General features: G+C 36.5%; 36 protein-coding genes and 2 tRNA genes (1 of these 38 running past the window's edge). 19 read left to right on the forward strand and 19 right to left on the reverse strand.

All coding sequences use genetic code 11. From position 1 onward, the window contains the following. Positions 1 to 27: 27 nt before the first annotated feature. The 4 genes from GJU43_RS02345 to GJU43_RS02360 form a co-directional block, all read right to left on the reverse strand. A complete protein-coding gene (locus GJU43_RS02345) occupies positions 28 to 1,209 on the reverse strand; it encodes an acetyl-CoA C-acyltransferase (RefSeq protein ID WP_056193737.1) in 1,182 nt (393 codons plus the stop codon). 96 nt (positions 1,210 to 1,305) lie between these two features. Then, positions 1,306 to 3,696, reverse strand: coding sequence for a 3-hydroxyacyl-CoA dehydrogenase/enoyl-CoA hydratase family protein (locus GJU43_RS02350; RefSeq protein ID WP_154339240.1), 2,391 nt, complete (start codon positions 3,694 to 3,696; stop codon positions 1,306 to 1,308). Between the two features lie 55 nt (positions 3,697 to 3,751). Continuing rightward, positions 3,752 to 4,237: a MarR family winged helix-turn-helix transcriptional regulator gene (locus tag GJU43_RS02355; RefSeq protein WP_154339241.1), complete on the reverse strand. Its 486-nt coding sequence runs from the start codon at positions 4,235 to 4,237 to the stop codon at positions 3,752 to 3,754. Positions 4,238 to 4,484: 247 nt separating this feature from the next. Then, entirely contained in the window at positions 4,485 to 5,498 is a 1,014-nt protein-coding gene (locus GJU43_RS02360) for a YafY family protein (protein ID WP_154339242.1), read from the reverse strand. A gap of 250 nt (positions 5,499 to 5,748) precedes the next feature. Between GJU43_RS02360 and GJU43_RS02365 the strand changes: the two genes are divergently transcribed. Together GJU43_RS02365 and GJU43_RS02370 are read left to right on the forward strand one after the other, a co-directional pair. Further along, on the forward strand, positions 5,749 to 10,146 hold the full coding sequence (locus tag GJU43_RS02365; protein WP_154339243.1) for a PKD domain-containing protein: 4,398 nt from the start codon (positions 5,749 to 5,751) through the stop codon (positions 10,144 to 10,146). 17 nt (positions 10,147 to 10,163) lie between these two features. Next, on the forward strand, positions 10,164 to 11,165 hold the full coding sequence (locus GJU43_RS02370; protein ID WP_154339244.1) for a type IX secretion system membrane protein PorP/SprF: 1,002 nt from the start codon (positions 10,164 to 10,166) through the stop codon (positions 11,163 to 11,165). Between the two features lie 89 nt (positions 11,166 to 11,254). On the opposite strand, the gene GJU43_RS02375 is transcribed toward GJU43_RS02370, so the two are convergent. Further along, entirely contained in the window at positions 11,255 to 11,869 is a 615-nt protein-coding gene (locus GJU43_RS02375; RefSeq protein WP_154339245.1) for a hypothetical protein, read from the reverse strand. Between the two features lie 194 nt (positions 11,870 to 12,063). Here GJU43_RS02375 and GJU43_RS02380 point away from each other — a divergent pair. The 8 genes from GJU43_RS02380 to GJU43_RS02415 all read left to right on the forward strand — a co-directional run bounded on the left by GJU43_RS02380 (position 12,064) and on the right by GJU43_RS02415 (position 23,447). Continuing rightward, a tRNA-OTHER gene (locus GJU43_RS02380) sits at positions 12,064 to 12,181 on the forward strand. Positions 12,182 to 12,423: 242 nt separating this feature from the next. Further along, positions 12,424 to 14,664: a hypothetical protein gene (locus GJU43_RS02385; protein ID WP_154339246.1), complete on the forward strand. Its 2,241-nt coding sequence runs from the start codon at positions 12,424 to 12,426 to the stop codon at positions 14,662 to 14,664. A gap of 375 nt (positions 14,665 to 15,039) precedes the next feature. Beyond that, a complete protein-coding gene (locus GJU43_RS02390; RefSeq protein ID WP_154339247.1) occupies positions 15,040 to 16,317 on the forward strand; it encodes a hypothetical protein in 1,278 nt (425 codons plus the stop codon). Between the two features lie 3 nt (positions 16,318 to 16,320). Then, positions 16,321 to 17,505, forward strand: coding sequence for a hypothetical protein (locus GJU43_RS02395; RefSeq protein ID WP_154339248.1), 1,185 nt, complete (start codon positions 16,321 to 16,323; stop codon positions 17,503 to 17,505). Positions 17,506 to 17,518: 13 nt separating this feature from the next. Beyond that, positions 17,519 to 18,418, forward strand: a complete 900-nt coding sequence (locus GJU43_RS02400; protein ID WP_154339249.1) for an AAA family ATPase — start codon at positions 17,519 to 17,521, stop codon at positions 18,416 to 18,418. 403 nt (positions 18,419 to 18,821) lie between these two features. Further along, entirely contained in the window at positions 18,822 to 19,622 is an 801-nt protein-coding gene (locus GJU43_RS02405; RefSeq protein WP_154339250.1) for a TatD family hydrolase, read from the forward strand. A 217-nt stretch (positions 19,623 to 19,839) separates the two neighbouring features. Next, complete coding sequence (locus GJU43_RS02410) at positions 19,840 to 20,784, forward strand: DUF1837 domain-containing protein (RefSeq protein WP_154339251.1); 945 nt, start codon at positions 19,840 to 19,842, stop codon at positions 20,782 to 20,784. Continuing rightward, positions 20,781 to 23,447, forward strand: coding sequence for a DEAD/DEAH box helicase (locus GJU43_RS02415; protein WP_154339252.1), 2,667 nt, complete (start codon positions 20,781 to 20,783; stop codon positions 23,445 to 23,447). Before GJU43_RS02410 ends, GJU43_RS02415 begins: the two co-directional genes overlap by 4 nt. 135 nt (positions 23,448 to 23,582) lie before the next feature. Here the strand turns inward: GJU43_RS02415 and GJU43_RS02420 are convergent, their stop codons facing one another. Then, positions 23,583 to 23,981: a helix-turn-helix domain-containing protein gene (locus GJU43_RS02420; RefSeq protein WP_154339253.1), complete on the reverse strand. Its 399-nt coding sequence runs from the start codon at positions 23,979 to 23,981 to the stop codon at positions 23,583 to 23,585. 161 nt (positions 23,982 to 24,142) lie between these two features. After that, entirely contained in the window at positions 24,143 to 24,682 is a 540-nt protein-coding gene (locus GJU43_RS02425; RefSeq protein WP_154339254.1) for a hypothetical protein, read from the reverse strand. A gap of 558 nt (positions 24,683 to 25,240) precedes the next feature. Between GJU43_RS02425 and GJU43_RS02430 the strand changes: the two genes are divergently transcribed. From GJU43_RS02430 to GJU43_RS02445, 4 genes are all read left to right on the forward strand, one after another. Continuing rightward, on the forward strand, positions 25,241 to 26,182 hold the full coding sequence (locus tag GJU43_RS02430) for a multicopper oxidase domain-containing protein (protein WP_154339255.1): 942 nt from the start codon (positions 25,241 to 25,243) through the stop codon (positions 26,180 to 26,182). A gap of 17 nt (positions 26,183 to 26,199) precedes the next feature. Continuing rightward, positions 26,200 to 26,628: a hypothetical protein gene (locus GJU43_RS02435; RefSeq protein ID WP_154339256.1), complete on the forward strand. Its 429-nt coding sequence runs from the start codon at positions 26,200 to 26,202 to the stop codon at positions 26,626 to 26,628. 38 nt (positions 26,629 to 26,666) lie between these two features. Continuing rightward, on the forward strand, positions 26,667 to 28,133 hold the full coding sequence (locus GJU43_RS02440) for a tyrosinase family protein (RefSeq protein WP_154339257.1): 1,467 nt from the start codon (positions 26,667 to 26,669) through the stop codon (positions 28,131 to 28,133). Between the two features lie 299 nt (positions 28,134 to 28,432). Then, positions 28,433 to 29,158, forward strand: a complete 726-nt coding sequence (locus tag GJU43_RS02445; RefSeq protein ID WP_154339258.1) for a peptidylprolyl isomerase — start codon at positions 28,433 to 28,435, stop codon at positions 29,156 to 29,158. A 118-nt stretch (positions 29,159 to 29,276) separates the two neighbouring features. On the opposite strand, the gene GJU43_RS02450 is transcribed toward GJU43_RS02445, so the two are convergent. The 5 genes from GJU43_RS02450 to GJU43_RS02470 all read right to left on the reverse strand — a co-directional run bounded on the left by GJU43_RS02450 (position 29,277) and on the right by GJU43_RS02470 (position 38,861). Further along, positions 29,277 to 30,605: an SWIM zinc finger family protein gene (locus tag GJU43_RS02450; RefSeq protein WP_154339259.1), complete on the reverse strand. Its 1,329-nt coding sequence runs from the start codon at positions 30,603 to 30,605 to the stop codon at positions 29,277 to 29,279. A 6-nt stretch (positions 30,606 to 30,611) separates the two neighbouring features. After that, entirely contained in the window at positions 30,612 to 33,701 is a 3,090-nt protein-coding gene (locus tag GJU43_RS02455; protein WP_154339260.1) for a DUF6493 family protein, read from the reverse strand. Between the two features lie 219 nt (positions 33,702 to 33,920). Then, the gene (locus tag GJU43_RS02460) at positions 33,921 to 35,702 is read right to left on the reverse strand and encodes a long-chain fatty acid--CoA ligase (RefSeq protein WP_154339261.1); all 1,782 of its coding nucleotides are present in this window, start codon (positions 35,700 to 35,702) and stop codon (positions 33,921 to 33,923) included. Between the two features lie 171 nt (positions 35,703 to 35,873). Further along, the gene (locus tag GJU43_RS02465; RefSeq protein ID WP_154339262.1) at positions 35,874 to 36,308 is read right to left on the reverse strand and encodes a hypothetical protein; all 435 of its coding nucleotides are present in this window, start codon (positions 36,306 to 36,308) and stop codon (positions 35,874 to 35,876) included. A gap of 147 nt (positions 36,309 to 36,455) precedes the next feature. Beyond that, entirely contained in the window at positions 36,456 to 38,861 is a 2,406-nt protein-coding gene (locus tag GJU43_RS02470) for a TonB-dependent receptor domain-containing protein (RefSeq protein WP_154339263.1), read from the reverse strand. Positions 38,862 to 39,098: 237 nt separating this feature from the next. Here GJU43_RS02470 and GJU43_RS02475 point away from each other — a divergent pair, with 237 nt between their 5' ends. Continuing rightward, a complete protein-coding gene (locus GJU43_RS02475; protein WP_154339264.1) occupies positions 39,099 to 39,386 on the forward strand; it encodes a hypothetical protein in 288 nt (95 codons plus the stop codon). Positions 39,387 to 39,671: 285 nt separating this feature from the next. Here GJU43_RS02475 and purL read toward each other — a convergent pair whose 3' ends face one another. From purL to GJU43_RS02490, 3 genes are all read right to left on the reverse strand, one after another. Further along, positions 39,672 to 43,340: a phosphoribosylformylglycinamidine synthase gene (gene purL / locus GJU43_RS02480; RefSeq protein WP_154339265.1), complete on the reverse strand. Its 3,669-nt coding sequence runs from the start codon at positions 43,338 to 43,340 to the stop codon at positions 39,672 to 39,674. A gap of 755 nt (positions 43,341 to 44,095) precedes the next feature. Beyond that, entirely contained in the window at positions 44,096 to 45,949 is a 1,854-nt protein-coding gene (locus tag GJU43_RS02485; RefSeq protein ID WP_154339266.1) for an endonuclease, read from the reverse strand. A gap of 371 nt (positions 45,950 to 46,320) precedes the next feature. Next, positions 46,321 to 47,835 carry a hypothetical protein gene (locus GJU43_RS02490; protein ID WP_154339333.1) on the reverse strand — a complete coding sequence of 505 codons (1,515 nt, stop codon included), beginning with the start codon at positions 47,833 to 47,835 and terminating at the stop codon, positions 46,321 to 46,323. A 265-nt stretch (positions 47,836 to 48,100) separates the two neighbouring features. On the opposite strand from GJU43_RS02490, the gene GJU43_RS02495 reads away from it, so the two are divergent. From GJU43_RS02495 to GJU43_RS02510, 4 genes are all read left to right on the forward strand, one after another. After that, entirely contained in the window at positions 48,101 to 48,529 is a 429-nt protein-coding gene (locus GJU43_RS02495) for a PaaI family thioesterase (protein ID WP_154339267.1), read from the forward strand. A gap of 7 nt (positions 48,530 to 48,536) precedes the next feature. After that, entirely contained in the window at positions 48,537 to 49,601 is a 1,065-nt protein-coding gene (locus GJU43_RS02500) for a chorismate-binding protein (RefSeq protein ID WP_154339268.1), read from the forward strand. Between the two features lie 124 nt (positions 49,602 to 49,725). Further along, positions 49,726 to 50,442, forward strand: a complete 717-nt coding sequence (bshB1, locus tag GJU43_RS02505) for a bacillithiol biosynthesis deacetylase BshB1 (RefSeq protein WP_154339269.1) — start codon at positions 49,726 to 49,728, stop codon at positions 50,440 to 50,442. Between the two features lie 65 nt (positions 50,443 to 50,507). Then, positions 50,508 to 50,581 (forward strand) — tRNA-His (locus GJU43_RS02510). Between the two features lie 393 nt (positions 50,582 to 50,974). Here GJU43_RS02510 and GJU43_RS02515 read toward each other — a convergent pair. The 4 genes from GJU43_RS02515 to GJU43_RS02530 all read right to left on the reverse strand — a co-directional run. Next, positions 50,975 to 51,829: a neutral zinc metallopeptidase gene (locus GJU43_RS02515; protein WP_154339270.1), complete on the reverse strand. Its 855-nt coding sequence runs from the start codon at positions 51,827 to 51,829 to the stop codon at positions 50,975 to 50,977. A 91-nt stretch (positions 51,830 to 51,920) separates the two neighbouring features. Continuing rightward, on the reverse strand, positions 51,921 to 55,604 hold the full coding sequence (locus GJU43_RS02520) for a response regulator (RefSeq protein WP_154339271.1): 3,684 nt from the start codon (positions 55,602 to 55,604) through the stop codon (positions 51,921 to 51,923). Between the two features lie 96 nt (positions 55,605 to 55,700). Further along, the gene (locus GJU43_RS02525) at positions 55,701 to 56,492 is read right to left on the reverse strand and encodes a hypothetical protein (protein ID WP_154339272.1); all 792 of its coding nucleotides are present in this window, start codon (positions 56,490 to 56,492) and stop codon (positions 55,701 to 55,703) included. A gap of 118 nt (positions 56,493 to 56,610) precedes the next feature. Next, on the reverse strand, positions 56,611 to 57,671 hold the 3' portion of the coding sequence (locus GJU43_RS02530) for an aldehyde dehydrogenase (RefSeq protein WP_154339273.1). The gene runs 268 nt beyond the window's last position; only the last 1,061 of its 1,329 coding nucleotides appear in the window; its start codon lies off the right edge, out of view; the stop codon is at positions 56,611 to 56,613.

Genomic DNA, 57,671 nt, shown 5'->3' on the forward strand with positions numbered 1-57,671 from the left:
TCTTGTTTCTTTCCTCTTAAAAACAATCTATAACACCTCGTAAATCCCGGCACTTCCCTGTCCAGTCCCCACACACATACTCACGATTCCGTATTTGTTACCTCTGCGTTTCATTTCGTCGAATAACTGAACCGAAAGCTTGGCTCCTGTACATCCCAGAGGGTGACCTAGAGCAATAGCACCACCGTTTACGTTTACGATATCCGGATTTAAACCTAACTCGCGAATTACAGCTAAAGACTGAGAAGCAAAAGCCTCGTTTAATTCCACTAAGTCAATATCTTTTAATTCTAAACCGGCTTGTTTCAAGGCTTTCGGAATTGCTTTTACCGGACCGATACCCATGATTCTTGGCTCAACACCGGAAGAAGCAAAGTTTACCAATCTTGCAATTGGCTCCAGATTTAATTCTTTCACCATATCCTCGCTCATAATCAAAACAAAAGCAGCACCGTCACTCATTTGAGAAGAGTTACCGGCAGTTACACTTCCGTCAGCAGCAAAAACTGGTTTTAGTCCTGCCAATGCAGCCACAGAAGTTCCGGCTCTTGGCCCTTCGTCTTGTTTTACTACGTATGATTTCGTTTCTTTTTTACCATTTTCGTTGATGAAAGTCTGATCAACAGTAATCGGAACGATTTGTTTGTCGAATTTCCCTTCAGCCTGAGCTTTTAAGGCTTTCATATGAGAGTTGTAAGCAAACTCATCCTGATCTTCTCTGGATATTTTGTATTGGTTCGCAACTGCTTCAGCGGTTAAACCCATTCCCCAATAGTAATCTTCGTGACCTGCAGCGGCAACTTTATAATCTGGAGTTGGTTTGTAACCTCCCATCGGAATAAAACTCATACTTTCTGCACCACCGGCAATGATACAATCCGCCATTCCTGACTGGATTTTAGCTGTTGCCATTCCGATCGTTTCTAGTCCGGATGCGCAATAGCGGTTAACAGTAACACCGGGAACATCTTCCACTTTTAATCCCATCAAAGAGATCAAACGTCCAACGTTAAGTCCTTGTTCTGCTTCCGGCATGGCATTTCCTACCATCACGTCATCGATACGTTTTTTGTCAAAATCAGGCAGTTCGTCCATCATAAACTGAATGGTTTCTGCAGCTAATTCATCAGGTCTTTTAAATCTAAAAACCCCTTTTGGTGCTTTTCCTACCGCTGTACGATAAGCTTTTACTATATATGCTGTTTTCATTTGTTTTGTTTTTTTAAGATTTATAGAAGCAAGAGCCAAGAGAAAAGACAAAACTTTGTTTTGAAATCTTGCTTCTTGCATCTTTCTTCTACTTTTCTAATTACGAAGTGGTTTTCCTTTAGTTAACATATATTGGATACGTTCCAGAGTTTTTCTTTCAGTACATAAACTCAGGAAAGCTTCACGTTCGATATCTAATAAATATTGTTCGGATACTAAAGTGGCTTCAGATAAATCACCACCGGCCATTACGTAAGCCAGTTTATTGGCGATTTTTTTATCGTGCTCAGAAATGTATTTTCCGGCTTCCATCTGGTCTGTTCCAACTAAGAACATTCCTAAAGCTTGTTTACCTAAAACTTTAACATCCGTTCTTCTGATTGGCTGTGTATAACCTGCTTCTGCCATTAACAAGGCATGTTTTTTAGCTTCAGCAATCTGACGGTCTTTGTTTACGACGATCACATCTTTACCATGTTGAAGAAGTCCGGTATCAAAAGCTTCGTAACCTGAAGTCGATACTTTTGCCATTGCGATAGTCAAGAAATACTCCTGAAGAACGTTTAATTCCACATCGTTTTTACGGAAAAGATCTGACGCTCTTAAAGCCATTTCTTTAGATCCGCCACCACCAGGAAGTACACCAACACCGAATTCAACTAATCCCATGTAAGTTTCTGCTGCAGCGACTACTTTATCAGCGTGTAAGCTCATTTCGCATCCACCACCAAAAGTCATTCCGTGAGGCGCTACTACAACCGGAATTCCGGAGTAACGAACGCGCATCATTGTGTCCTGGAACAATTTGATCGCCATGTTCAATTCATCATATTCCTGCTCAACGGCCATCATGAAAATCATTCCGATATTGGCTCCCACAGAGAAATTCGCTGCCTGGTTTCCAATAACCAGACCTTGATATTCTTTTTCAGATAGATCGATTGCTTTATTGATAGCCTGAAGTACGTCGCCACCAATGGTATTCATTTTGGACTGGAATTCTAAGTTCAAAATTCCGTCTCCTAAGTCCTGGATGATTGCACCACTGTTGCTCCAGACTTTTTTGCTTTCGCGAATGTTGTTCAGGATAATAAAGGAGTCTTGTCCCGGAACCTTTGTTTGAGATTTTGTAGGGATATTGTAGAAATAAGAAGCTCCTTCTTTTACAGAATAGAAACTTTCGCTTCCTGAAGCTAACATTTCCGTAACCCATGCAGCCGGTTCTAAACCTTCTGCTTTCATGATTTCGATTCCATTGGCAACACCAATAGCATCCCAAATTTCGAAAGGACCATTTTCCCATCCGAAACCGGCTTTCATTGCATCATCAATTTTATATAATTCGTCTGAGATTTCAGGAATTCTGTTGGATACATATGCAAACATTCCGGCGAAACTCTTACGGTAAAATTCTCCTGCTTTGTCTTTTCCTTTCACTAAAACTTTAAAACGATTGATTGGTTTATCGATAGTTTTTGTCAGTTCAAGTGTAGCAAAACTTGCTTTTTTAGCCGGACGGTATTCTAACGTATCTAAGTCTAAAGAAAGAATATCTTTATCTACTTTTTTGTAGAAACCTTGTCCCGTTTTGCTTCCCAACCAATTGTTTTCCATCATTTTTGTGATGAAATCAGGAAGTTTAAACAATTCGTGTTGTTCATCATTCGGGCAGTTTTCATAAATACCGTTAGCAACGTGCACCAAAGTATCTAAACCAACCACGTCAACGGTACGGAAAGTAGCCGATTTTGGACGACCAATTACCGGACCAGTCAATTTATCCACTTCTTCAATTGTTAATCCCATTTCTTTTACCAAATGGAACAAACTCTGAATTCCGTAAATACCAATTCTGTTTCCGATAAACGCCGGAGTGTCTTTGGCCACAACCGAAGTTTTGCCTAAAAATTTAGAGCCGTATTCGTTTAGGAAATCCAGTACTTCAGTAGAAGTTTTTGGACCAGGAATAATTTCAAATAATTTTAAGTAACGCGCAGGGTTAAAAAAGTGAGTTCCGCAGAAGTGTTGTTGAAAATCTTCGCTTCTTCCTTCGCTCATAAAGTGAATCGGAATACCAGAAGTGTTAGAAGTAACCAAAGTTCCAGGTGTACGGAATTTCTCGATTTGTTCGAATACTAATTTCTTAATATCCAAACGTTCCACCACAACTTCAATAATCCAGTCTACATTGGCAATTTTTGCCATGTCGTCCGTTGTATTTCCAGTAGTAATTCTGTTAGCGAATTTCTGACTGTAAATAGGAGAGGGTTTTGATTTCAATGAATTCGCTAAGTGTTCGTTTACCACACGGTTGCGAACCACTTTACTTTCAAGTGTTAATCCTTTTTTAGCTTCAGCTTCTGTCAACTCGCGGGGTACGATGTCAAGCAGTAAAACTTCAACACCAATATTGGCAAAATGGCAAGCTATTCCTGAACCCATAATTCCGGATCCGATTACAGCGACTTTTTTAATTGTGCGTTTCATAATTTGTTACTATTTGTTTTTTTGTATGGAATCTGATATGTTTTAGAAAATAAGGTTAGTCATTTTCCGGTTTTTCTGTTTGCTTCGCCAGTTCGCTGGCGCTCGTGTGATTGAATATGTTTTTGTCCTGAATCAATTCATTGATGATTTCCGAAACCTCAATAAAATGCTTTAGTTTTTCGTCAGAAACATGTTTTCGAACCGTTTCATTAAATTTCAGCACTGTATTTTTAGATAAATCTCTTTTTTCTTTTCCAAATTCGGTCAGGTAGATCAAAACACCGCGTCCGTCACTGGGGTTCTTTTTGCGGACAATCAGACCTTTATCTTCCATTGATTTTAAGGTTCTGGTTAAGCTCGTGGCTTCCATTCCCATTCTTGGGCCTAAAGCCGTAGATGGAGTTCCGTCTTCTTTGTCTATACTCAAAAGGGCAAATCCTGTTGCCATGGTGGCATCGTATTTTGCAGCTTCCTCGTTATACATTCTTGATACAGCCTGCCAGGTAGCTCTTAAAATATAATCTATTGTTTTGTCTTTCATAAGTAACTATATCGATTTCAAATATAATCAAAAAATACTATGCATGCATATTATTTTTTAATAAATTTTTGGTTAATGAAAAAATGTCTCTGAAACAGAGTGGTTTAGGGTTAGTTTTTGAATTGAAATATACTATTCTTTTTTGAGATTTTAACAAATTTGATAGTGTAAAAATTGTTTTATGGTTTTAAATACTCTTTTAATTCCGCATTTTATAAAAAAATGTGATTTTAATGCGAAATAAATTTTACTCTTTATATTTTTCCAGCGCCTTCTGAAGATTTTTTTTCATCCGGTTTCGCAGGTTTTCGGGCTTTAGTACTTCGATGCCACAGCCAAATCCCAATAACAGACGTTCCATTTCATAATTCGGAATAACGAGTAAATGCACTATAATGGTACCGTCATCATTTTGCCTGATCAGTCTTTGTGTCGGATGCAGGGGTTTTGTCAATACGTACGGAGCGTTTATTTCATCAATCCAGAGTTCGATTTTTCTGGGCTGCAAACCCGAATTTACCGTTACGCCAATTACATTTTTATAATACAGATCAGCATCAAAATCTTCTTCTAAGTATGGTAAATTAAAATCGTAATCAATGGCAATAATCCGGTCCAAAGCCAGATTGGTAATGGGCTGGGAACCTTTTTTCTTTCCAATTAAAAACCATCGGTTATTGAATTCCTTCAGAATAAACGGATGAAAATGAAACTTGTTTTCATCTCTTGACTTAAACGATTTATACGTAATGACAAGTGCGACTTTTTTGATAATCGCCTGATACACTTCATCTAAATAATGTAACCCTTTCAGATTTTCGTTTTTATCCAGATAGATCACGGGTTTGGTATGCGACTTTTCCGAATAGATTTTATCTTCCAGACGCTGCAGGATATCAGAGACATCATTAAACAAAGAGAAATCCTTAAACTGTTTCAGCATCGAAACGGTTTCAGTTAAAACATTCATGTCGGTTTCCGTCAGCGGAATATCGGTGATCGTAAAATCGTCGTCTTCATATTTATAGAACTTCTTGTCATACACGACGATAGGGGCGTTGTAGCCCAGTTTTTCACTCCGCATCAATTGAATATCCATCTGGATCGTTCGTTTGCTGATGGAGTTCTCGCGGCCTTCATATTCAAACAAAGCTTCCGAACAACATTCGATTAAATCTTCGAGAGTCCATTGCCGGTATTTATTCTGAAGGCATTTGTCGATAGTTTTATATCGGATCAGGGCATTTTTATTTTGTGACATAGTATTCTTCTAATTGTAGTATCAATTTGGAGTTTTAGGTTTTATCTGTCTAAATATTGCTGTGTGAATAATTTTTTTTTAATAAATATAACTTTCATTTGAAAGCTTCAGTTCTAAAAATACACTTTTTATTGTACTGCGCAAAACAGTTGCGTATTTGCTGTTCAATTTCTTTTTAAAACGAGTAGTTGTACTATTTTTTTGTTAAAAAAAAACGTATACTTTTACGCCTCAAAATAAAATCTTTTCTATGAGGAAACTCTACTCATTACCACTTTATATTCTCTTAATACTTAGTACATCCGTTTATAGTTTTAGTAAAATCGAAGAAGATAAGCTGGCTGATAAAACCGAAGTAAATCTTATTGTACCACCAACTGTTGACTTTAATTTTAGCAATGGCGGGGCTTGTTCCGGAACTCCGGTTACATTTAATCCCGTTATTACCGGTGTTGGTCCTTTTAAATATGTATGGAATTTTGGAGATGGAACTCCAAATGCTACAAACAGCAAGCCGAACCATAGTTTTACAGCGTTAGGTTGTGGTTCTCAAAATTTTTCGGTAACACTTACCGTGACCGATGCAAATGGAGGAGTAAATTCAGTTACAAAAACTGTGAGTGTATTACAGAAACCGGATTTAAAGTTTGTAGACCAAAATAATCCGGGATCAAACAAACCTTTTGAAAGATGTGGTGATAATAACTCAAATCCTAAATATACGATTACTGTTGTAAATAATTCCAGTTCAGCGGGTTGTATTACTGCTTATAGTGTAGATTGGGGAGATGGAAATTCAGAAGCAAATGTTACTTTTCCTAAATCGCATCAATACCAAAAATTGGGTTCTTTTAATATGGTGATAACCGCAAACGGAACTAACACCTGCAGTAATTCAATTACTTATGTGGTTAAAAACTCCAATAATCCAATTGGTGCACTTATTGCTCCCGGGAATACAACGAATTTATGTGTGCCTGTCGCTCCAATGGATTTTGCTATTGGCTCATGGGGGTTAAATCCTTCAGATACCAATTATCAGGTTGATTACGGAGATGGTACTTATCAAAGTTATACGCAGGCCCAATTAGAAAGTTCTGTATATTATAATAAATTAAATCCGCAGGCTTCTCAAAATTTTCCAATTCCCCATAAATATACAAGATCCAATTGCGATACAAATGGTAGTACAGTCAATTTAACGATAACTACCTCCTGTGGCAGCACCTATCTTAATGCCGGACCTATTATTATTTTAGATGTGCCGGTGATAAGTTATTATGTACCCACTGTAGCATGTGTTAATTACGCAGTATCTTTCAATAATTCAACTTATGCAGGGTATACTAATGGTTGCAGCACTCTTAATGTTTATACGTGGGATTTTGGTGACGGAACAACATCCAGAGATGTTAATCCTTATCACGTATATACAAAACCGGGTAAATATGCAGTTACACTGAGTGCTACAACACCATGTGGAGTTGGAATAACACCACCACCACACTATATCTGTGTAGAGCCAATATTACAGCCCGACTTTACTTTTGGTAATGCTTGTGCTTCAAATAATCTTCAAATGACTAATACTACTGACACAAGTTTAAGCTGTGGTAAGGAAAATTACAATTGGGAGGTATCCTATTATTCCGAAGGATTCTGCGGTAAAGAAACATCACCAGGGAGAGGACAATGGAATTATGCAAATGGAACTAATTATTCTTCTAAAAATCCGGTTTTTAATTTTGTGACACCGGGTACTTATTATGTAAGGTTAACGGCATGGAATTCGTGTGGAATAACTCCAAGATATATTGAAAAAGCAATACAAGTAAAAAAGCCCCCCGTTATAACATTAGATCCAATTTCAGATTTTTGTAAATCGGCAACAATACTGCCTGTCGGGAAAGTAGAACAAACTTGTTCTCCAGCCAGTGAGATAAGTTATTTGTGGACTTTTCCGGGAGGAACTCCCTCATCATCTACGTCTCTTAATCCGGGCCCGATAAACTATACCACTAGTGGGGATTACGAAGCCATTTTTAAAGTTACCAATAGTTGTGGAGCTACCGAAGTAAGAAGGAAGTTTTCAGTAAATACAGTTCTTTCACCTATTATAACACCAAAAACGTTACAAATTTGTAGTGGTTCTTCTTTTCAGGTTACACCTGTTACGAATGGCATAGACAATGTGCCTGCAGGAACAACTTATGTATGGTCTACACCAGTAGTTTCTCCTCCTGGTGCTGTAAGTGGCGCCAATGCGCAGCTAAGTCCCGTAACGACAATTAGTCAGTATTTAACAAATGAGACTAATAAGCCTGCCACAGTAACTTATAAAATATCGCCTATATCGAAAGTTTGTCCGGGACCTGATTTTACAATTACAGTTACGGTAGACCCTTTAATAAAAGTGGTTGAAACGATAAAAACGGTTACCTGTTTTGGTTTAAGCGACGGAGCAATAACAATAACAGCTGCCGGAGGAATTCCGTTCCCGACGGGAAATCCATATACATTTTCATGGACAGGACCTGATAATTTTACGAGTTCAGATCAAAATCTTACTAATTTAAAAACAGGAAGTTATACTTTAACGGTTACTGATAATGGCAAATGTCCGTTTATAAAAAGCTATTATGTAAATGGACCGGGTAAATTTGAAATTATACAGGAATCTAAAACTGATATAAGTTGTTTTGGTTTTAATAATGGAAATATTAATGTTACCGTAACCGGAGGAACAGTGCCCTATAAATATGAATGGTTGAAAGATGGAGTTGCATATCCGGTTAATGCTGGTAATCTTAGCAATTTGGCCCCAGGTGTTTACGATGTAACCATTACAGAAGTAAACAGCTGCGATATTCTAAAGAGAAGCTACACCATTATTGAGCCTCCGGTACTGGAGGTAAGTTTTGTAAGTCAGGTCAACATCTTGTGTTATGGATATTCTACAGGAGAAATTAATGTAAAAACAAGCGGCGGAAGATTTACAGAAACTTCTCCGGGCGTTTTCAATTACGCATACAGATGGACGGGACCAAACGGATATACAAGTTCAGTTCAAAATCCAAGGGATTTATTTGCCGGAACTTATGACTTAACCGTTACGGATGATTCCGGTTGTACCGATAATTTACAAGTTGTTTTACTTCAAAACGATGAGATAAAATTAAATTATACCAAAACCGAAATAGAATGTTACAATTATGCCAATGCATCAATTACTATAAATAGTATTACAGGCGGAGTTCCGTTTGCAACCGGAGATCCATATACTATAAAATGGAGTAATTTAGGGACAGGAATGGTGCAAAATAATTTATCTGCGGGAACTTATGTAATCACTATTACAGATTCCGAAGGTTGTCCAAAAGAATTTCCTATATTGATAGATAATGCACCTGTTTTTACCATAAATCCGGATGTCAGACAAATATCTTGTTTTGGTGAGAAAGATGCTCATATCCGTTTAAATCTTGTAGGTGGTAAAGTACCGGTTAAACTCGTTTGGGATGATGATGCAACAGCAGGAATCGAAAGAAATAATATTGGTCCGGGAAAATATTCAGTAACAATTACTGATGCCAAAAATTGCGAAATACATGAAACTTTTACTATTGTAGAGCCTTTGTTGCTGGAGATAAGAGCAGAAGTATCTAATCCGTTGGATTGCGTTAAAGCCGATACGGGTCAGATCAATTTGGTTGTAACAGGTGGTATCCAGCCGTATACATACAGTTGGTCTAACGGACAAAAAACCGAAGATTTAGAAAATCTTGTACCCGGAAATTATACTGTTGTTGTGACAGATGCCAATGGCTGTAAGCAGTCAGAGACCTGGAAAATTATCCGATTTGACCAACTTACGCCAACAGTAGAAATTATAACCGACTTTAATTGCGATACTAAATACGTCAAACAAACTTTTGTCGGCCACGTAAAAGGAGGAATTCCCCCGTATACGTTAAGCTGGTCAGATGGCGTTGTTACCGGAGCGAACAACGAAATTATGAATACTGAAAATGACGGTTTAATAATCTTTAGCGTTATAGATAGTTTTGGCTGTAAAGCAGACTATGCGCTTAATGTAGAAACTCCCGTTTTAGGTCAGGCCAATTTCACAAATGGTTCTTATGCTAAAGACATGTTTGGTTTATATTCGATTTATGATCCCGTAAAATTTACAAATTTAGCGACAGGAGATTTTACTTTAGTTTCCTGGGATTTTGGAGACGGTAATTTTTCAGATGAAGAAAACCCCGAGCATATTTATACCCGCGTAGGAACCTATACAATAAAACAAACGGTAACCTATCCTTTTGGATGCCAATACAGTTATAGTGCTACAATAAAAGTAGAAAAAGGATATAGCATTATCATACCAAATGCGTTTACACCAAATAATGATGGATTTAACGACACTTTTGCACCGGTATTTTTAGGATTGTCAGACATTACACTGGATATTTTCGATACTTGGGGAGCAGTTGTATATTCAGAAACCGGGACAAATATTAGAGGATGGAATGGAAAGGTAAAAGATTTAGAAGCCGAAAATGGTAACTATTATTACAGAATTACCTTAAAAACCTTTTACAACCATACGGTGATAGAAAAAGGCGCATTTACATTAATTAAATAAAGCAACAACGATTTACAATGAAATTAAAACTATTTTTTATACTTATAACATGTTGCTTTTTTTCGCAGGCAAGAGCGCAGGATCCTGTTTTTACACAATATTTTTTAATTCCTGAAACTTTAAATCCGGGATTCTCCGGGTTTATGGAAACTACTTATGCAGGTATTATTCACCGTGAACAATGGCCGGATCTTGATTTAAGAATAGATACCGATTATGCTTTCGTAAATACATGGAGCGAAGACATAAACAGTGGGTTTGGAATCAGTTTTTTGAACCAAAGAGAAAACATATCAAACTATAATTTTTCTGAAATCAATGCTAATTACGCTTACAAAGTCCGACTAAATGATTATTGGGATTTTAGGCCGGGGATTGAAGTGGGTTACGGAATGAAATCGTTTGCATTTCAGAATTTATTACTGGAAGATCAGATCAATATAGGAACCGGCGTAATAAACCCAAGCTCGATGGATCCTATCTTACTAAATAGAAAAGTCAACTTTTTTGATGTTTCGGCGGGAATGGTTTTCAATACAGATGAAGTTTGGATTGGTCTGTCAATGAAACATCTAAACAAACCAAACATTGCATTCAGCTCAGAAGGAAATGTACCTCTAAATACTTTTTTCTCTTTAAGTGCCGGTTATGAATTTCTAATTGCAGATTATATAGATGCAGTTTTGTTACCGTACGAAACCAAGTTTTTTGTGACTTCAAATTACATGCAGCAAGGCCGTTATAACCGATTTGATTTGGGAGCTTCTATATTATTCGAAAAAATATTTTTTGGAGCCACAGCGGTTACAAATCCTGCAAAAAATGGTGCGAACGGTAATCTGCTGACATCTGTAAACTTATTTACCGGATTGCAATATGAAAATTTGCGACTAGGATTATCATACGATTTAAACACCACCAAAATTGGTAAAACGGGAGGGATTTATGAACTTTCGTTAACATATCAATTCGACTTACGAAAAAAATGTTTCGGTTGCCCGAATTATTCCGGGAAATAAATTAACGCACAAAGCAATTTTTATTGAGGTCTTACTATACCACAAACCCGACAGGTTTTTAAAACCTGTCGGGTTTAACAACGGTACATTTACGTTAATAACAAAATTTCTTTTTCAATATTCTTTCTGGCTTTCTCTTCATACAATTTCCGGAATTCATCAGTCTGAAAGATAAAGTCATTCTCCAGAAAATGTTTCAAAGCCTTCGCGCGTCCGGGCTTGTATAGAAAATCAGGATAAATGCGGTATTCTTTTCTGATTTGCTCAAAGTAAATTTGATAGTCATCCCAATCCCGGGCAAGAATTTTCAGATCAAAATCGATTAACCAGTTGATATCTTCAATTGTATTGTGTGCATGGAGCTGTGTGGCGTAAATAGCATCAAAAACGAATTGTTTGTCAAATGAAATATTTTCAGGTAAAACAGACAAAGCAAATTCGGCACTTTTGAGTTCATTATCTTTTCTACTGCTCTTATAAATATAATCGTGATAAAAAACAGCAAATAATACTTCGTTAGGAAATTGAAGCTGATCCACATACGTTTCAAAACATTCAACCATATCATTTATATGAGTAAGGTTGTGATAATGCCTTGACTTTCCGGAATATGCTTTTTCTAAATCAGACCAGTTTCGCTGGATTTCTTTTTCTTGAAAACCAATATTGGTGAGCAATTCCGTAAACTTTAGCTTTAGATTCATTTCCTTTTTTACTCAAATATAGAATTCTTTTTTTACTGCGCAAAATAACTGCGTACTACTTCTGAAATCTTTGCTCAGGAAATAAAACAAGTTCATTGAAATAAAAAATTGCGTTAACAGGGTCAAGTTTGAGTTACTTCGAAAAACTTTCCACGTACACACTTACACCATTACCGGTTAACACAATTTAGAATGAGGCAGTAGCTCAGCGGTTAGAGCAGGTAGTTTTGAAATTATCCTCAAAAGGTCAATTAAAACTTACTTCGTACACTTTTAATGTCCGGGTCGTGGGTTCGAATCCCATCTGCTTCACTATTACGGGTCAATTAAAACTTACTTCAGAAATCGGTATTTCCGGTTCGAGTCCGGCGAGTTTTTAAATTATCAGTAGTAAAATGAGGGTCAAGATTAACTTACTTCGGGGGGAACCCACCAAACGGTCACTTTGAATCAGTTAATCCATTACACTCGAATTTCAGGTCAAGTGTTTCTTACTTCAAATCTTTTAGGTAGAACCAGAAACACCATTATCTAAATTTTAAAAATTAAAAAAAATGAAAACAAAAGCATTATTAAAAATCAGTCTGCGTCAAAACGCCATTTTCATTCCATCAGAAATGATAGCGAATGATATCAAAAATTTATCAGGAACAACATCGGTTTTAATGGTCAATGTTTCAAAACTCGGATTTACATTTTCCGAATCGTTATTACACGCTTTAAATAATGTAAACCCAAATTATAAAGTCGAAGTTTTAGAAACGCTGAATGAAGTTTTAGGAACTGATAAAAACTGGACACCTTTGGTGAAAGAATGGAATATTCCGACTGGAGAAACAGTTTTAGATCATATTACAACTTTCTTAGCAACCGTTTTTAAAACCAAAAACGGAACGGCTTTACCATGCGGACATACTATTCCCGGGAATACTTTTCCTTTGGAAAGATACAATGGTTGTCCGTTTTGCGGAACTCCGTTTGCATTTGGTACAATCGAAAACTTCGGACAAGGAAGTAAATTGAAAGTGTTGGAATTGTGGACAGAAAAAGAGTTGGAAGACTTTTACAAATCGTTATTGCAATCTAAAACGGCTTTAGACGCTACGCAAGTGGATAGTTTAAAAACAGCAATGCAATACTTGCCTTTGCCAAAAATCGATATTGCAATGAAGGAAACTTTGATGCTGGTGATCGATCTTTTGATTGAAAACGGTAACGAAGCCGAAGCGGCTCAATTTTTAAAAACGCCAACGGATATCTTACGATACTTATGGTATAAAAATACGGGAATGTTACAGATCATTGAGCCAAAAACGATAGTGAAACGTGCGTCAAAAAACGCGCAGCATTTCCACTTTGTTTTAGATACAAGTGCGCAGGCAAGAATTGCTTCTCAAAAAGATTTGAAATTAAAATATTCCCGTAAAGAATGTTTGATGGTAGCCAATTGGTTGAATAATCTGGATATGGAAGCAGAAGCCATGTGCGAAATAATGCATCCGAAAAGAGGAATGTGGGTTCGTTTTATCCGGGCGTTGCGTTTGGCAGAATACAGCAAAAGAAAAGGTTTTGAAAAATTAGCTCTTTTGATGGATGTGTTTTACAATCAGGTATACGACGTTTGGCAAAGCAAAGTGAACACGTCACGATTAAAATTTGATGCCGATAAAACATTTGCATTGCTGAAACAGCGTCCGGGATTGTTTGCGCGTTCCTTATTCTCCAATATGTTATGGTTTGGTGCAGACGAGACCATCGCACATTTTGAAGAAATCATCGATAAAGTTCCGGCCCGACTCGTGTTTACCTTAAATATGTATGCTCAGAATTACTTTGATAAAAACATGCACAGAAGTGTGAAACCTTTGGGTGGAACCAACAAACGAATTGAACCAAACGGTTTATTGAAATTGTACGATGAGCTGCAATTGGAAGCAATGAAAAATCAAATCGAAGAATTGTGTCTTTTGGCCATGAAAAAAAGATTTGCAGCTATTGCCAATACAAACAAAACGATCTATATCGATCCGCAATTGTTTAATATTCCGGTTGCTATAGGAGATCGAAGCGATACCGTTCAGGATTTACCGGTTGCTTTAATGGGAACACGTTTCCCGATTGAAGGCAACGAAGTACGATTGTTTATGCAATGGGGAAAGGATTTACCGGCACAGCATTTAGATATGGACTTAAGCTGTCATATCGCGTATGCAAACAGTACAGATATTTGTTCTTTCAGCCGACTGACTACAACAGGTTGTCAGCATAGTGGTGATATCCGAAGCATTCCGAATAAAATCGGAACCGCCGAATATATCAACATCAACATTGACGAATTGGCCAAAGCCGATGCCAAATTTGTAACTTTTACCTGCAACGCCTACAGCAACGGAAGCATCACGCCAAATCTTGTTGTCGGCTGGATGAACAGCAAATACCCGATGAATATCTCCGAGAAAACCGGAGTGGCATGCGATCCGTCATGTGTAGATCATCAGGTGCGTGTGACGCAAAACGTTGCCAAAGGTTTGGTTTTTGGAATTTTGGATGTAGCCAAAAGAGAAATCGTTTGGTTAGAGATGACTTTCGGAGGTCAGGTTGTGCAAGGTTTGGATTGTAAAGGAGTTCAGGCATTGTTGGCCAAACTAAGCAGCAAATTGAATATTGGTCGTTTATTACAACTTAAAGCGGAAGCACAAGGTTTAACAATCACCGAAAATGAAATTGCTGATGAGATGTATACAGCGCAATGGGCTATGAATCCGGCAGCAGTAACACAATTATTAATTGATTAGAGGAAAGGTACAAAGGCTCATAGAGGCATAGGTACAAAGGTTTTGTAGAGGCGCACTGCGGTGCGTCTTTGCAAAGTGTTTTACTAAAGTAAAACGCACCGTTTGTCATTTCGACGAAGGAGAAATCTTTGTGAGAAGCTCTACAAAGATTGGATTCTCGTTGCGGAGTTACTTGCGAAGATTTACCTCGTCTGTTCGCTATCGCTCGGGTCTCGTGCCTCGAAATGAAAAAAAATCATTTTAATCCATACAGTCTGTGGCTAAATAAAACCTTTGTCCCCATGAACCTTTGCAACTTTGTCCCTTAAAAAAAAATACCTGCGCAAAATAACTGCGCACTGACAAAACTATATTTGTCAAACAAAAGAAAACACAATGATTATAAAACTTACATCAGAGAATAAATACTTTTTAGATATCCTTTATAAAAATCCAAATACGGATCAGGGACTTTATTTAAAAGAATTAAAAAACGGAATTGTAATCGGGAACGTTGTTTCTGCTAACGAATATCATTGTGTTTTTTTAGATGGCAAACATAGTTATTTGCCGGAAGAAGGAAACCAAATCGATTTTCAAAGTTATTGCAGTCCGTTACTGGCTTTGAATATGTCAACCGAATTTTTCAATCATTTGTATAAAGAAAGTGCAAGTTTAAGCGAAACAGTAATTTCCTGGCTTAGCAAAAATTATAATGAAGTGGATACTGAAAAATGTACCATCGAAGTGGCGACTTTTTTCATTGATTCCGGATGGTACAAGAATGATCGTTATCTTTTGTCGAAGTACATTGACGGAATTTCACTCAATCATAAAATTGGTAATAATTACGAATTAAAGATCGAAGGTAAAACGGTGAGGGAAGCGTTGCAAAAATTCTCGCTTGTAGCTCTGTTTTCGCACTTCACCAATAAATATGCGGTTTACACCTATATAGATGATTATTTTATTCAAAAGCATATCACGATGTTAACCAATATTTCGGGCATTCCGTATTTCGTGTTTTATCTTTTTATAAAAAGAATCATGCGTTCTCCGGTACAATTTGAGAAATTTAAACCACAGTTAGAAGCCTATTTTGATAATGAAGTGCAATTTGTATTTACCGACACACATCAGTCCCGAAAAGAATTTATTTGCAGTAAAATCAATTTTGAAGAACCTGTTTTAGACTTTGGCTGCGGTGAATTACAGTATTTTAAATTATTGCTTAAAAAAGGATTTACGCAGGAATATCATGCTTATGATGAAGTTAATTTTAAGCATATTGCAGATAAAATTACAGCAATAGAAAATGCAGATAATTTACGATGGATTGAAAGTTTGGAAGAAATAAAAGACTTTGAAGGTCAGGTGATTTTAAGCGAAGTAATTGAGCATAATTCGTTTGAAGAAGCAAAAGCACTATTGATCTGGATTCGCGACAATACCAATTTTACCCAATTATTTGTGACAACACCGGATAAGGATTTTAATGTAAATTATGAAATGACAGAGGAATTCAGGCACGACGATCACGATTTTGAATTATCAAATTCGGAGTTTAGGGAATTGATCAATGAAATTTTTCCAAATCCCAAATCATTTTATGGCGTAGGAGATTGTGTAAAGGGAGTTTATCCAACAAGTGCCGTAATCATTCAAAAAAAGTAAAAGATGTTAGACTATAGAGTAAGAAACAGAATAGAGTGGTTTTGCAAAAACAAGATAAACGATTTTTCGCCAACCATTTCACCGGCTCCAAAAAGCAAAACAAAAAATGAAATTGAAAGCATTGAGGAAGCGGTAAATTATTATTTGGGAAAAGGGGTAAACGAATTTGTAGTTCAGAAAAAATACATGGGTTCGTATTGCACAATCTACCTGAAAAGAAACATCGAAAAAACATATTTCGTTTCCCGAAACGGTTTTAAGATGGATCATATTGATGTAGACAAAGCAATAAACAGCCTAAAAGATCTGCATGCAAAAATGGTAACAGCTTTTCCGGATTTCGATACGATTTTGATTGCTTCAGAATTATTGCCCTGGAAAGTTTTGGGAGCCGGATTAATCGAGAAGGAATTTACGGGATACTACGACGCTTTAAAAACACACAATGCCTATTTGCAGTCTTCAGGATTACTTGAAAAACTGGAAAATGTAAAAGAATCGGAAGCGTTTACAACCTATATTTCTGATAAAAAACAACTTACCAGAAAAGAATTTGGCAGTAAACATAAATCGCATATTGTGCGTCAGTACGAAGCTTTGGCAGCTGTAAAAATTCCGGATGTAGCAAAACAGGAAGAATCATTACAGGTTTTTAAAAATCAGATTGATACTTTTGGAGATGAAGCCGAATTGCATTTTAAACCTTTTACGATCTTAAAAGTGGTCAATAGTTCTGGAAATGAGATATTGCCAAACAGCAATCTGACTTATGAATTGGTAAACGATGATGTTTTTTTACATCTGGAAATTACGGATTTAAATAAAGAAGAAAAGCTCGGTGAGATTTATTCGTTTTTCGAAAAACTGACCTTTGACAATGAAGAAGGAATCATGATTAAACCGGTTAAGAATTACATTAAGAATTTGCCACCGTGTTTTAAAGTCAGAAACAATAATTATCTTACGATGATCTACGGTGTCAATTTCCATCAGGATTTTGATCATTACTTAGAAAAAAGGAATGTAAGGAAGAAATTGGAGCAATCGATAAACGGTTGGGAAATCAATCAGAAAATGCTTCAGGTCCCGTATAAAGATTTAGAAGAAGAAAATTACCTCATACGTTTGTTGCTTTTAAAGCGAATCAATAACGAAGAAATAGAAAAAACATTAGATCCAAGATTATAATAAAATTCAGAACATGAAAAAGACACCAACCTTAACGATACTTGCAGGCTGTCCGGCATCAGGGAAAAGTACTTTCGCCGAGTGGAAAGTAAGAACTGAACCTAAAACAATGCGAATAAGCCGTGATGAAATCAGGTTTTCGCAATTTCAGGAAGCGATGGATCCTGCAGCCGAAAGTATGATCTCGAAAATCGTTAACGGACAAATTAAAACGTTGCTTTCGAATGGATGGAATGTAATTCTGGATACTTGTAACGTGAAAACAGAATACCTCAAACAACCGATAAATGATTTTTCGGAAATGGCCAATATTGAATTTAAAGTGTTTGACTTACCGTTAGAAGAGCTTTTGACCCGAAATGAAAAGAGAGACCGAAAAGTTCCCAAAAAAGTGATTGAAAACATGTACCATCAATTGCAGAAAACAAAAGAAAAATTCGATTTTAAACCGATAAAGAAAGTGAACAAAAATTTGGAATACTGCACCCAAAACCCCAACCTGCCTAAAGCCATAATTTGTGACCTTGACGGAACCCTGGCCTTAATGAACGGGCGAAATCCTTTTGATGCCAGCAAATGCGACGAAGACGAAATCAATACTCCGGTCGCGAATGTTCTGAGAAATTACAAAAAGTTGGGATATCAGATACTATTGGTTTCCGGAAGAGAAGACCGATACAAAGCACCGACCTTGCGTTTTCTCGAAAAACACGAAATCGAATACGATGACCTGATCATGCGTAAAACCCACGACAGCCGAAAAGATTCGATCATCAAAACCGAAATCTATCACGAGTTTATAAAAGACAAGTACTTTGTAGAATTCGTTTTAGACGACCGAAACCAGGTAGTAGATACCTGGAGAAATGACCTGAAATTACCTTGCTTCCAGGTGTATTATGGGGATTTTTGATTGGAAGATGCTAAGGTGCTAAGTTTCTAAGCAGCTAAGTTTTTAAAGTAATAATTTCTCATTTTGTGTCATTTCGACCAAAGGGAGAAATCACACAAGAAACTCCGATCCTAAAATCGCCAATCTTTGTCGAATTACTGGTGTGATTTCTCCCTTTGGTCGAAATGACAAACTGTGTGTCAAAAACTTTGCGTCTTAGCGCCTTTGCGTGATTAAAAGAATTATCAAAAAGACTTGCGACTCTGCTCCCGATAGTCATCGGTATTGCGTGATCAAAAACAGACAAAAGAAAAGAACTTTGTCTCTTAACGCCTTCAAGGCAAAAAACAAATAATAATAAAGACTCAAAGCGGATAAACCTCTGAACCTTTGCCCCTTTGAGCCTTTGCAACTTTAAAAATAAATGAATACATACATAGACATAGGAATTAATTTAACCAATAAACAATTCCAAAACGACATAGACGATGTCGTACAAGACGCACTCGATGCTGATGTAGAAAAAATGATACTCACCGGCACCAGCGTCCGAAATAGCGAAGCCTCGGCTGAAATCGCCCGACAATATCCCGGAGTACTGTGCGCAACAGCCGGAATTCACCCGCATGATGCGAAGAGTTTTGATGCGCAGAGCATTTCAAAACTGCGCCATTTATTAAAGCAGAAACACGTAGTTTCAGTAGGCGAGTGCGGACTCGATTTTGATCGTGACTTTTCGCCCAGAAATGTACAGGAAAACTGTTACAAAGCCCAGTTAGAACTGGCGATTGAAGTCCAGAAACCTTTGTTCCTGCACGAAAGAGCCGCTTTTGCAAAGTTTATGGACATTACCAAAGACTATTTGCCGCAATTGCCAAAAGCAGTCGTGCATTGTTTCACCGGAAGTCTGCCCGAAGCCAAAACCTATCTCGATAACGGATTCTATTTGGGTTTTACGGGAGCGATATCCGACAGTAAACGTTTTGAGCATTTAAAAGAAGTGATACAATACGTACCGCTCGACCGAATGATGATCGAAACCGATGCGCCCTTCATGCTCCCGAAAAATGTACCCAACAGCCTCCTGAAAAAATACCACGAACGCCGTTGCGAACCCGCATTTCTGCCTTTTGTGGCGGGAACAGTGGCGCAGTTTAAAGGGATTTCTTTAGATAAAGTGGCGGAGGAAACGAGTAGGAATGCTAAAAGTTTTTTTTGGATTTAGCGTTTTATAGCAGGTGTTAAATCTGTTAGGTATTGTTTAGAGATTTTATTTGTTGGCTTTTAAATCAGGTGTTTGTACTGGGTTTAAAGGCTTTTTGTTTACTTATATTTGAAAGCGGAGATTATCTTTATGATCCAAATTGGACTTACGTAAAACCGTAAAAATGTAATAATACTCTTTATATATTTACAAATAATAAATATCAAGCTAATGTTGGATGGCAAAAAAAATTAACGAGATTGATTGGTTAAAACTTTTAAAAGTTGATAAGGATGTTTTTTTTAACTGGTTTACTTTAAATGAAGAAGAAATAATATCTGAAGAAGTAAAAATTAAATTTTATAGTTTAAAATGTAAGGATAATAAACCAGATATTGACGGTTTTATAAAACATTTGTATGGAGAAGTTGAAAAGTATGTTTTTGACGAAGAGGATATAAAAGAACTTACTGAAGATGGATACATTCCTACTGAAAAAGCTTTAAGTTATTTTGGTGATATTGATCCTTTAACTGATGGTAGATATGGTGAACTAATGTTATATTTATTTGTTGAAGCTGCATTGCAAACACCAATGGTAGTTCATAAAATTGCTCAAACTTATAATAATAACGATCAAATTAAAGGATCAGATGGACTTTTTATTGGAAATATTAATAATAAGGCCACTATATTAATTGGAGAATCAAAAATGCGAAATAATTTTAATGTTTGCGTTAGTGATGTAATGGATTCATTAAAAAGATATATTAATAATTCAGGTGCAATAGATAGAGAATTAGAAGTTGCAAAAAAGCATTTAAGTAGAGATTTAAATAATTTGGATGAAAATGATTTAGATCTAATTTATCAAAGCCTTAGAACGAAACAAGAAGGATTTAAGGAATATAGCATTTGTTATCCTGCCTTTTTGATGTATCAAGAAGGAAAAATTGATAAAATAATAAATGGTGATTTAATAGAAGTGGAAAATCAAGTTTTGAAATTAATTAGATCAGTCAAAAATAGAAGATCACAATATGTTAAACAATCATTACCAGATATATCAGATATTACACTTGAATTCTTTATGATGCCCGTGCAGAATGTTAGCTCTTTTAGGGAAATGTGTTACCAAGTTTTCCACAATGGAAAAAAATTTAAAAGAGAGGAGAAAGAATGACTAATTCAACAATAGATTCAGCAAAAAATCATCCAGTTTTTAAATCTGTTTTGAATTCACTAATAACTAATAGATTTTATTCAGAGTTAGATGTTGAAGTTGATAAAAATAAAATAGATAAAAATAATTTAGATAAGGCGATATGGTTAGCTACTATTATTTCTACAAGTACAGAAGAAAATGATAAATATTTAAGCTCAGTATTTGGGATTGCTCTTTTTTTAGAATATGATTCAAAAGAATATAGAAAGGTAGCATATATTATTTTATCTAGATCAGGTAATTTAATTGCGGCTAAGTTTTTTAAAGAACTTGTAACAATAAATTCAATTTCGGGGAATTTATTTTTTGATGTTAGTTTTGGTACTGTAATGGATTTTGAATTGGGCTCCAAAATTGCTTTAAATGAAATTGATAGTGGAAGTAAAAAAATAATTGGTTCAGATTATCAAAAATTTTTATGGAATGTATTAAGTAAAACTAATCATAATACTGCTATTTCTGCACCAACTTCAGCTGGAAAATCATTTATTATACAAAATTATATTAGACAAACTTTTTTAAATAAATCTTCATTTTTTGTAGTTTATATAGTGCCCACTAGAGCTTTAATTTCTCAAGTTTCAGAAGATTTTAAAAAGATCCTTAACGAAGATGTCAGTATTAATACTGCCTTTATTGAAAATGATAACGAAGATATAAAACAGTTTTCCGATAAAGAAATTTTTATTTTAACTCCGGAAAGGACTTTGAAGTTAATGCAGTATTCTTATAAGAATAAATTTTCTCCTGATTTAATTTTTATCGATGAAGTGCAAAATGTAGAGGATGATGGAAATAGAGGATTTCTTTTTGAATATTTGGTTAATGAAATAGAGGCTAATTGGAAAGATTCTCGCAAAATAATTGCAGGTCCATTTTTGAATAATCCAGATGCTTTATTAAAATTAATGTTTAAAGAGATTAGCGAAAATCTTAAAACAATGTTTTCTCCTGTATTTCAATTAAAAATTAGTTTAAAACCACCAAGTAAAAATAGTAATACAGTATTAGCTAAAATTTTCTTTCAGGAAGAATTAATAAATTCAATTATTGTTCCTATTAATTTTAATTATGCTAAAGAAATTACAAATAACAGACTTAAAGCAACTGTAAAAGTTTTATTACAGTTTGGTGCAAAAAGCAAAAATATTATTTATCTACCAAAAGGGAACTACGTTGAGAGTTTTTCAAATCATTTAACTCTTGCTAAGAACAGCGATAATAAAAAAATCGAGCTAAGCGATGAAATATTTGAATTAATCGATTTAATAAAAGAAGAAATTCATCCAGATTATTATTTAATTGACGTATTAAAAATTAAATCAGGATTTCATCATGGTAAATTACCCGAAATTATAAGATCTGAGTTAGAATATCTTTTTGCAAACGGTTATCTTGAAAATATTATTTGTACATCGACATTGGTTGAAGGAGTAAATTTACCTGCAGAAAAAGTCTTTATTCCCTATCCCAAAAAAGATAGTCAAGATCTTAGTAAATTTGAATTCGGAAATATTATTGGTCGTGCAGGTAGAATTAGAGATGCATTAACAGGAACAATTATTTGTATAGAAAAAGAAGAAGAAATTTGGGCTGAAGATTTCTTCGAAAATGAACCTGATAAAGAAATAGTTCCCGCTATTAATAAAATATTAAAATATCCAATCAATGAATTAGTAGAAGCATTAAATCAGCCAATAGATATAGGTAAAAAGAATATTGAATTTGCTGTTATTTTTTTAAAATTAAAATATCTTGAAGGGGATCAAATTCTTTCAGATTATCTTAAAGGTAAAAATGTAGAAGAAAATACCATTGACTCTATAAATGCAAATCTTTCAATAAAGTTAAAAGATATTAAAATGCCTAAGGAGCTATTAAAATTAAATCCAGGCATTGATCCCGAACTTCAAAATAAACTTTATTTAAAAATAAAAGAAGAAGGAATAGAAAATTGGGTTTTTCACAAACACAAGAATTTTAATGCTAGGTGGACGAGAGATGTTTTGTCAAAAAAAGCACATATTGATAGTAACTTTTATGGACAATTAAAAAATATTTTATTTAAACTTGACGAAATATTTGATTTTAATAATGAAGCATATTTTAAACATAAAATTTCTAGATCTTTAGCCCAAATGGTTTTCTATGCAATTTTATGGTTAGATAATAGAAGTTTCAAAGATCTTATAATAAGAGAAATCAATTTTAATGCAGATAAGATTGGAAAAATTGATAAGGAAAATAAAGGCGATATCAATAAAACAATAAATGAAGTAATAAAAGTTTATTCATCAATTATAAGCTATGTTTTAGTTAAATATACAAAATTGCTTTCCGATGTTCTAAAGTCAATGTTAAATGAAGAAGAATTAGAAAAGCATAACTATAGCATCTCATTACCTACGATGCTGGAATTAGGGACTAGTAACAGTTTAGTTTTGCTTCTTATTTCTAAGGGAATTTCTAGATCAATAGCAATAAAAATTTATAGTCTCATTCCAGATGAAGAAATTGAAAATCCAATAGGTTGGTTGTCAAAACAAAAAGAATTGAAGATTAAAAATGTTTATAATAAATATCTGAAAAGAAAGGGTTTCTTACTTCAAGATGAAGAGTAGTATATTTTCAGTGTAACGATTATAAAATATACTTCATTTGCTTGTTCTAACAAGCTTTAAAAGGCTTGCCAACTCGTAGAAACGTAAAAAAATGCGCAATTCCCATTGCGCATTTTATATATAAGAAAAAAAATATTACTTCCCTTTCATCAATTTTTCTAAATACTCCACCTTATCCTTTTCTGCCTGAACCAAACGTTCGTAAAGTTCCACCACTTTATCAAGAGGATTGAAAGTACAATTATGGTTTGGACCATTTATCTGACCTTGATTAGTACTATTATCATAAAAGTTATTGAAATAACTAAAAACAGATTCTTCCGAAAAGTTTTCAATAGCTTCTACCGTAACACCAAGTGCTTTTGCAATTTCTTTCAGTTTTTCGGGATCAACAGTTTCGCTGGATTCAATAACGGAAATATTTTTCTGGCTTGTTCCAATAGCTTCTCCAAGTATTTCTTGTTTCATACCGCGAAGTTCTCTGATTCGGCTTATGTTTCGGCCAATGTGTCTGGGTTTGGTTGCTGTGCTCATAGTTCAAAGATAATAATTATGAATAAAAAAATAAGATAATTTGGTAATTAGATAATTAGATAATGTGAAAATGTTAGAAGTTATGGGTTATGAGTTTTGGGTTAGCCGTTAGATGTGAAAATGCAAACTGCGACTGTAAACCGTGACTGTAAACTGCGACTCTAAAAAGACAGTTTCTCTTTCAGGCACTTTTCCTCGAATTGCAGTACCTGGAGTTTTAATTCGTACTGTTCCTGGAGGTGAAGGCTGTTTCTCTCGATAACGCCCTCTAATCGTGCTTTTACGACCGGGAAAAATTTGTCTTTGCGTCTTTTTTCCATTTCGTCTGCCACAAAATCAGCAGCCTGTGATTCGTCTGTTACAAAAGCAAGAAGCTCCAAACCTTTCCGCGCAGGCTCGTATTTTTCCTGATGTTCTCTGAGTTTTTTCATAATGTTATGTTGAGTAATTTGGTTGAGGTTTAGCTTGTCTTCCCAGTGCTTCCTTTCTTCTGGTTGCAGTTGCCGTACAGCAGGAGGGTTATTTTTTTGTTGTTCTTCAAAAAGGATCATTTTGGCCAGTCTTAGGTAGGCTCTTGTAGGCAGCAGACGTCTTCCTATTGCATGCATCGACCAGAGCCCTTGCGATACACCCACTATGTTGGCTATTTCATTTTGCCGTAATCCAAATAGTTCTCCAATTTGTTTCTCCTCTTTCATCATTCAGCTTATGGTTATTGTATTTTAATATGGTTTACCATTTAATTTTTATTCTCTTTTTACAACACGGTTGTTGTAGATTTTTTTGTTGTAATTATTATTTCAACATAAATTTCTCCAACAAAATTGTTGTAATTTTTTTGTTGTAATTTATTATCACAACAGAATTTTTACAACAGAACTGTTGTACATTTTATTTGGATTTTTGTTTTACAACAGAAATTTTTCAGCTGTCATTTTTTTGACAGAAACAAATGTAATAAAAAGATTACATTTTTAACAAATGTAGTAAAAAATATTTTTCGATGAGAACCTGTGGCAGATTTGGCTAAAACGGGAATCAAATTCTTTATAAGTCCGAATACTACAATAAAAAGAAATATTTTTCTTATAAAAATAAGACTTCATTCCGGGAATCCTCATCTAGACAGGAAATTAGGATAATCTTAAACTGGGATTTTTACTACAAAAACAGGTATTTGTACGCAGTTTTTTAATTCGTAATAGCTCTAAATTTGAAGTAGCAAACACAATACAGTCCACATTAATGAGAGTTTAGAAATGAAAAAACGGAATCAAATTACACTGGTATTTTCTTTTTTATTCGTCAGCACCTTTTTGTTTTCTCAAAACGAACGATTAATTATTGGCCGTACCACAGGAAAGCTGCTCATTGAAAAAAAGGCACCGATTCGGACTTTTGGTTTTACAAACTCGCTTTCGGGACAGGTTACCTTGCCGGGATCGGAGATCGATATGAAAGTGGGAGAGAGTATCAATATTGATTTCTGGAATATTTCGCAGGGAAATCCGGTGTCGTTGTATTGCCGGGATATTGAATTTGTACAGTGTACTGCCGAAAATGAAGTCATGACCAAAAAAGAGCCGGTGCACCATATGGAACACGGGTTTTATTCTTTTGTGGCTCAAAAAGCAGGAACGTACCTGTATTATAGTCCTGAAAATTATCCGTTTAATCTTCAGGCAGGCATGTTTGGGGTCATTATCATACGTCCGAAAGAAACCGATGTTTTACCTGCTAAAGCTTTGGCTGAGGTATTATGGTGCAGTACTGAAATTGATCCGAAATGGCATACCGATGCGATTATGGGTACGGCATACGATACGAGCAATAAGCCGGTAGTACTGCCGGATTACAAACCGCAGTACTTTTTGATTAATGGCCAGATCGCCACTAAAAATAAAGGCCTGCAAGTATTGGCAAACAAAAAAGAGGCCGTGTTGCTGCGTCTGGTCAATGCGGGGTTGTACCGAAATGAAATACAGTTTCCGCCTCAGGCAAAAGTCAGGCTCATTTACGGAAATGAGAAGAACCTGAACATATTTTCCGGAGCGTTTAAAGTACAGCTTCCTCCGGGCGAATGTATGGAGCTGGAGGTTTTTTTAGAAAATGTTTCAGACCAGGAAAAAATCGGCTATCACTTTACAGATCCGGTTTCCAAAAAAATAAGCTACAACGCCGGTATTCCGGTATTTTATTAATATTAAAACCAATCCTTATGAAAACAACACTATTTTATTTCATACTCCTTTTTTCGTTTTCGTTCTCCTTTGCACAGAGCAAACCTACTTTTACGGTAGTGGGCAATGCCACCAATAAAGAGAGCGTTTTGAAAACGAAACGACTGGATATTTCTAAAATTAAGGTCGAAAACATTTCCAATAAACCCATCTATCTGGTTTGGGAAACGGTGTCGAATACGTTTCCTAAAGAATGGGATTGTTCGATGTGCCAGCATGGTGCCTGCCAGATCGGAATTCCAAAAGGTTCATCTTTTAATAAACTCAATGCAGATCAGCAGGGATTTATTGCCATACATGTCATTCCGGAAAATAAAAAGGGCAATGGTATTGTAAAATTTAAGATTTACGATAAAGCGAATCCGGAGTATGCCAAGATTTTAACCTTTGAAGTCGAAGTGCTTTAAGGAACTAAATAATTAATATTCACCCAAAAACAAACAACATGAAAAAAATTACGAACTTATTCTTTATTATGCTGATCACAGGATTATCCTTTGGTCAGGGTAATGCCAATGCGAAATATACGCGTTGGAATGTTGATACGCCTGAAGGAAAGGCCAATCTGGTAGCCATGAATACCGCTTTTGAAAAAATGCGCGCCATGGGCTGCGATAATGGCCTGGCCTGGTATTATCAGGGTGCCATACACAATATTCCGACTGTGATTAATGGCAAAAATGTACTTTGCCCGCAGTATCAGAGCAGTAAAGATAAACTATGGGCATGGGCCGATTGTACGCACAACGGATCAGACAGTGCGTCTTTGAATTTTCTTTTATGGCACAGAATGTACATTTGGTACTTAGAAAAAATTGTACGTGAATTATCCGGAAAAGAAGATTTTGCCCTTCCGTACTGGAATTACGGCAGTAAAATAGTTGACGAGAATATTATGCCGGCACAATTAACAGACAAATCGGGTTCTTTGTATACGGCAGCGCGATACAGTATCCTGAACAACGGGCAGCCTATTCTTAAGGATCAGGTCGATCAGATTCAGGCGTCACTGGGAGAATTGCAAACCAACCCTTCTTTTAGCGGAAAGGCCGGATTTAGCAAAAGTCTCGAAATCGCTCCTCATGGCTACATGCACGATCTTATAGGAGGAGAATACGCCAGTCCGAGCGAAACGTATTATAACGAAATCTACCAGAAAGAATATTCAGGTTTAATGGCCAATGTTCCGTCTGCCGGATTCGACCCTGTTTTTTGGTTACATCATAGTATGATTGACCGTATTTGGGAATCCTGGGATGTTTCGGCTTATGGCCGGCGTCCGAGTCTTGAAGACCTAAAAGCGAATCCGTGGCCTTATGAGTTTATCACTCCCGATGGCAAACATATTACTTATACGATGGAGGAAGTATACAAGATTGTTTTTAATCTGGATTATAAATATGATAACCTGCTTTACGGATCCAAGACTCCTGTTTTAGCTTCTAATGAATCAACTGCAAAAAAGAAAATTGCCTTTCAGGATTCAAAAGAGCAGGTGGTCTGGGAACAGAAAATAGGGAAGGTGCTTGGGACTAGTGCTTTTAGCCATAAAGTAACCAGCACATTCGCCAAAAGCACGAATAAAGTTTTTAAAAGTGCCAATTCTAAATTAGTCCTGAATTTAAGTGTATCGGTGTACAAAGAACCTAAAGATTATTATACCGTTTTCCTTAGATATCCGGGCAAAGCAGATCAGTATGTAGGCACAATGACTTTCTTTGGAGTAGCCCACGATCATGGCATGGAAGACGACCATCCGATAAGCGAAGACGGGATAAAAGTGAATTTCTCGTACTATATTTCAGATGACTTAGCCAATACCGACAAGAACTTCGAAATTATCATAAAAAAATCCGGAGCCGGAGATGCTAAAGTAACACTGGAAAAAATTAGTGTAACGAAGGCTAATTAAGCATAAAACAATACTAAAGGAATAAAAAAACGGCTGTCATCTGACGGCCGTTTTGCATTAACCCGTTGGGTGTAATTCAAAACGGGTGTCAGGCTGAGCGGAGTCGAAGCCCTTTTCATGCAAAAAAGCCTTCGACTCCGCTCAGGGTGACATTCATTTCTATAAGAGTAAAAATGTTTGATTCAAATTTATAATTTTTATGTATTTGTTTTTCAGATCACATCAGCGTTTCAGTACATTACCCCCAACGCGTTAATTACTATTTATTTCTATATTTGCAGTATGCAAAATCATGAAAGATGAACTACAAAATATCATTTCAGGAAAGAGCCAGGTTAGGCATGGAAGTACTATCCAGACAATCTCCCGTTACCTTAGAAAAAGCAAGAGCACAAGCAAAAAGACTTAGCGAAAACAGTATATCAAAAGAAAAAAAAATAAATAACTATAATATTATGATGAAATGCTTACTGATTGGGCTTAACTTTTTTTATTTAACTATTGCTTCTTCTCAAAATCTGGAAAAAATTAATTCTATTGAAGAAGCTGAGAGTTTTATTCAATTAAATCCAAAAGCAGAAATTAGAACCTTAGAAATTACTACTGATAGTCTAGATTATTACAAAAATAGATTTCTTGAAAAAGACATGATCGATAAAAATAGAATTGTAAAAACGGAACCTATTATCTCGATGAGAGTAAGTTATATTTATTTAGATGGCAGTAAATTGACTAATGATAATATTAATAAAAAAAGACAAGAAATTATCAAACTATACAAAAAAGGGAAGTCCTTTGGAGAATTAGTCGCTACTTATAGTATGGATAGTAATGTTAACAAAGGTGATTTAGGATGGTTTAATGAAGGAACTATGTATAAAGCATTCGAAGATGCAATTAAATGCCATAAAAAGAATGATTTGTTTGAAGTTGATATTCCTGAAAATAGATGGTATTATGTTGTTTTGAAAACCTATAATGATTTGCCTAAATCGATTCTTTATATTTTGAGTGTACTTGACTAACAACAATCTAAAAAAAAACTGTATAAATAGGCATTTTCGCGAAAGCGAATCCGTATAAGCTGCATCTAAAATCGCCCCAACATCAGGGCGATTTTTATTTTATATAAAAGTATAATTTCTAAGAAATCATCATCTTCACTCCCAAAATGTGTTTGCAGATTCCTCTTGTGCCCTGATAAGCCGTAAACCAGTCGCAGGTACATCTTTGCGAGTTATTGTCGATAATTACCTTGTGTAAAACGCCCGAACCTTTTACTTTGGCTTCGATATAATCGGCTCTTCGTTCGACGATTTCGATGTCTTCGTTAGCAATAAGTTTTTTGGCATTTTTAAGCCTTGGGTTTAGCGATAAAATACGCTCGGTTTTAAAAGGAAGACGTCGGTAGAAATGTGCTTTTTCGCTTACATCATAACCCAATAATCCCATCGATGATAAGTTGGAAGTCAGATTATCCATAGTACCAAAATCAATATCGTTTTCGATAGAAAGCATGGTGGGGTCAAAAGTTTCATTCGATTTTAATAAACTGTTTAATCCGTACACCCATTCTATGGGTAAGTTTTCGGTCATGGTTTCCAGTACATTTCCTTCTCCTGAAAAGCCACGGTACGAATCGGGAGAAAAGGCCATTAAAAGCTGCATTTTTCCAAATTCGGCGACTATTGCACACGTTTGTTTGTCTGACGATTCATAAATATAAATTTTATCTACAATAGCCAGAATTCCTTCTAACAGACGCAATCTTTGTACGCCGCCAATTCGAACGCTGTCGGCTGTAGCCAAAGTCGAAAACATAAATTTCTCGGCTCTTTTGGTCATGAAAAAATCGCCCTTTACAGAACCTTTTGGTAAACTCTGAAACAATTGGATGGTCTGAATTTTATTCAGTTCAAACTTCAGATCCATATCTGCCAGATACAGCTGAACGCTTGTTAAACCTTTTATCCAACGCATGGGTAAGGTTACTTTTTTCTCGGTCACTTTTGCTTTGCTGGTTATCACCTGAACTTCCTGCTGACCCACGGCAAGGGTTACTTTTTCGTTTTTCTGAATCGCATTTAAGGCATTCAGCATCGGATCATTAAAATCGACATTCGTGGTTCCGTTGGCAATAAATTCACCGTCAATCGCTTCAGGTTTCATATCCAGCCGTACGTACACACCATTGCAGGACGAAAAACCTTCGAAACGCAATCGCTCAGATCCTGCCGATACAATAGGATCGCGCAGACTTGGCGGAATTGGCCCAAAACTGGAACGGACTACTTTGGCAATCGTTGTCCAGCATTTTGCCGTGACATAAGGATCGGTCAGGCTTCCCCAGAAAAAACACGGAATGTTATTAACTTCTTCAATTTCGGTCTGATGGGCCAGAACCAGATTGTTGATGCCTTTTGCTTTGCTGTACGTTGAAATTCCTTTGTAATTATATTCGAGATCTGTCATTTTTCTTTATTTTAAAATTTGCTTAATCAATGATTTAAGCGACGCATTATCTTTCCATTGTTCAAAGAATACCAGGGCTTTGGCCGATGGTTTCTGATTGGTTTTGGTCAAAATATCCAGATAGTTTTCTACTATTTTCCTGAAGTTGGTTGGTAATTTTTCTTTTAAATCAAGATTTTCAAAGAACGAGTTTAATAACTTCAATAAGGCATTATTATGTAAGGGCGAAACATCCTTCAGGGCAATTAATCCCTCGACTAATCTTAAAAACACACCATATTTTCCGTTTGTGAGAAAGGCTGTTTTCTGGGCAAAAAGCGCAACATCAATAGCTTGTTTTTCGATGAGGTTAATTAAAACTTCGGAGGCCTGCAAACGTAACTCTTTCTGTTTTTGAAAGAAACAACAGGCGTAGACAAGTAGACTACTATCTGAAAATTGAAACTCAGGCCGATTGATGATGTCCAGAAATGCTTTTAATTCTGATTTCGTGCCATCACCATCGGTGTTCTTACAGATTTGCAATAGTAGTAAGGAAAGAGCATCTGCATTTTGAGGTGTTAAGCTGTGCCAGTAATAAGTGTTGCCCGCAGAGTTAAGCAAGTAATTATTACTATCCAGATATTTGTATAATCTTTCCTGAGAAGTCAAATTATCCCAATCATATCGGTCTGATCGCTTAAAAGCATCAAGGCTATACAATAAATAATTCGGAACTTTTGAATGATGCGGTAAATCAAATCGTAGTTCGTACCAGGATGGACTTCGCTCTTTTTCTTTGGTTTCGTAATTCTCCCATTCGTACCATAGCTCTTTAAAAGTAATCTCCGGTTTAAAAGGAGCCACTACAAACGGAATCTCTTTTAAGTACGTGTTTTCAAATTCCGGGAAAGTATGGGTAGGATAAAAAGTTCTGGCGGCGACTGCCCAAAGCGATAAATTGTCGTCTTCCCCGGTTGCTTTTCCTATAGTAGCTAATAATTTCAATAAAATTGATCCGGTATCTAATTTTATCTTTTCAGTAACACCAAGGCAAAACGATAATAACGGTTTCAACTCTCCTTCGATCTGATCTAATAACGGAATCGCTTCAGATACATTTTCTCTGGGCATACGGGCAATTGCGATGGCTAAATCTACGGAGTCGATGGCTTCGTTTGTAGTTTGATAGTCAATAATTCTTTGTAATAAAATCTTTGGAGCAATCCAATAGGGCTTGTGACTTGGGAAGGATAGCAAAGGCAAGGCAGAATTTGAATCTATTTTTTGCTGTACCTTCTCTAATAACGTCCGAATTGATATTAGAATATTGATTATTGTTCTTGTATAACAATTCCTGCTTTCAAATTTAGTTTTGCGATTAATATTTCTAATTTTTTCAAGCAATAAGGCTATCATATAATCTTTGTGGACAATCTCGAAATATTTCTTTTGCAGTTGTTTTTCATAAGGCTGTAATTGGGAAGTATAATCTGCCGGAAATAAATCCCTCTGCGTGATATAGGTATTCATTAAAATTTCGGTATCTAAAAATTCTTCCGAATTAATGAAATTCCCAAACTGAAAAACGATATCATTCCAGTTTTTTGGCAATACAACTTCTTCTGTAAGTAATAGCTTTTTTTGAGGTTTAAAAATATATTCTTCTAATGCAGAATCGTCAATAGTGAAAGCGTCTTTGTCTAAAAAATACGTCAATCCAGACTTTATATTTCCCCGCATTAAAGTGACATAAGACGATAACTTTTCTTTCAGCGCCTGATCTTTTGGATTCGCAATTTTAGTGATAATTTTGGTAGCACGTTCTTGTAAAGCCAAATCCGCTATTACATAAACATCTGCAATAAGCGAAGCAATGGTATGGTTTAATTTCGGGTTTGTCTTATTTAATTTTTCAAGAATGGGTAAAGCATTTTTAATACCGGCTTTGCAGTCGCTTCGCATCATTAAAGGTTCGAGCCATTCCAGAAACGATTTAGTTTTAAATTTAGGATGATCGTATATTTTTTTAACCAGTTCCATTCCGTAACTGGTAATAGGAGAGTAGGCATATTGTAAAAGCGAAAATATTTTTTCCTGATGAAGGATCAGTTCATCAGCTGTAAGATTTAATTCTTCGATTCTTTTTCTAAAAAACAATTTCAAAGCATTGTCCCATTCTTTGGTTTGAATCTGGATGGCATTTTCAATAAAAAAAGCACGCCCCATTTTTTTATCATCTAACAACGATTTGTAAATAACGATCCAGGTGTAAATGCGGGTATCATTTTTCCAGAAGTAATAGTGATGTAAATTTGTTTCGTAATTAAACAACTCTGGAATATCCCTTTGATAAGCCGTTTTATCATTCAATAGTGGCAAAATAAAATCGGTCATTATTTTTACGTTGTGGTCACTGGTTGTTGATAAACTTAAGGTATATAATTCGGGATTAAATTTAATTAAACCAAGATCTTCCAGTTTACGGAGATTGTGATAGTGGAAACCAACCCAGCTCTGTCTTTTTAAAATTCCTAAGATAAAAGTTTCCAGCCAGTTTGGTTTTGCCCAAATTAAAATATCAAGTATTTGTGGTTTCTCATCTATTTTGTTCAGTAATGTTATAGCTTCCTCCCAGGGATTAATATCAGTTTTATCGAATAATGCTATTGCGCTAAGGGTAATAATGTCTTTTTGTTTCCACCATATAGTTATAGTTCCCGTTATCCAGTGACGTCTGTATTTTTTGATATGTTTTTTTAATACTTCAAGATTTCCTTTTGATTTTTCTTTCAGAAAGGGCAACAATAAATCGATATTGTTAGATTGTATGATTTCGTCGTATTCCTTTAGAAGTTCATCAACAGTAGTGCTTTTAGACGCTTTTGCTTTTGAAGTTACACTAACATCACCAGTTTCAGAATATCCTTTTTTAATTTTTTCGGCTAGTAATTTTTCCGCTGATTTTAAACATTCTGCGTCTGTAGCAAATGTTTTGGTTTGAGTAGTTCCTGAAGTTCCGTTTTTTCCATAAGTCACAGTATATTCTAATCCTGTAACGTCAATTTGCCAGAACTTATCGGAATTTCCATCTATGTATTTTAAGTGTTTTTTCATGTCTGTGTTAATGAAAGGGTGGCGTAAAATTTGAAATTAAGAAACCTTTTGGTGCCAAAATCCACGCGAATTTAATTTGTTATCACAGAAAATTACTGAAGGATGAAATAAGTGGTACAATGATGAAATCACTGGTGTATAGATGAAAGAAGTGGTTATTATAAAAAAAAAAAACGGCTGTCATCTGACAGCCGTTTTTCGTTGGTTATAGTATTTTGATTATGAATTTTGCCCGTAAATTTTAGCGTAAAGATCTTTGTAGATTTCTTTGATGATTTTACGTTTCAATTTTAAAGTTGGAGTAAGCTGACCGCCATCAATAGACCAGACATCGGGAGTTAACTCAAAACGTTTGATTTTTTCCCAGTGACCGAATTTTTCGTTGATTCCTTCGATTTCTTCGTCGATGCGTTTGATGACATCCGCATTGGAAGCGATTTCGGCATTGGAACTTCCTAAAGTAATTTTATGGATTTTAGCCCATTCTTTTACGAATTCAAAGTTAGGCTGAATAAAAGCAGCCGGCATTTTTTCGCCTTCACCAATGACCATGATCTGCTCAATAAAACGGGATTGTTTCATGGCATTTTCGATCAATTGCGGCGCGATGTATTTTCCGCCTGAGGTTTTGAACATTTCTTTCTTACGGTCTGTAATTTTAAGGAAGCCTTCGCTGTCAATTTCTCCGATATCCCCGGTGTGGAAATACCCGTCCTGTAAAGCTTCTGCTGTTTTTTCAGGGTCTTTGAAGTAGCCTAACATTACGTTTGGTCCTTTGCAGAGGATTTCTCCGTCCTGGGCAATTTTTACTTCTACGTTGCGTATTACTTTTCCAACCGTTCCTATTTTGAAACCTTTGTTTCTTTGGTCGTTTACGGCAATTACCGGTGATGTTTCAGATAAACCGTACCCTTCCATAACCGGAATTTCGGCAGCGGCAAAAACTCTTGTTAAACGGGGCTGTAAAGCAGCACTTCCGGAAACCATTAAATCTAAATTGCCTCCCAAACCTTCTTTCCATTTGCTGAAAATAAGTTTTCTGGCAATTTTTAACTGGAATTCATACCAGAAACCATTGGCTCCGTAAGGTTCGTATTTTAAACCTAAATCGATAGCCCAGAAGAATAATTTTTTCTTGATGCCGGTTAATTCGCCACCTTTCGCGTAAATTTTATCGTAAACTTTTTCCAGAAGTCTTGGAACAGCCGTAATCACGGTTGGTTTTACTTCTTTCAGGTTATCGCTGATTTTGTCAATAGATTCTCCAAAATATACCGAAACGCCATAATACTGATAGATGTATAAAATCATTCTTTCAAAAATATGACAAATAGGAAGGAAGCTCAATGCGGTGCTTTTCCCCGGATCAAAAGGAATTCTCGGTGCACTGTCCAAAACATTCGAAACAATGTTGTGGTGGGATAGCATTACGCCTTTTGGTTTTCCCGTCGTTCCTGAGGTATAAATAATAGTGGCTAAATCATCTGCCTTTATGCTGTCTTTTCTCGCTTCCACTTCAGACTGATTGCTTTCGTCAGCCCCTAAAGTCAGTAATTCAGACCAGTGTTTGCAGCCTGCAATTTCGTTAAAGGAATACACCTCTTTTAACGTCGGAACGTTGGCTTTTATGGCATTTACTTTCTGAAGTACTTCGTCATCGGAAACGAAACAGTAAATGCTTCCGCTGTGGTTTAAAATATATTCGTAATCCTCTTCGGCAATGGTTGGATAAATTGGAACGTTCTGTGCCCCGGTCTGTAAAATACCAATATCCATGATATTCCATTCCATGCGGTTATTTGAAGTGATTAAGGCAATTTTATCCTCTTTCTGAACGCCCATACGCAATAATGCTCTTGATACGGCATTTGCTTTTGCAATATATTCCTGAGTGGATGTTTTTTCCCAGACTCCATTTTTTTTGGTAGCCAGAGCAACCGGAAGGTCGTAAGTTTCTTGTTGATAATAAGGAAAATCAAAAAGGCGTGTGATTGAAACCATGTTTAATATATTGAATTTTACCGCAAATTAAATAAAAAATGGGTATAATTTTTAGTTTTATGAAATTTTATGGCAAAAATTATAGGTACTATTAAAAATCAACGAAATCGTTTTCTTTTTAATAGCAAATTTTCGGAAAAAGAAAGAAATGTTTAATTTGAGGACTGCAATTTACTGCACATTAAAATCTTCGTAGCTTTTTACTCTTTCTCCCATCAGGAACATTTTCTTTTTGGCGAAATGAATAGAAAGCTGGGTGTAGTTCCACTCATCACTGTCATTGGTTCGGTACCAGAACGTATAGGATTTACTGTTGAAGCCTTCCTTAAAAACGGGAACACCTTCTTCGGTACATTCAATTCCCCAGTTGATCTTTTTCTTGCTTAAATCGTCGTTCTGAATCACTCCTGTACCGTCCGGATTTAATACCGTGCTGGGCTCTTTTTGCCCGATAGGTAAAAAAGTTCCCTGTATCGGATATTCAATAGTAGTGGTGATATAACGCTCACGGCCTTTGTAAAGGATTTTATCTATAGTAATATCTTGTGAATAGGATTGGGTAGCAATAAAAAATAATGCAAAAAGGAATGCTTTTAAAATTTTCATTTCTATGTAGGTTTTAGTTGTTTTTGGGCCTTCAAAAAAATCCCGTGGCAGGATTTTTTAGGCGAATATAGTTCAAATTTCTATAAAAAAATGAATCCAAATTACAAGAATGAGATTTTTTTTAAACAATTCATTTCCAAAGGGAAATTACTCGGTTGAAAATTGATTTTCGAGTAGTTTTTCTTTAAAATCAGATTTGAACGTATAGGCAAAAGTCAGCAGCAACGCCCTGGTGTCTGATTTGGAAGTCCGGTTGCCGTTAAAGAGGGAAGTAGTGTTTTTATAACCGCTTTCAAGTGTATTGAATATATCGGTAACCACAAGGCCTAAACGCGCATTTCCTTTTCCTAATTTTTGCTGAAAACCCAGGTCAGCATTATAAACCGGAATTCGTTTTCCCTGCGGAGTTGCCAGTGCCGAATTGTAATTGCCGATGAGCTGCAGTTTAGCGCCTTTCCACGGAATAAAATTATGAATCATTTTTCCGTACCAGCTAAAAGCATTCTGAACCACGTCCTGAGCCAGGTTGTCTGCCTTTATGTTTTGCTGAAAAGCCGTTACACTAATGTTGGCATCATAAAAAGGAAAGGGTTTAAAACTGAAAATAGTTTCTACACCATAGGTAATTGTTTTCCCAATGTTTTCAGGTCGCAGTAAAACAACACCATTGTCCTGAAGCGTTGCATATTGTTTGATCGTGTTGTTAGCATTCCTGTAAAAAGCGTTGGTCGAAAAAGAATAGTGATCCCATGCTGCATTGTAACTCATTTCAACGATATGGATGATTTCAGGCTTTAAATTGGGATTTCCGGTATGCGGATTCAAAGCATCGGTGATGTCAACAAACGGATTCAGATTGTCTAAATCAGGACGATTGATACGCTTGCTGTACCCGAATTTTAAGAATTCATCGGATTTTAAGTTCAGCTGCAAAGAAGCCGAGGGAAATAGTTTAAGATACTGATTGGAAAAAGCATCACTGTTGTTTTGTGTTTTTCCGCTATTCGAAACCTGCTCGCCACGAATCCCCAGGTTGTATTTCCATTTTGGATTTTCTGTAGGTCCAATAAAGGAATTCAGCATTCCGTAAACGGCGTTTATTTGCTCATCAAAATCAAAAATGTTGCTGGCCAGCGGATTAATTACATAATCGTTATTGATTTGATCTGAACTTTGAAAATCGGAATTGAAAAATCGGAAGGTTCCTTTGTACCCCGTTTCGATTATTGATTTTTCTGCAACGGGAAATGTATAGTTGAGTGTAGCATTTGAGATATTCTCTTTTTCATAATTATGGGTTCTTTGCAAAAAAGGATTTCCGGTCAATATTTCATTTTCATCGTAATTATTCGTGTCAATATTAGTGTTTTCCCTGTGGAAATTATAAGAAGAAGTAATTCCTGCATTCAGGATTTTGCGGTCATCAGAAAATTTACGGTCATAATTAAAAGCGAATTCGGCTACTTTCGAACGTTCTAGTTCCAAGGAATGCCTGGTGTTATTAGAGAAAAAAGCATTGGTATTGGTGTTGACTTTTGTCTGTAAGGTTTCATCATTATCCTGAGTTTCTAAATTCCCAAGTGCTTCAAAAGAAAACGTATTTCTTTCGTCCGGGGCAAAATCAACATCGAATTTTAAATTTTGCAGGCCTTCCGTACGCTCGTCATTTCTGTTTTGCGTAATTAAATGTTGGTCATCGATAAAATAATTGGTTCGGTCTCCTTTTATTTTTTTAGTTCTTCCGGCAAAACGATTGTCATAGGCCAGACCGAAATTCCATTTTTCTGTTTTCTGGTTCAATTGTACGGAACTGTTCATTCGGCCTTTGGCTCCAAAACCACCGCCCAGCACTACCGCACCGTTAAGACCGTTTTGGTTGTTTTTTTTAAGTTTAATATTGATAATGCCGCTTTCTGCATTGGCATCGTATTTTGCCGTCGGATTGCTGATGACTTCAATGCTTTCGATGCTGCTTGCCGCAATCTGATCCATATTGGTAAGGGCAGAGTTTTTTCCATTAATTAGAATCATGGGTGTTTTTCCTCTGAGTGAAATAGCACCATCTGCGTCAACGGCAACGGTCGGAATACTTTTCAGCATATCTGTGACAGTTCCGCCGGTTTGTGAAATATTCGAAGCCGCATTAAAAACAAAGCCTTCGTCTGTTTTCTGAATTTGTTTTTTTCTTGAATTTACGGTCACTGCATTCAATACGTGGGTGTCATTTTGTAACACAATTGTCCCGAGACTGAGCGGTGCGCCTGCTAATTTTATTTTTTGGGAGACGGTTTTAAATCCGATTAACCTGAATTGCAACTGATAATCACCTGAAGCTATATTTTCGAGTAAAAAATTGCCTGAAGCATCGGTCACGGCATACGAAACTACTTTAGTGGAGTCGTTGCTGCTTCTGAGCACAACGTCAACAAATTCTACGGGAAGCTTCCCGTCGGTTACAGTTCCTTTTACAGCAGCTGAATTTTGACTGAATGTATATGGGCTTATGCTAAATAAGAAGATGAGCAGTGTTATTTTTTGCAGGTAAATTTTCATAAAGACAAAGATATTTATCGAATGAAATACACTGAAATAAACTGGCTTAAGATAGCATTAAATTAAGCTTAGCCTGTTTTAAGGTTTCATTGCCATGCAAAAAAAAAGGGTCTTTTTCCCCTGTAAAAAACAGGAAGTAACATAAGAGACATCAAGCCTGCAGATGGTAGTTTTGAAATGAATTAAAAGCGTAAGCCGAAAAGCAAAAGAGTAGGCGTTATTTTAAAAATATAAAAAATGGAAACAACTTTCTTTTTGATAATGGGATGGTGCGGTACAGGTTATCCGGGATGGTTAAGGGATTTATTAAAAAAATGGCCGCCACCTCCACCGGATCCGGAACCATGGCGTCATATCAGTCTTATTGTTTTAGGACTGGTGGCTGGATTAATAGGCGGGCATTTCTTTAGCAATGCTATTGTAGAAAATCAGTTTTTTGCAGGCCAGCGTGCGATTGCTGCCGGATTGTTTGCTTTCGGAGTATCGAATATGGCGACCGGAATCGCTTCCTCACTAAAACGTTAAAAAAAATGCCCCGGCTAATAGGGATAGCGTCGGGGCAATTTTTTACAATTTATTTTTAAAGGTGCATGTGAGGGTTTTTGCCACGAATTGCACGAATTTTCACGAATTAACTATTTGCTTATTGCAAATAATTGAGCCGTTTTAATAATTATTTTAAACCTTTATTCCGATAGCTATGGGAGTGGTTATTTAAAAAAAAATTAAAAATTCGTGAGAATTCGTGCAATTCGTGGCAAAAAAAAACGCCCGTGTTTATCGGGCGCTTTCAACAATAAAAATATATTTTTAGTTTTTCTCAATCCATTTTCTGGCATTGACAAAAGCTTCATGCCAAGGGGAAACCTCGTCGTTTCTGTCTTTCGGGTAGTGTGCCCAGTTCCATTGGAACGTTGAACGCTCGATATGAGGCATCATCACCAAATGTCTTCCGGTTTTGTCACACATCATGGCGGTGTTGTAATCAGAACCATTTGGGTTTGCCGGATACCCTTCGTAAGCGTATTTAGAAACAATGTTGTAGTTTTCTTCGGCTAAAGGCAAATTGAATTTTCCTTCTCCGTGAGAAACCCAAACTCCTAAAGTACTTCCGGCCAATGTTGATAACATCACCGAATTGTTCTCCTGAACTTTTACAGAAGTAAAGATACTTTCGTGTTTCTGGCTTTCGTTATGCAATAATTTTCCGTGTACTTCATGCTCCGGATTGATTACTTCCAATTCCATAAACAACTGGCAGCCGTTACAGATTCCCACAGATAACGTGTCTTCTCTTTTGAAGAAATTATCCAAAGCTGTTTTTGCTTTTTCGTTGTATAAGAAAGCTCCGGCCCAGCCTTTGGCAGAACCTAAAACGTCTGAATTGGAGAATCCTCCCACAGCACCGATAAACTGAATGTCTTCTAAAGTTTCACGACCTGAAATCAAATCGGTCATGTGAACGTCTTTTACATCAAATCCTGCTAAGTACATGGCGTTTGCCATTTCACGCTCGGAATTACTTCCTTTTTCACGAATAATAGCGGCCTTAGGTTTTGGTTTCGAAGCGTCGATTATTGGTTTTTTTCCTGTAAAATGTGCCGGGAAAGTATAGTTTAAAACCTGATTTTTATAATTTTCAAAACGGGCCTGAGCTCTTCCGTTTTTAGATTGTTTCTGGTCTAATAAGTAAGAAGTTTCGAACCAAATGTCTCTGTACTTCGCAATATCCAAATTATAAATTCCAAATTCCAAACTTGGCGTACTTTGCACGGAACCAATTTTGAAGAATTCGATATTGTTTCCTTTTAATTTAGCTTCAACAGCTGCATCTGATTTGGCCTGAAAAACAATTCCGATGTTTTCGGCAAAAAGGATTTTCAACAAATCTTTTTCCGCGAAAGCAGAAAAATCAATTTTAGCACCCAGATTTACATCCGCGAAACACATTTCTAATAAAGTAGTGATTAAACCACCACTTCCGATATCGTGTCCTGCCAGGATCTGATCGTCTAAAATTAATTCCTGAATCGTGTTGAATGCCGTTTTAAAGAATGAAGCGTCTTTTATGGTAGACGTTTCTTTTCCGATCGTATTTCTGATTTGTGCAAAAGAGGAACCTCCTAATTTGAAAGCATCCTGAGACAAATTGATATAATAAATAGAATCTCCGTTTTTCTGTAAAACAGGTTCTACTACTTTTTTGATATCGATACAGTTTCCTCCCGCAGAAATAATAACCGTTCCCGGCGCGATTACTTCGTCGTTTGGATATTTTTGTTTCATCGAAAGTGAATCTTTTCCGGTTGGAATGTTGATTCCCAATTCGATTGCAAATTCAGAACAGCCTTCAACGGCAGCGTACAAACGGGCATCTTCTCCTTCGTTTTTACAGGCCCACATCCAGTTGGCTGATAATGAAATTCCTTTTATTCCGTCTTTAATCGGAGCCCATACAATGTTGGATAACGATTCGGCAATAGCATTTCGGCTTCCTGCCACCGGATCAATCAAAGCAGCGATAGGAGCGTGGCCGATAGAAGTAGCGATTCCTTCTTTTCCTAAATAATCCAAAGCCATTACACCCACATTGTTCAATGGCAATTGTAACGGTCCTGCATTTTGTTGTTTGGCTACTTTTCCTCCTACGCAACGGTCTACTTTATTCGTCAGCCAGTCTTTTGAACCCACTGCTTCTAAACGTAAAACGTCTTTTAAATAACTTTCGAAATCATTCGCTGTATACGAAACATCAGCATATTTTCTGTCGATTGTTTTATCGGTCATGATCGTTTTAGGAGAACTTCCGAAGAAATCTTCCAATGCATAATCCATCGGTTTTGAACCATTTGATTTGGATTCGAAAGTAAAACGGTGGTCTCCCGTTACATCTCCAACCTGATACATTGGCGAACGCTCTCTGTCGGCAATTCGTTGTAAAATGTCAATATCTTTCTGACCGATTACCAGTCCCATTCTTTCCTGAGACTCGTTTCCGATAATTTCTTTTGCAGAAAGTGTCGGGTCTCCAACCGGTAATTTATCCAAATCGATTAATCCTCCGGTTTCTTCCACCAATTCCGAAAGACAGTTTAGGTGTCCACCTGCACCGTGATCGTGAATCGAAACAATTGGGTTATGATCGCTTTCCACCAAACCACGAATGGCGTTAGCCGCACGTTTTTGCATTTCCGGATTTGAACGCTGGATTGCGTTTAACTCAATTCCTGAACCAAAAGCTCCGGTATCTGCAGAAGAAACTGCAGCACCACCCATTCCGATTCTATAATTTTCTCCACCCAGAATAACGATTTTGTCGCCTTCCTGTGGTTTCTTTTTGATCGATTGATCCAGTTTTCCGTAACCAATTCCGCCCGCCTGCATGATTACTTTATCGTAACCAATTTTGCGGTCGTTTTCCTGGTGTTCGAAAGTTAAAACCGAACCTGTAATTAACGGTTGCCCGAATTTATTTCCAAAATCAGAAGCCCCGTTGGAAGCTTTGATTAAAATGTCCATTGGCGTCTGGTACAGCCATTTTCTTTCTTCAACTGCATTCTCCCATTTTCTGTCATCCTGAGCGGAATCAGATTTTAAACGGGAATACGAAGTCATATAAACTGCAGTTCCTGCCAATGGCAAAGAACCCTGACCACCTGCTAAACGGTCACGGATTTCTCCTCCCGAGCCTGTTGCGGCTCCGTTGAAAGGTTCAACTGTTGTTGGGAAATTGTGTGTTTCTGCTTTTAATGAAATAACGGAATCAAATTCCTTTACTTCATAAAAGTCCGGTTTGTCAGCTGATTTTGGTGCAAACTGCTGCACTTTTGGTCCTTTTACAAAAGCAACGTTGTCTTTGTAAGCAGAAACAATATCGTTAGGGTTTTCCTGTGATGTTTTCTTGATTAATTTGAATAAAGAAGTTTCTTTTTCTTCACCGTCAATGACAAAAGTTCCGTTGAAGATCTTGTGGCGACAGTGTTCTGAATTGGCTTGTGAAAAAGCAAAAATCTCAGAATCGGTTAGTTTTCTTCCCAGTTTTGCTGCAAGATTGTCTAAGTAATCTACTTCTTCCTGGCTTAAAGCCAAACCTTCTACTTTATTGTAAGTGGCAATATCATCGATTTCCAGAATAGGTTCCGGCTGTACGTTGATCGTAAAAATTTCCTGATCCAGCTGGCTGAATTTTTGAGAAAGCATTGGATCAAAATCAGTAAAATCTTCCGTTGCCGGATGAAATTCTTCAATTCTGATGATGCCCGGAATACCCATATTCTGAGTAATCTCTACAGCATTTGTACTCCAGGGTGTGATCATCGTGGCGCGGGGACCAACAAAAAAATCCGACAGCGCGGATTTTTCGATCTTATTGGAGTTGGCAAAAAGCCAGTTTAGTTTTGAAATGTCTTGAGCCGAAATTTCGTTTTGCGTTTGTACTGCAAAAACAGTTTTGCTTTGGTTTTCAAAGAAATGGATCATTTTGTGTAGTTTGTTGTATTGAGGTGCAAATTTAGTGTAAATAAATAGTAAGCGCAAATTTGAAAACGAAGTCTTTTTAAAAAAAATGCAACTGCTTTTTTTTGACCATATAAGTGTTCAAAGGTTCAAAGGGACAAAGGGACAAAGGGACAAAGGGACAAAGGGACAAAGGGACAAAGGGACAAAGGTACAAAGGGACAAAGGTGCAAAGGGGACAAAGTTTGAATTTAAGCGTGGCAAATAAAAAACTTTGCGGCTTTGCGACTTTGCGTGCAAAATTGACGCTATTTTTTTGACCATGTAAGTGATGTAAGTTCATTTAAGAAGTTAGATTGTGTTTTGTTTTTTAATCTCCCGCAGATCTTGCAGATTACGCAGATACAAGGATTAGTAAAAGATTTCACAGATTTATAATAGTGCAACCAAATAAATCTGCTCCATCTGCAAAATCTGCGGGAAAATTAAATTTTATATTTAGCTTTTATGGAAGGTTTTCTATCTATCTTGATTGAATAGCGTCCAGCTAAAGCTGGAGGCAATTGAAAAAAAATATTTTAATCTGAGGCTAAGAAAAAGCTTTGCTTCGCCAGTTCTCTATCGCTCGGGTTGCAGATTGAGCAGATACAGGGATTAGTAAAAGACTGAGCGGACATATAGTAGAAATAAATCTGCTCAATCTGCCAAATCTGCGGGAACCTAAAACAAAAAAAAGCGGCAATTTGCCGCTTTTAGTTCATGAGAATCTAATTTTAAAATTAGTTGATGATGATTTTTTTATAGACTGTTTTTTCATCCTTCGTGATGACAACAATGTATATTCCTTTGGCCAGATGACTTACTCCTATTTCAGGATTGGTAATGTTTTGTTTTTCAAAAACTTTTTGTCCGGAAAATGAAACGATTTCAATGGAATAAGGAGCGTCTGAATTAGTATAACCGATATTAAAGTTTCCATTGGAAGGATTCGGATAAATTACAATTTCATCAGAACCGGAAGTTTCTTCTTCTTTAACTGCAATGGCTGTTTTGCTGGCTAAGTTATTGCAGGTATCTGTTGTATACGAATCCCATTGTGAACTTAAATTGAAAGTTGTGGAAGGAGAAGTTACCGTCGATTTTCTTCTTAAGGTAACATCTACGGCAAAGTTTGCAGTTCCGCCATTGAAAGTTCCGATGATGTCGATCAAAACGCCATTTTTGAATAAACCTACAGCGTCATTTCCGTTAAACATTAACTCCGTTCCGCTTGTCGAAATATTGGCTGCGCTTGTAGAAAAACAAGCCGAAGAAATAGAACTGTTTACAATTACAAATTTACTTCCTGTCGTTAAAGTTCCGCTCAGGGCCAAACCGGTACTCCAGGCACCTGCACCATTCGTTTGTTTTTTTACCGTATAGGCTGATAAATTAACAGAACTTCCGGTATTGTTGGCAATTTCCAGTGCTTTATTATTTCCGGAACCTTCAATATATTCAGAGAAAAGCAAATCGGTTGCAGTTCCGCCGGTTCCGCTGCTGTTGGTAGTAACGGCTATCGTACTGCTTGAAGCAGAAGTATTTCCTGCTGCATCTTTGGCTTTTACATAAATAGAATAACTTGTAGAAGCGGTTAAACCCGTAATAGTTGCCGTTAAACCTGAAACAGTTGTTTTCAGAACGCTATTGGCATAAACATCATAACCTGTCACAGCAACATTGTCTGTAGAAGCATTCCAGGAAAGTGTAATAGATGTTGAAGTTTTTGTTGTTGAGGCTAAACTTGTAGGAGCAGTTGGTGCCGTAGTATCTCCGGTAGGAGCAGTACCTCCCCAGATTTGATTTATATATTCCGGATGATCGATATACGGATTCCTGTTGTTCTGACGGGCATAAATAGCATTGTTTCTGGCAATTTCTCTCGCACTTACCGGATCTTGTGCATTCCACGCCAAAAGAACGTTTAAGAAAGCAGTTGTAAATACTTTATTGCTGGAACCGTCAAACATGGCGTAGGAGTAGCCCGCAACTGTATTCTCATAACGGGTTGCAAAATAGAAATACATTCGGGCAATATCGCCTTTGAAAGCATTTACAGGCTCGAAAACAGTTCCTGAATATCCAGATACGGCACTTGAACCTAATTTGCTTCCGTTTTGAGAAGTATAAGTTGCTGAACTTACCGTTCCATGCGGGTAATTAGAACGTATCCCGTTTACTTTTCCATCGGTTGGTGTAATGAAATGGGCATCGGCAACCATTGGGGATTGTTCGTTAAAAACAGATTGAGGAATGATATGTTCTCTGTTGTAACAATCGCCTTCTACGGAATAATTGCCACATCTTTGGGTACTTCCTGTAGTATAGTTGTAAGGATCTGTTCCGGACGGATTTTCAGAATACATGTCTAACACCGTTCCGTCATTTTCGTAGAAATTATCAACATCAGAAGTTTGGTAAGTGGTATACAATCCTGCATATCCGTTATCGGTATGACCTTTAATGATGTTGTATAATTGTGTTTTTAAAGTGTAACCGGTTCCGGTAGCAGTGCTGTAATAACCGGATGGGATTTGCGCAAAACCCGCAATAGTAAAGACCAGTAATAGAAACGAAGAGTAGATTTTTTTCATAAAATTTGTTTAGTGTTTGGTTGGTAATAAATTGATTAATAGTGTTTTAATTTATTGTTGTACCAAATCTACTACTTTTATGAATACGCTGGGTTAAGGAATGATTATTTTTAGATATATTTTCTTACGGTTGTTTTTTTTTCCATATAAGTGTTCAAAGGTTCAGAGGTTCAGAGGGACAAAGGTTCAGAGGGACAAAGGTTCAGAGGTGCAAAGGGACAAAGGTGCAAAGGTTCAAAGTTTGAACTTAATCCTTACAAATAAAAAACTTTGCGACTTTGCGTCTTTGCGAGCAAACTTTGACGCAAACTTAAATGTACTTACATCACTTATATGGTAAAAAGCGTCATGTTTACGCTTACAGTAAATCTTTATTTTGGAAAGTCAGCACTCTGGTAAGCGCCCAAATCCGGTGGAGAAGTTCTGGTAGTTCCTAAAATGTCCAGCGGAATTGCATACGCCTGATTTCCTTTCGCAAAAGCGGCAGACGTTTTATCAATATTGAACTTGTTTTGAGACACGTTATAAAACTTTGGATTTTCATTCAGAATGATGTTGGTGTAATGAACCGCATCATCCTTAAACTGATAATCGGGATTTTTGCTGGTACTGCTGAATTTCAACAAACAATTATTCAGTTGATAGACAAATTGTGCATTGGTCCCTTTGTCCAGATTAAATTCATTGGTACTGGAACCATAAATAATACAATTGTTAAACGCAGCCTGAGTCAGGTCTTTCGTTTCCGGAGTTGCTCCGGACAGACGGTTGCTTAAGTTAACGGCAAAATGGTCGCTACTTGGCCAGTTGTTATAAAAGGTAGCATGCGTAAAGCTATAATCTCCGCCATAAACACAGGATAAAGATGCCAAACCGGAATAATTAATGACAATATTCTCGGCTTTGATTCGTGCATGCTGTGCTAAAATGCCATATTGGGAACAGTTGTAAATCTGTGTGTTTTTAAGCTGAACCGTTGTGGCGTCCTGATTTCTGATCGATAAGCCAACGGTTGCATTTTTTAGTGTCAGGTGATTGATGGTATGATTGGTACTTCCGTCCGCCAGAATAATGGAGCCCCATTGTCCCGGAATATCCGAGTAAAGCGATTCCAAACGATCGCCTTCAAAAACCACTTCGTTTTCTAATTTTTCAGTTGTTGAGACCGCTCCGTTAATGTGCAGGGAAGCATTTTTGTCTACAAAAAGCCCTGAATTAGCATGAAAAAACACTTTGGAACCGGCTTCGAAAGTAACCGTTTTATTTTCCGGAACTCCCGCATACCCGTAAATGACATACGGCTTTTTGTTCGTAAAAAGGAGCTCATTTCCGTTTGCTGCATCATTTTCATCCAGATAAAAACCATCCACAGCTTTGCCATCGATCTGAATTTTTTCCTTGCTTCCGTCAGGATTTTGTTTTGGAAATAAAAAAACCGCATCCTGAATTAGGGTGACCAAAGCCACTTTTTGAAGATTAGCGCCGCTGTCAAACTGAATTTCGTCGGTATATAAAAAATCAGTCGGATCAGCATCTGTGATATCTGCCGTTGTTTCTATAAAAATGTACAAACTGTCTTTGGCTAAAAGAGTAACATTATTGAAGATTTTGCCATTGTTTCCGTTCGTTCCGTCTACCGTCATTCGATATTTGGAACTTAGCCCTTTTTTAAGCTGAATAACCGGTATCGAAATATCGTCTTTACTTTTGTTGTACACTTTAAGCTGGTAAGTAGCGGAACCGATGTTTTTAAAAACCGTATCCAGATAAACCGTATCTTTTGAAAACTTTAAATTTCCGGAACTGGCAACGGTATCAAAATCCGTTCGACAGGAACTAACAGCTAAAAGTAAACCGAGAATAAAAAGAGTAAAGTAATGACGCATCTGAATATGTTTGTTTTTTTGCCACAGATTAAAAGGATTTAAATGATTTTGCACTCAAAATAATAAAATTTTTAATCTGTGATAATCTGTGGAATCTGTGGAATCTGTGGCAAAAAAAATAATTTTCAGCCAAAGACGACTATTGATTGTTTGTGTAAAAATAACAAAAAACTGACAGGTTCGAAGATCATTTTAATAATACAATTGTATTTTATAATTTGTATCTCTTCTTTTCTTTAATTTTACGGCTTTAAATTCCATTTTAATGAATTATACGAAAGAACAAATATTAGAGCGTTGCAATCAGTTTGCTAAAAACACCCTGATGGAAACGCTGAAAATAGAATATATAGATGCCGGCGAAGATTTTCTGACGGCTAAAATGCCTGTAAATCCAGCCGTTCACCAACCGATGGGACTGTTACACGGAGGCGCTTCAGTCGCTTTGGCAGAAAGCGTTGGAAGTGCAGCTTCCTTTTTCTTTATAGACCCAAAAGAACAGGAAGTCCGGGGTATCGAGATTTCTGCCAATCACCTGAAAAGTATTCGCGAAGGTTATGTTTTCGGAACCGCACGCATCATTCATAAAGGAAGAAGCATCCATCTTTGGGAAATTAAAATTACCGATGAAGAAGGCAATCTGATTTCACTTTGCAAATTGACGAATATGGTTTTAGATAGAAAGAAAAGCTAATCGAATCATGAATAATTTCTTTTCAAAAATAAAACTACATAAAGAGCAAAATTTACCCTTTGTACTTTATTCCAAACCCAATTCCACTAAAATGATTGGGCTTTTGCAACAAAATAATGTTTTGCATACCGTTTCTGATTTTACCGAAAAAGGATTTGTATTTGCTTCTTTTGATGAAAAGCAACTGATCCTGATTCCGGAAAACGAATCTGAAATCATTACTGCTGAACAGGAAAATATTGAGTTCAGTCCGGTTGAAAGGAACGATGCAGATTTTGATCCGGTTGCTAAAAAAAAGTATGAAGACTTAGTGGACAAAGGAATTCAGGCGATTAAAAACGAAGAATTCAAAAAAGTGGTATTGTCGCGAAGCGAAAGTGTTGATGTAACCGATTTCGATTTTGTGGCGACTTTCCAGCAATTGATTCAATTGTATCCGACGACTTTTAGTTATTGCTTTTTTCATCCCGAAATCGGTTTTTGGATGGGGGCAACGCCCGAACAATTATTAAAAGCAAATGGAAATGTATTTGAAACCACTGCTTTGGCCGGAACCCAGAAAGCTGAATCGGAAGTTGAAATTTCCTGGCAGCAAAAAGAAAAAGACGAGCAGCAATATGTAACCGATTTTATTGTGAAAAGACTTCGCGAAGTGGCGCTATCAGTTCAGGTAACGGAGCCTTACAGTATCAAAGCGGGATCGATATGGCATATTAAAACTGATATTTCGGGTGTTTTAAATGATAATTCAACTTTGGAAGAAGTAATTGACACTTTACATCCAACGCCGGCCGTTTGCGGCTTACCTAAAAAGAAAGCAAAAACCTTTATCATTGAAAACGAGAGCTATGACCGGACTTTTTACACGGGTTTTTTAGGGGAACTAAACAGCAGTCTGGCATCAAACGCGGTAAGCTCGGATTTATTTGTAAATTTACGAAGCATGCAGCTTCAGGAAAATAAAGCTATTTTGTACATGGGCTGCGGCATCACCAAAGAAAGTATTCCTGAGAAAGAGTGGGAGGAAAGCGTCAATAAGTCGATGACAATGAAAAGAGTTTTGAGGAAGTGAAAATAAAATAGTCTCAGTTTCCAGTCTCAGTCGCAGTTTACAGTCGCAGTGGGTACTGGGACTGAAAACTGCGACTCAAAACCTGAAACCTGAAACCTGAAACAAAAAAAAACAAACAAACAAAATGAAATTAGATATACTAGCCTTTGGCGCACACCCGGACGATGTAGAATTAGGTTGTGCCGGAACCATTTTAAAAGAAGTATCACTGGGTAAAAAAGTCGGTATTGTAGATTTAACACGTGGCGAACTGGGTACACGCGGTACGGCTGAAACCAGAGATGAGGAGGCCGCTGCTGCCGCGAAAATATTAGGAGTTGTGGTTCGCGAGAATCTGGCCATGCGTGACGGCTTTTTTGTAAATGATGAAAAACATCAGCTGGAAGTCATTAAGATGATCCGAAAGTACAAACCTGAAATTGTTTTGTGCAATGCCATTGAAGATCGCCATATTGATCACGGGAAAGGAAGTAAATTGGTTTCCGATGCCTGCTTTTTATCAGGACTGATTAAAATTGAAACTTCAATTGACGGCCTGAATCAGGAAGCCTGGCGACCTAAAGTGGTCTATCACTATATTCAGTGGAAAAACATTGAACCGGATTTCGTAGTAGACATCACCGGCTTTGAAGAGAAAAAAATAGAAGCGATCCTGGCGTATAAAACACAATTTTATGACGCCAGCTCCAAAGAGCCTGCCACACCCATTACAAGCAAAAACTTTCTCGAAAGCTTAAATTATCGTGCGCAGGACTTAGGAAGGCTTATTGGGAAAGATTTTGCGGAAGGATTTACTGTTGAAAGGTGTTTGGCAGTCAATAGCTTAGAAAATTTGATGTAATTTTTTCAAATTTTTCTTTGTAGAAGTAAACCTTTGTTGTATATTTGCAACCGCAAAGAAAAATGGTGGTTGTAGCTCAGCTGGTTAGAGTATTGGTTTGTGGTGCCGAGGGTCGCCGGTTCGAACCCGGTCAGCCACCCAGAAATTTAAAGCCTTGAAGAAATTCAGGGCTTTTTTTGTGCCAAAAAATTAAAAATCCAAATTCCAAATCTGAAACTTCAATTCTGAACTTCGAAATTCCAAACTCGAAATACGAAATTTCAAATTCCAATGTTTTCAATAGATTGGATCACTATTTTTTGTGTCATTTCGACCGAAGGGAGAAATCGCACTCGTATTCCACAGAAACTGGCAATTTTAGCTACAGGGTTTCTGGTGTGATTTACTTCGTCTGTTCAATATCGCTCGGCTATACGTCGAAATTGACAAGATTTTACCCCCGCAAAATTGGAATTTTACTTTTCTTGGACACAAAAAAAACACAACGTTTAAGAGTTGTGCTTTAGTTGGTTTATTATATTTGGTTGTTGTATTATCTTATTTCCTCAAAAGTGGTTCCCTGCTTGATATCTCCGGTAGAAAAACCTTTTTTAAACCAGTACATTCTTTGTTCAGAGGTACCATGTGTAAAAGAATCAGGAACTACTTGTCCGCTCATTTTACTTTGAATAGCATCATCTCCAACGGCATTTGCAGCACTTAAGGCTTCTTCGATATCACCAGATTCAATATATTGCTGGTTGTCATGAGCCCATACTCCTGCATAAAAATCGGCTTGCAATTCCAGTGCAACCGAAAGTTTATTCGCTTCGGCTTCGCTTTTACCTTCCTGGTCCTGACGCATTTTTTCCGAGGTTCCCAATAAAGTCTGAACGTGATGGCCAATTTCGTGCGCTATAACGTATGCAATGGCAAAGTCACCACCCTTAGCACCAAATTTATTTTTTAGTTCCTCAAAGAAGCCTAAATCCATATATACTTTTTGGTCTCCAGGGCAATAAAATGGACCGGATGCAGATGAAGCTCCACCGCATGCAGTTTGTTCAGAGCCTTTAAAAAGTACTAATTTAGGTTTTTTATACGTAATCCCGTGTTCTTCAAACTTTTTAGTCCACGTATCTTCTGTTTTTGCTAGCACAGACCTAACAAAATGCCCCATTTCTTCATCTTCTTTACTCAACGGAACTGCCGCTTCGGTTTGAGTACCTTGTGAACCTTGCATTTGTTCTAAAATTGGGGTAATCATCTTTGCATTTTCACCTCCAAAAATATTCACTAGTAAAATAATAATTCCGATAATTCCTCCTCCTACGATTGTTTTTCCTCCTGAGGACATTCCTCTCCTATCTTCGACATTATCACTTTCTCTTGTTCCTTTCCACTTCATAGTATATTGTTTTAATGGTAGTTGTAATTTTAGTTCTACGAATTTAGAGTTTTTTTTGAAAATAGAGTTACACCACGGGATTAACTTTTTTCTACTTTATCCACTTCGATAAGGCCTCTTCGACCGTACCGCGAATAATAGGTTTTGAGATGTAATCGTTCATTCCTGCAGATAAACATTTGTTTCGTTCGTCTTTTTCTGCACCGGCGGTAACTGCAATTATCGGAATGCTTTTTCCTGTTAATGTGTTTCTAATAGCTCTTGTGGCTTCATAACCATTCATAATAGGCATTTGAATGTCCATAAAGACGAGATCCGGACTAATATTTTCGATTTGATTTACTGCTTCATAACCATTCTCACATTCATAAATAATCGTATTGAGATTCAGGTTTTTTAAGATTGTTTTGAGCAACAGCATGTTTACTTTGTTGTCTTCTACAATCAGGATGCTTAATTTTTTTTGACTGGAATAGTAGTTCAGGTCAAATTCCTCATTAATCGTTTTGGATACTATTTTGTACTTTTCATTGATACTTTTGTGACTGATATTTAAATTCAGGTCAAAGTAGAAATTACTTCCTTCGTCTATTTTGCTTTTAAGCTGTAAACGGCTTTCCATCAAAGCCAGGAGCTGATTAGATATGGTAAGTCCAAGACCGGTTCCTCCAAATTTTCTTGTTGTCGAGCTGTCTTCCTGAGAAAAAGCCTTGAATATTTTATTCTGGTTTTTTTCGAGTATGCCTATTCCGGTATCAACCACCGAGAATCGAATGATGTAATTTTCCTCTGATTTTTGCTCAATAACAGAAACATTTAGTTTTATACTGCCTTCATTTGTAAACTTAATGGCATTGGATAAAAGATTGATCAGAATTTGTTTTAAACGTACAATATCGGTCCAGATGTATTTCGGGACATTCGGATCAACGTTCAGTTCCAGTTGAAGGTTTTTTTGGTTGGATTCATAAACGATCAGGTCGAATATTTGTCCCAGTATTTTCTGAATATCGTAGAGGTCTATAAAAAGCTCCAGTTTTCCTGCCTCGATTTTAGAGAAATCGAGTATATCGTTGATGATTTCCAATAAAGAATGTGCCGATTGATTGATGGTAGTCATGTACTTTTCCTGAATTTCTTCAAGATTGGTTTTCATCAGTAAATGTGTAAATCCGATAATACCATTTAAAGGGGTACGGATTTCATGAGACATATTGGCTAAGAAATCAGATTTCGATTTATTTGCTGCTTCTGCCAGTTCTTTGGCTTTTATGGCGTCTTCGCTTTCTTTGATTTTGGCCTGGTTTCTGTTTCGGTCCAAAGCCGATGAAATATTGTTAGCCAGTGTCTGAAAAATGTAGATTTCGTCATCTGTCCATTTCCTTTCTTTGGTACAGTCATCAAAACCGATAAAACCCGAGAAGTTATTGTTGGCATACAGCGGTAAAATCAAAATGGATTTGATTTCATTGCGAACCAGTAAATTTTTAAAAAAAGTATCTTCGAGGTTTTGTGTTAAAGTACTTAGCACTTTTTTACTCTGAGAATGCTCAATTATTTCTTTTAAATTTTCTTCTGTAAAATGTTGTAATTCTGTTATTTGATGTTTTACGCCGTCTCTGGACCATTTGTATTGCTGGCTAATGGTCTGGGTTTCAAAATCTTTTTCGTAATAAAAAATATGATCGACATTCGAGGCTTCCCCTATGATTTCGTATGTCTCTTCAAACATTTTATGTGTGCTTTTGCTCATTAAAAACTTCTCTGTACAAAGCGCCAGTGCAGAAAGTAATTCACTTTTCAGTTCCAGTTTTTTCTCCGCTTTAAGCCGCATTTGGGATGAAATTGCCAGCGATATCACATCCGATATGGTTCTGGCATAATTAATATCTTCATTGTCCCATTCTCTTTTTTCTTCGGTGCTTTCAAAACAGGCGACCCCGGCCAGTTGTCCGTTCAGGAAAATAGGCACGTCCAGCATGGATTTTATTTTATTCTGGGTAAAATAAACTTCTTTAAATTCAGAGGTTTCTAACTTATTGAAGACATCCGGGGCATTTATAATGGCTTTGTTTTTTAAGGTTTCAAAGTAAATCGGATACGATTCCTTGTCGAGAATGTTTTTATCATTTAAAGTCTGATTGTCCCAGCTAAACAGGTTCTTACAGGTTATAATGTCATTGGAGTATCTCCAGAAACTCACCCTGTTTGTTTTGGATACTGTTGCGGCTTCCTGAATAATATAATCAATTACAGTTTGGAAATTACTGTAGTTCCGAAAATCTGTTGTTGATAATTTTTTGGTGGAGTTGTTGTAAGATTCGATTTTTTCGAGACGTCTTTTTTTCTCGTTTTCGATGTCCTTTATTTCTGTAATATCCCGTGCAATACCCGCAAAACCTATAGTCTGGCCCAGATCATTTTTACGAATAATTACTTTTTGGGAGATCCATAATTCTTCGCCGTTTTTCTTTAAAACAGGAATTTCAATTGTAGGATAATTGATTTCATTCTGCTCTAAATTTTCGTAAAAATCAACAGCATTTTTTATATAATCTTCATGAATGAAATTGGAATAATGCTGCATGATAATTTCGTTCTCAGAATAGCCCAAAATAGAAAATCCAAATTCATTTACAAAAGTAAAATAGCCATTGACATTGATTTCAAATATAATATCCGTAGCAGTCTGAATCAGGTTTTTGTACTGATCCTGAACAATGATCTGCTCCGTAACATCCTGGCCGATACTAATAATCAGATCTTCGGAAAATTTTTTGTCTTTCCATTGAATGTATTTGTACTCTCCATTTTTATTTTTTAATTTCTGGATGTACAGTTTATCATCAATTTGCCTTTTATTGTGTTTTTCCTGTATGAATTCCTGATCTTCAGTAAGTTTCCAGAACTTCATAGCCATAACTTCATCCGGCAGATACCCTAAAATAGAGGTAATAGTCTCACTGCAGAATAGTATTTCACCCTTCTGATTGGTTGCAATGGTGAGGGAATTTCCTTTATGAACAATTTCATTTGTAAATCTGAAATTATCGCGACTGTTTAATAAAACAGCATATTTTACCTGATTGATAATGAAAATCAGAATCGAAAAATTAATCAGTAAGATGGAGGACTTTAAGGGAATTAAACGAAAAACGATTGTTATAATCTGAAATGTTAAAGCCAACGCAACAAAAAGCCAGTAAATTTTGATTGGCTTTAAAATATTATAAGCAAAGAAAAATGAAATTAAGAAAACAATAATTGGTACAACATCATTAGTAAGGTAAATAATATTGAAGGCCACATAGGAAATATAAATAAAGAAAGAGAAGATAAAAATAGGCTGAATCTTATCTTTCAGTACTTTTATTTTATCGGTTACCAAATAAACCAGCAGCACAAAAAAACCAATAGAGGCATTTGTGATCAGTAAACTTTTGGGTCTGATCTTAAAGATTTCATTGATAATTTCAATTACAATAATAGCGATCCCAAAGAATAAAATGTAGAGTTGGTATTCCCTGCTGGTAGTTTCGTCTTCTTTTCTTTTCTCAATGAAATATCCAATTTTAGCTTTAATCCTGAAAAATTGATAAACCAGTAAAGACACAAAACCTAATAAGGACAATCCTAAAATGATGATTTTAGGATTGTTATAAAAAATAATATCGGAGTTAAATACAAACCAGTTTAATCCGCCTGCTTTCAGGATATCACCAAAAATGGTAATTCCCGAAATCAGTGAATGAATACAACTATAGTTTTGTACCATAGTATTTTGGGGTATTTGGTTTAGTAAATAGCTTTTTTTTGAGTTTCTGAAAGGAGTAGGTTAAGCTCGTTTCTTTATTTAGAAGCCCCGCAATTATTATGAATCCGACTGACCAATAGCGTCAATAGAATTTTCATCTTCGTCATTTAGTATAATAGCCCTGTAAATTGCATAATTTACGGAGTAGGTAATCGGAATTGTAAATACAATACCAATGCAACAGCCAATAAAACCAACCATAGAAGCCAATCCTCCCACGATTACTAAAAGAAGAATTACAAAAGGTTGTTTGCTTACGATCATCACGCTCGATTTGATGGCGTCTATAGCATTCAGGTCACCAAAAATAATCAACGGAATAGTTAAAGTAGTAAATAAGGTAATCACAATAGTAATGACAGTATCTACGAACATGATGCCCAGTAAGCTGAAACCAACTGAAATTAATCCTCCCAGCAAAGAAATCGACAGGGCAGCAATAAAAAGATTAGGAAAGTGACGGGAGGTATAGTAAGAAAAAATAGTGGAAACATTAAAAGCTTCATCTTTATCCGCACAATCAGCCATTTTTAGGAATCCTGCTGTAAACGGACTTAAAAACGCGGCCACAAAAGCGAGGACTAAAGTATAAATAAGCAAAATTGAATTGTCTGCCTGTTCGCTTTGCAGGTTTTTAAAGAATTGTTCGTTAAAATGCTCAACACCATACAGTGCTACTAAAATTCCTCCTCCAAGGAAAAAAGCTAAGATTGAAAACACCAGTAATATCAATCCTGCATAAAGTGCTATTTTTTTATAGTTTTCGAAAGCGTGGTTGAAAACATTCGAAAAATCTAACGAATAGCCATTTTTCCTAATGTCTTCGATTTGGTCAAGTGTAGATTTCATTTTTTTGAGTAAAATTGTTTTATAGTCCGTTTTATTTGATGTTATTCAGACGTAAATATAATATTTTTAATCAATTCCATATAAAAATCTATAAAACATTACTAAAATGTTTTAGTGCTTATAACCAGTCTAATATGCGTTTAATTGCCTTTAATTTATCTTTGTAAGGGGCATAACGCATGGGAAGGTCCAGCCAGTTTCCTTTTTTGACCACTCCTTTATGATGTGAGAAAATATCAAAGCTCAATTGCCCATGATATGCCCCTATACCGCTGTGGCCTACACCGCCAAAAGGCAGTCTTTTATTAGAAAAATGTACAACAGTATCGTTAATGCAGCCGCCTCCAAAAGAGTAGCTTGTAATTAATTTTTTGGCAAAAGATTTATTGTCACTAAAAACGTAAAATGCAAGAGGTTTCTCATATCTGCTGATGACGTTTTTAATTTCTTCTTCCGTTTCATAAGTAAGGATGGGTAAAACCGGACCAAAAATTTCTTCTTTCATAACTGCACTGTCCAAACTGGGTTCTTCCAGGAGTGTTGGAGCAATATATAAGGCATTCGCATCTGTTTCCCCGCCAAACAGTACTCTTTCCGGATCAATCATATTGGCTAAACGCAACCAGTTTTTGGTATTGATGATTCGGGCAAAATCAGGTGATTTCTCTATTTTTTTGCCATAGGCTTTGGTGATTTCTTCCATCATAAAAGAGATGAAATTGATTTTCATATTCTTTTGGATCAGGATGTAATCGGGAGCGATACAGGTTTGTCCGGCATTGATAAACTTGCCCCAGACAATTCTTTTGGCCGCTAATTTTAAATCGGCAGTTTCATCAATAATACAAGGGTTTTTTCCGCCTAATTCCAGGGTAACGGGTGTCAGATGTTCTGCAGCAGCTTTGGCAACCACTTTACCAACAGCTACACTTCCGGTAAAGAAAATATAATCCCAGCGTTGTGCCAGCAGGGTATTGGAAACATCTACACCGCCTTCAAAAACTTCAACATGATTGACATGAAAGGTCTTCTGAATGATTTTCGCTATGATCGCTGATGTATGTGGTGTAAGTTCCGAAGGTTTTAAAACCACTCTGTTTCCCGCTGCAACAGCTGAAATCATGGGACATAAGGCAAGCTGAAAGGGATAATTCCAGGGCGCAATAACCAATACTTTTC

It is taken from the genome of Flavobacterium sp. LC2016-23 (assembly GCF_009674775.1).
Classification (GTDB): domain Bacteria; phylum Bacteroidota; class Bacteroidia; order Flavobacteriales; family Flavobacteriaceae; genus Flavobacterium.

Coding starts and splice junctions, on each gene's coding strand:
- GJU43_RS02390 (WP_154339247.1), top strand. CDS start 15,040: ATGATTATAAAACTTACATCAGAGAATAAATACTTTTTAGATATCCTT.
- GJU43_RS02475 (WP_154339264.1), top strand. CDS start 39,099: ATGGAAACAACTTTCTTTTTGATAATGGGATGGTGCGGTACAGGTTAT.
- GJU43_RS02485 (WP_154339266.1), bottom strand. CDS start 45,949: ATGAAAAAAATCTACTCTTCGTTTCTATTACTGGTCTTTACTATTGCG.
- GJU43_RS02465 (WP_154339262.1), bottom strand. CDS start 36,308: ATGAAAATTTTAAAAGCATTCCTTTTTGCATTATTTTTTATTGCTACC.
- GJU43_RS02350 (WP_154339240.1), bottom strand. CDS start 3,696: ATGAAACGCACAATTAAAAAAGTCGCTGTAATCGGATCCGGAATTATG.
- GJU43_RS02440 (WP_154339257.1), top strand. CDS start 26,667: ATGAAAAAAATTACGAACTTATTCTTTATTATGCTGATCACAGGATTA.
- GJU43_RS02515 (WP_154339270.1), bottom strand. CDS start 51,829: ATGAAGTGGAAAGGAACAAGAGAAAGTGATAATGTCGAAGATAGGAGA.
- GJU43_RS02405 (WP_154339250.1), top strand. CDS start 18,822: ATGAATACATACATAGACATAGGAATTAATTTAACCAATAAACAATTC.
- GJU43_RS02400 (WP_154339249.1), top strand. CDS start 17,519: ATGAAAAAGACACCAACCTTAACGATACTTGCAGGCTGTCCGGCATCA.
- GJU43_RS02495 (WP_154339267.1), top strand. CDS start 48,101: ATGAATTATACGAAAGAACAAATATTAGAGCGTTGCAATCAGTTTGCT.
- GJU43_RS02410 (WP_154339251.1), top strand. CDS start 19,840: ATGGCAAAAAAAATTAACGAGATTGATTGGTTAAAACTTTTAAAAGTT.
- GJU43_RS02370 (WP_154339244.1), top strand. CDS start 10,164: ATGAAATTAAAACTATTTTTTATACTTATAACATGTTGCTTTTTTTCG.
- GJU43_RS02525 (WP_154339272.1), bottom strand. CDS start 56,492: ATGAAATCTACACTTGACCAAATCGAAGACATTAGGAAAAATGGCTAT.
- GJU43_RS02445 (WP_154339258.1), top strand. CDS start 28,433: ATGAACTACAAAATATCATTTCAGGAAAGAGCCAGGTTAGGCATGGAA.
- GJU43_RS02425 (WP_154339254.1), bottom strand. CDS start 24,682: ATGATGAAAGAGGAGAAACAAATTGGAGAACTATTTGGATTACGGCAA.
- GJU43_RS02345 (WP_056193737.1), bottom strand. CDS start 1,209: ATGAAAACAGCATATATAGTAAAAGCTTATCGTACAGCGGTAGGAAAA.
- GJU43_RS02490 (WP_154339333.1), bottom strand. CDS start 47,835: ATGCGTCATTACTTTACTCTTTTTATTCTCGGTTTACTTTTAGCTGTT.
- bshB1 (WP_154339269.1), top strand. CDS start 49,726: ATGAAATTAGATATACTAGCCTTTGGCGCACACCCGGACGATGTAGAA.
- GJU43_RS02520 (WP_154339271.1), bottom strand. CDS start 55,604: ATGGTACAAAACTATAGTTGTATTCATTCACTGATTTCGGGAATTACC.
- GJU43_RS02355 (WP_154339241.1), bottom strand. CDS start 4,237: ATGAAAGACAAAACAATAGATTATATTTTAAGAGCTACCTGGCAGGCT.
- purL (WP_154339265.1), bottom strand. CDS start 43,340: ATGATCCATTTCTTTGAAAACCAAAGCAAAACTGTTTTTGCAGTACAA.
- GJU43_RS02470 (WP_154339263.1), bottom strand. CDS start 38,861: ATGAAAATTTACCTGCAAAAAATAACACTGCTCATCTTCTTATTTAGC.
- GJU43_RS02500 (WP_154339268.1), top strand. CDS start 48,537: ATGAATAATTTCTTTTCAAAAATAAAACTACATAAAGAGCAAAATTTA.
- GJU43_RS02420 (WP_154339253.1), bottom strand. CDS start 23,981: ATGAGCACAGCAACCAAACCCAGACACATTGGCCGAAACATAAGCCGA.
- GJU43_RS02460 (WP_154339261.1), bottom strand. CDS start 35,702: ATGGTTTCAATCACACGCCTTTTTGATTTTCCTTATTATCAACAAGAA.
- GJU43_RS02430 (WP_154339255.1), top strand. CDS start 25,241: ATGAAAAAACGGAATCAAATTACACTGGTATTTTCTTTTTTATTCGTC.
- GJU43_RS02365 (WP_154339243.1), top strand. CDS start 5,749: ATGAGGAAACTCTACTCATTACCACTTTATATTCTCTTAATACTTAGT.
- GJU43_RS02395 (WP_154339248.1), top strand. CDS start 16,321: ATGTTAGACTATAGAGTAAGAAACAGAATAGAGTGGTTTTGCAAAAAC.
- GJU43_RS02375 (WP_154339245.1), bottom strand. CDS start 11,869: ATGAATCTAAAGCTAAAGTTTACGGAATTGCTCACCAATATTGGTTTT.
- GJU43_RS02415 (WP_154339252.1), top strand. CDS start 20,781: ATGACTAATTCAACAATAGATTCAGCAAAAAATCATCCAGTTTTTAAA.
- GJU43_RS02360 (WP_154339242.1), bottom strand. CDS start 5,498: ATGTCACAAAATAAAAATGCCCTGATCCGATATAAAACTATCGACAAA.
- GJU43_RS02435 (WP_154339256.1), top strand. CDS start 26,200: ATGAAAACAACACTATTTTATTTCATACTCCTTTTTTCGTTTTCGTTC.
- GJU43_RS02455 (WP_154339260.1), bottom strand. CDS start 33,701: ATGAAAAAACACTTAAAATACATAGATGGAAATTCCGATAAGTTCTGG.
- GJU43_RS02385 (WP_154339246.1), top strand. CDS start 12,424: ATGAAAACAAAAGCATTATTAAAAATCAGTCTGCGTCAAAACGCCATT.
- GJU43_RS02450 (WP_154339259.1), bottom strand. CDS start 30,605: ATGACAGATCTCGAATATAATTACAAAGGAATTTCAACGTACAGCAAA.